At 65.7% G+C, this 55,304-nt stretch carries 55 protein-coding genes, 1 tRNA gene and 1 pseudogene (2 of these 57 only partly in view); 26 read left to right on the forward strand and 31 right to left on the reverse strand.

Annotated features, from left to right (window positions below; all coding sequences use genetic code 11):
• On the reverse strand, positions 1–1,253 hold the 5' portion of the coding sequence (gene aptA, locus QHC78_RS02680) for an omega-aminotransferase AptA (RefSeq protein WP_319742333.1). The gene continues 70 nt to the left of window position 1, outside the view; only the first 1,253 of its 1,323 coding nucleotides appear in the window; its start codon is at positions 1,251–1,253; its stop codon lies beyond the left edge, outside the window.
• Positions 1,254–1,427: 174 nt separating this feature from the next.
• Between aptA and QHC78_RS02685 the strand changes: the two genes are divergently transcribed.
• Positions 1,428–2,108: a Fe2+-dependent dioxygenase gene (locus QHC78_RS02685; protein WP_319742334.1), complete on the forward strand. Its 681-nt coding sequence runs from the start codon at positions 1,428–1,430 to the stop codon at positions 2,106–2,108.
• An 11-nt stretch (positions 2,109–2,119) separates the two neighbouring features.
• The gene (locus QHC78_RS02690) at positions 2,120–3,241 is read left to right on the forward strand and encodes an alpha-hydroxy acid oxidase (protein ID WP_319742335.1); all 1,122 of its coding nucleotides are present in this window, start codon (positions 2,120–2,122) and stop codon (positions 3,239–3,241) included.
• A gap of 18 nt (positions 3,242–3,259) precedes the next feature.
• Here the strand turns inward: QHC78_RS02690 and QHC78_RS02695 are convergent, their stop codons facing one another.
• The 4 genes from QHC78_RS02695 to QHC78_RS02710 form a co-directional block, all read right to left on the reverse strand.
• Positions 3,260–4,240, reverse strand: a complete 981-nt coding sequence (locus QHC78_RS02695; protein ID WP_319742336.1) for a tripartite tricarboxylate transporter substrate binding protein — start codon at positions 4,238–4,240, stop codon at positions 3,260–3,262.
• Between the two features lie 240 nt (positions 4,241–4,480).
• Positions 4,481–5,212 carry an alpha/beta fold hydrolase gene (locus QHC78_RS02700; protein ID WP_319742337.1) on the reverse strand — a complete coding sequence of 244 codons (732 nt, stop codon included), beginning with the start codon at positions 5,210–5,212 and terminating at the stop codon, positions 4,481–4,483.
• Positions 5,213–5,236: 24 nt separating this feature from the next.
• Positions 5,237–5,596 carry a protocatechuate 3,4-dioxygenase gene (locus QHC78_RS02705; RefSeq protein WP_319742338.1) on the reverse strand — a complete coding sequence of 120 codons (360 nt, stop codon included), beginning with the start codon at positions 5,594–5,596 and terminating at the stop codon, positions 5,237–5,239.
• A 10-nt stretch (positions 5,597–5,606) separates the two neighbouring features.
• On the reverse strand, positions 5,607–6,491 hold the full coding sequence (locus QHC78_RS02710; protein ID WP_319742339.1) for a gallate dioxygenase: 885 nt from the start codon (positions 6,489–6,491) through the stop codon (positions 5,607–5,609).
• 183 nt (positions 6,492–6,674) lie between these two features.
• Here QHC78_RS02710 and QHC78_RS02715 point away from each other — a divergent pair, with 183 nt between their 5' ends.
• The gene (locus QHC78_RS02715; RefSeq protein WP_319742340.1) at positions 6,675–7,397 is read left to right on the forward strand and encodes a GntR family transcriptional regulator; all 723 of its coding nucleotides are present in this window, start codon (positions 6,675–6,677) and stop codon (positions 7,395–7,397) included.
• A 28-nt stretch (positions 7,398–7,425) separates the two neighbouring features.
• Here QHC78_RS02715 and QHC78_RS02720 read toward each other — a convergent pair whose 3' ends face one another.
• The 11 genes and pseudogenes from QHC78_RS02720 to QHC78_RS02770 form a co-directional block, all read right to left on the reverse strand.
• Positions 7,426–8,421 carry a LysR family transcriptional regulator gene (locus tag QHC78_RS02720; protein ID WP_319742341.1) on the reverse strand — a complete coding sequence of 332 codons (996 nt, stop codon included), beginning with the start codon at positions 8,419–8,421 and terminating at the stop codon, positions 7,426–7,428.
• Positions 8,422–8,471: 50 nt separating this feature from the next.
• Positions 8,472–9,647 carry an acyl-CoA dehydrogenase family protein gene (locus QHC78_RS02725; protein WP_319742342.1) on the reverse strand — a complete coding sequence of 392 codons (1,176 nt, stop codon included), beginning with the start codon at positions 9,645–9,647 and terminating at the stop codon, positions 8,472–8,474.
• Between the two features lie 13 nt (positions 9,648–9,660).
• Positions 9,661–10,533, reverse strand: a complete 873-nt coding sequence (locus QHC78_RS02730; RefSeq protein ID WP_319742343.1) for a Bug family tripartite tricarboxylate transporter substrate binding protein — start codon at positions 10,531–10,533, stop codon at positions 9,661–9,663.
• 80 nt (positions 10,534–10,613) lie between these two features.
• Positions 10,614–11,123: a YciE/YciF ferroxidase family protein gene (locus QHC78_RS02735; protein ID WP_319742344.1), complete on the reverse strand. Its 510-nt coding sequence runs from the start codon at positions 11,121–11,123 to the stop codon at positions 10,614–10,616.
• 74 nt (positions 11,124–11,197) lie between these two features.
• Positions 11,198–11,521: pseudogene (locus tag QHC78_RS02740) on the reverse strand (MFS transporter); the annotation flags it as partial.
• 32 nt (positions 11,522–11,553) lie between these two features.
• Positions 11,554–12,294, reverse strand: a complete 741-nt coding sequence (arsH, locus tag QHC78_RS02745; RefSeq protein ID WP_319742345.1) for an arsenical resistance protein ArsH — start codon at positions 12,292–12,294, stop codon at positions 11,554–11,556.
• Positions 12,272–12,694, reverse strand: coding sequence for an arsenate reductase (glutaredoxin) (gene arsC, locus QHC78_RS02750; protein ID WP_319742346.1), 423 nt, complete (start codon positions 12,692–12,694; stop codon positions 12,272–12,274). Before arsC ends, arsH begins: the two co-directional genes overlap by 23 nt.
• 23 nt (positions 12,695–12,717) lie before the next feature.
• Positions 12,718–13,737, reverse strand: coding sequence for an ACR3 family arsenite efflux transporter (gene arsB / locus QHC78_RS02755; RefSeq protein ID WP_319742347.1), 1,020 nt, complete (start codon positions 13,735–13,737; stop codon positions 12,718–12,720).
• A 59-nt stretch (positions 13,738–13,796) separates the two neighbouring features.
• Positions 13,797–14,291, reverse strand: coding sequence for an arsenate reductase ArsC (locus QHC78_RS02760; protein WP_319742734.1), 495 nt, complete (start codon positions 14,289–14,291; stop codon positions 13,797–13,799).
• A 29-nt stretch (positions 14,292–14,320) separates the two neighbouring features.
• Positions 14,321–14,647, reverse strand: a complete 327-nt coding sequence (locus QHC78_RS02765) for an ArsR/SmtB family transcription factor (RefSeq protein ID WP_319742735.1) — start codon at positions 14,645–14,647, stop codon at positions 14,321–14,323.
• 73 nt (positions 14,648–14,720) lie between these two features.
• On the reverse strand, positions 14,721–14,954 hold the full coding sequence (locus tag QHC78_RS02770; protein WP_319742348.1) for a hypothetical protein: 234 nt from the start codon (positions 14,952–14,954) through the stop codon (positions 14,721–14,723).
• 183 nt (positions 14,955–15,137) lie between these two features.
• Here QHC78_RS02770 and QHC78_RS02775 point away from each other — a divergent pair, with 183 nt between their 5' ends.
• Positions 15,138–15,404, forward strand: coding sequence for a hypothetical protein (locus QHC78_RS02775; protein WP_319742349.1), 267 nt, complete (start codon positions 15,138–15,140; stop codon positions 15,402–15,404).
• Between the two features lie 128 nt (positions 15,405–15,532).
• Here the strand turns inward: QHC78_RS02775 and QHC78_RS02780 are convergent.
• A tRNA-Lys gene (locus tag QHC78_RS02780) sits at positions 15,533–15,608 on the reverse strand.
• A gap of 101 nt (positions 15,609–15,709) precedes the next feature.
• On the reverse strand, positions 15,710–17,332 hold the full coding sequence (locus QHC78_RS02785) for an amidase family protein (protein ID WP_319742350.1): 1,623 nt from the start codon (positions 17,330–17,332) through the stop codon (positions 15,710–15,712).
• A gap of 315 nt (positions 17,333–17,647) precedes the next feature.
• Between QHC78_RS02785 and QHC78_RS02790 the strand changes: the two genes are divergently transcribed.
• The 3 genes from QHC78_RS02790 to QHC78_RS02800 all read left to right on the forward strand — a co-directional run bounded on the left by QHC78_RS02790 (position 17,648) and on the right by QHC78_RS02800 (position 20,787).
• Complete coding sequence (locus QHC78_RS02790) at positions 17,648–19,954, forward strand: mechanosensitive ion channel domain-containing protein (RefSeq protein WP_319742351.1); 2,307 nt, start codon at positions 17,648–17,650, stop codon at positions 19,952–19,954.
• A gap of 58 nt (positions 19,955–20,012) precedes the next feature.
• A complete protein-coding gene (locus tag QHC78_RS02795) occupies positions 20,013–20,252 on the forward strand; it encodes a hypothetical protein (protein WP_319742352.1) in 240 nt (79 codons plus the stop codon).
• A gap of 85 nt (positions 20,253–20,337) precedes the next feature.
• On the forward strand, positions 20,338–20,787 hold the full coding sequence (locus QHC78_RS02800; protein WP_319742353.1) for a PA2169 family four-helix-bundle protein: 450 nt from the start codon (positions 20,338–20,340) through the stop codon (positions 20,785–20,787).
• Positions 20,788–20,806: 19 nt separating this feature from the next.
• Here the strand turns inward: QHC78_RS02800 and QHC78_RS02805 are convergent, their stop codons facing one another.
• On the reverse strand, positions 20,807–22,786 hold the full coding sequence (locus QHC78_RS02805; RefSeq protein WP_319742354.1) for an ATP-binding protein: 1,980 nt from the start codon (positions 22,784–22,786) through the stop codon (positions 20,807–20,809).
• Positions 22,787–22,838: 52 nt separating this feature from the next.
• Positions 22,839–23,033, reverse strand: a complete 195-nt coding sequence (locus QHC78_RS02810; protein ID WP_319742355.1) for a DUF1328 domain-containing protein — start codon at positions 23,031–23,033, stop codon at positions 22,839–22,841.
• A gap of 283 nt (positions 23,034–23,316) precedes the next feature.
• On the opposite strand from QHC78_RS02810, the gene QHC78_RS02815 reads away from it, so the two are divergent.
• Positions 23,317–24,756, forward strand: a complete 1,440-nt coding sequence (locus QHC78_RS02815) for a M20 family metallopeptidase (RefSeq protein WP_319742356.1) — start codon at positions 23,317–23,319, stop codon at positions 24,754–24,756.
• A gap of 18 nt (positions 24,757–24,774) precedes the next feature.
• Here QHC78_RS02815 and pap read toward each other — a convergent pair whose 3' ends face one another.
• Positions 24,775–26,244 (reverse strand): polyphosphate:AMP phosphotransferase, encoded by a 1,470-nt coding sequence (gene pap, locus QHC78_RS02820; RefSeq protein ID WP_319742357.1) that lies wholly within the window; start codon positions 26,242–26,244, stop codon positions 24,775–24,777.
• Positions 26,245–26,382: 138 nt separating this feature from the next.
• On the opposite strand from pap, the gene fumC reads away from it, so the two are divergent.
• Positions 26,383–27,774 carry a class II fumarate hydratase gene (fumC, locus tag QHC78_RS02825; RefSeq protein ID WP_319742358.1) on the forward strand — a complete coding sequence of 464 codons (1,392 nt, stop codon included), beginning with the start codon at positions 26,383–26,385 and terminating at the stop codon, positions 27,772–27,774.
• On the opposite strand, the gene QHC78_RS02830 is transcribed toward fumC, so the two are convergent.
• The 3 genes from QHC78_RS02830 to QHC78_RS02840 form a co-directional block, all read right to left on the reverse strand.
• Complete coding sequence (locus QHC78_RS02830; RefSeq protein WP_319742736.1) at positions 27,758–29,125, reverse strand: DHA2 family efflux MFS transporter permease subunit; 1,368 nt, start codon at positions 29,123–29,125, stop codon at positions 27,758–27,760. The genes fumC and QHC78_RS02830 overlap by 17 nt on opposite strands.
• A 71-nt stretch (positions 29,126–29,196) precedes the next feature.
• The gene (locus QHC78_RS02835) at positions 29,197–29,634 is read right to left on the reverse strand and encodes a MarR family winged helix-turn-helix transcriptional regulator (protein WP_319742359.1); all 438 of its coding nucleotides are present in this window, start codon (positions 29,632–29,634) and stop codon (positions 29,197–29,199) included.
• Positions 29,635–29,759: 125 nt separating this feature from the next.
• On the reverse strand, positions 29,760–30,533 hold the full coding sequence (locus tag QHC78_RS02840) for an SDR family NAD(P)-dependent oxidoreductase (RefSeq protein ID WP_319742360.1): 774 nt from the start codon (positions 30,531–30,533) through the stop codon (positions 29,760–29,762).
• A gap of 74 nt (positions 30,534–30,607) precedes the next feature.
• Between QHC78_RS02840 and QHC78_RS02845 the strand changes: the two genes are divergently transcribed.
• Positions 30,608–30,973, forward strand: coding sequence for a DOPA 4,5-dioxygenase family protein (locus QHC78_RS02845; protein ID WP_319742361.1), 366 nt, complete (start codon positions 30,608–30,610; stop codon positions 30,971–30,973).
• 18 nt (positions 30,974–30,991) lie between these two features.
• On the opposite strand, the gene QHC78_RS02850 is transcribed toward QHC78_RS02845, so the two are convergent.
• Complete coding sequence (locus QHC78_RS02850) at positions 30,992–32,005, reverse strand: LLM class flavin-dependent oxidoreductase (RefSeq protein ID WP_319742362.1); 1,014 nt, start codon at positions 32,003–32,005, stop codon at positions 30,992–30,994.
• A gap of 211 nt (positions 32,006–32,216) precedes the next feature.
• Between QHC78_RS02850 and QHC78_RS02855 the strand changes: the two genes are divergently transcribed.
• Both QHC78_RS02855 and QHC78_RS02860 read left to right on the forward strand, forming a co-directional pair.
• A complete protein-coding gene (locus QHC78_RS02855; protein ID WP_319742363.1) occupies positions 32,217–33,194 on the forward strand; it encodes a tripartite tricarboxylate transporter substrate binding protein in 978 nt (325 codons plus the stop codon).
• A gap of 4 nt (positions 33,195–33,198) precedes the next feature.
• Positions 33,199–34,302 carry a mandelate racemase/muconate lactonizing enzyme family protein gene (locus QHC78_RS02860; protein WP_319742364.1) on the forward strand — a complete coding sequence of 368 codons (1,104 nt, stop codon included), beginning with the start codon at positions 33,199–33,201 and terminating at the stop codon, positions 34,300–34,302.
• Here QHC78_RS02860 and QHC78_RS02865 read toward each other — a convergent pair.
• Positions 34,202–35,188 (reverse strand): LysR substrate-binding domain-containing protein, encoded by a 987-nt coding sequence (locus QHC78_RS02865; RefSeq protein ID WP_319742365.1) that lies wholly within the window; start codon positions 35,186–35,188, stop codon positions 34,202–34,204. The genes QHC78_RS02860 and QHC78_RS02865 overlap by 101 nt on opposite strands.
• A 101-nt stretch (positions 35,189–35,289) precedes the next feature.
• On the opposite strand from QHC78_RS02865, the gene QHC78_RS02870 reads away from it, so the two are divergent.
• From QHC78_RS02870 to QHC78_RS02890, 5 genes are all read left to right on the forward strand, one after another.
• On the forward strand, positions 35,290–36,498 hold the full coding sequence (locus QHC78_RS02870; RefSeq protein ID WP_319742366.1) for an FAD-dependent oxidoreductase: 1,209 nt from the start codon (positions 35,290–35,292) through the stop codon (positions 36,496–36,498).
• 52 nt (positions 36,499–36,550) lie between these two features.
• On the forward strand, positions 36,551–37,519 hold the full coding sequence (locus QHC78_RS02875) for a Bug family tripartite tricarboxylate transporter substrate binding protein (protein WP_319742367.1): 969 nt from the start codon (positions 36,551–36,553) through the stop codon (positions 37,517–37,519).
• A gap of 81 nt (positions 37,520–37,600) precedes the next feature.
• Positions 37,601–38,275, forward strand: coding sequence for a DUF2848 domain-containing protein (locus QHC78_RS02880; RefSeq protein WP_319742368.1), 675 nt, complete (start codon positions 37,601–37,603; stop codon positions 38,273–38,275).
• Between the two features lie 27 nt (positions 38,276–38,302).
• The gene (locus QHC78_RS02885; protein ID WP_319742369.1) at positions 38,303–38,689 is read left to right on the forward strand and encodes a cupin domain-containing protein; all 387 of its coding nucleotides are present in this window, start codon (positions 38,303–38,305) and stop codon (positions 38,687–38,689) included.
• A gap of 13 nt (positions 38,690–38,702) precedes the next feature.
• Positions 38,703–40,055, forward strand: coding sequence for an amidase (locus tag QHC78_RS02890; protein WP_319742370.1), 1,353 nt, complete (start codon positions 38,703–38,705; stop codon positions 40,053–40,055).
• A gap of 50 nt (positions 40,056–40,105) precedes the next feature.
• On the opposite strand, the gene QHC78_RS02895 is transcribed toward QHC78_RS02890, so the two are convergent.
• Genes QHC78_RS02895 through QHC78_RS02905 form a run of 3 tightly spaced genes read right to left on the reverse strand, consistent with a single transcriptional unit; the run spans position 40,106 to position 42,920 of the window.
• Positions 40,106–41,269, reverse strand: coding sequence for a mandelate racemase/muconate lactonizing enzyme family protein (locus QHC78_RS02895; protein ID WP_319742371.1), 1,164 nt, complete (start codon positions 41,267–41,269; stop codon positions 40,106–40,108).
• On the reverse strand, positions 41,266–41,898 hold the full coding sequence (locus tag QHC78_RS02900; protein ID WP_319742372.1) for a DUF4286 family protein: 633 nt from the start codon (positions 41,896–41,898) through the stop codon (positions 41,266–41,268). Before QHC78_RS02900 ends, QHC78_RS02895 begins: the two co-directional genes overlap by 4 nt.
• A 47-nt stretch (positions 41,899–41,945) precedes the next feature.
• Positions 41,946–42,920: a Bug family tripartite tricarboxylate transporter substrate binding protein gene (locus QHC78_RS02905; protein ID WP_319742373.1), complete on the reverse strand. Its 975-nt coding sequence runs from the start codon at positions 42,918–42,920 to the stop codon at positions 41,946–41,948.
• A 134-nt stretch (positions 42,921–43,054) separates the two neighbouring features.
• On the opposite strand from QHC78_RS02905, the gene QHC78_RS02910 reads away from it, so the two are divergent.
• Complete coding sequence (locus QHC78_RS02910) at positions 43,055–43,975, forward strand: LysR family transcriptional regulator (RefSeq protein ID WP_319742374.1); 921 nt, start codon at positions 43,055–43,057, stop codon at positions 43,973–43,975.
• Between the two features lie 14 nt (positions 43,976–43,989).
• Here QHC78_RS02910 and QHC78_RS02915 read toward each other — a convergent pair whose 3' ends face one another.
• The gene (locus QHC78_RS02915; protein ID WP_319742375.1) at positions 43,990–44,739 is read right to left on the reverse strand and encodes an enoyl-CoA hydratase/isomerase family protein; all 750 of its coding nucleotides are present in this window, start codon (positions 44,737–44,739) and stop codon (positions 43,990–43,992) included.
• Positions 44,740–44,878: 139 nt separating this feature from the next.
• Here QHC78_RS02915 and QHC78_RS02920 point away from each other — a divergent pair, with 139 nt between their 5' ends.
• Positions 44,879–45,907, forward strand: a complete 1,029-nt coding sequence (locus QHC78_RS02920; RefSeq protein WP_319742376.1) for an alcohol dehydrogenase catalytic domain-containing protein — start codon at positions 44,879–44,881, stop codon at positions 45,905–45,907.
• Positions 45,904–47,400, forward strand: a complete 1,497-nt coding sequence (locus QHC78_RS02925) for a class I adenylate-forming enzyme family protein (protein WP_319742377.1) — start codon at positions 45,904–45,906, stop codon at positions 47,398–47,400. The genes QHC78_RS02920 and QHC78_RS02925 overlap by 4 nt, the downstream gene beginning before the upstream one ends.
• Before the next feature lie 42 nt (positions 47,401–47,442).
• On the opposite strand, the gene QHC78_RS02930 is transcribed toward QHC78_RS02925, so the two are convergent.
• A complete protein-coding gene (locus tag QHC78_RS02930) occupies positions 47,443–48,417 on the reverse strand; it encodes a Bug family tripartite tricarboxylate transporter substrate binding protein (protein WP_319742378.1) in 975 nt (324 codons plus the stop codon).
• Positions 48,418–48,604: 187 nt separating this feature from the next.
• Here QHC78_RS02930 and QHC78_RS02935 point away from each other — a divergent pair, with 187 nt between their 5' ends.
• The 6 genes from QHC78_RS02935 to QHC78_RS02960 all read left to right on the forward strand — a co-directional run.
• Positions 48,605–49,372 (forward strand): IclR family transcriptional regulator, encoded by a 768-nt coding sequence (locus tag QHC78_RS02935; protein WP_319742379.1) that lies wholly within the window; start codon positions 48,605–48,607, stop codon positions 49,370–49,372.
• Positions 49,369–50,124 (forward strand): TSUP family transporter, encoded by a 756-nt coding sequence (locus QHC78_RS02940; RefSeq protein WP_319742380.1) that lies wholly within the window; start codon positions 49,369–49,371, stop codon positions 50,122–50,124. Before QHC78_RS02935 ends, QHC78_RS02940 begins: the two co-directional genes overlap by 4 nt.
• Positions 50,125–50,235: 111 nt before the next feature.
• Positions 50,236–51,036 (forward strand): hypothetical protein, encoded by an 801-nt coding sequence (locus tag QHC78_RS02945; protein ID WP_319742381.1) that lies wholly within the window; start codon positions 50,236–50,238, stop codon positions 51,034–51,036.
• Between the two features lie 69 nt (positions 51,037–51,105).
• A complete protein-coding gene (locus QHC78_RS02950) occupies positions 51,106–54,033 on the forward strand; it encodes an EAL domain-containing protein (RefSeq protein ID WP_319742382.1) in 2,928 nt (975 codons plus the stop codon).
• The gene (locus tag QHC78_RS02955; protein WP_319742383.1) at positions 54,030–54,176 is read left to right on the forward strand and encodes a hypothetical protein; all 147 of its coding nucleotides are present in this window, start codon (positions 54,030–54,032) and stop codon (positions 54,174–54,176) included. The genes QHC78_RS02950 and QHC78_RS02955 overlap by 4 nt, the downstream gene beginning before the upstream one ends.
• Positions 54,177–54,417: 241 nt before the next feature.
• Positions 54,418–55,304 carry the 5' portion of a UbiD family decarboxylase gene (locus QHC78_RS02960; RefSeq protein ID WP_319742384.1) on the forward strand. The gene runs 532 nt beyond the window's last position, so 887 of the gene's 1,419 nt are visible here — the first part of the coding sequence; its start codon is at positions 54,418–54,420; the stop codon falls past the right edge of the window.

Consider the following 55,304-nt stretch of genomic DNA (forward strand, 5'->3'; position numbering starts at 1 on the left):
AGCGGCGGCGAGAAGGCCAGGATGTCGCCGGTGAAACGCACCAGCACGCCGGCTTTCAAGCAGGCCAGGAAGGCCTCGTAAGCGCGGGCGCCCGGCTGTCCGGGACGCGGTTCGAGCTCTACCGCCGCCGCCAGTCCGATATTGCGGATGTCCTTGACGTGCGGAGCGCCGCGCAGCGCATGGACCGCGGACTCGAACGCCGGCTCGAGCCGGGCGGCGCGCTCGAACAGGCCTTCGCGGGCATAGAGATCCAGCGTAGCAATGGCCGCGGCCGCGGCGGCGGGATGGCCGGAATAGGTGTAGCCATGGAACAGTTCGATGGCATTGGCCGGGCCCGCCTCCATGATGGCGTCGTGAATGGATCGGGCGGCCGCCACCGCGCCCATCGGGACAGTGGCGTTGTTGATTCCCTTGGCCAGCGTAATGAGATCCGGCGTCACGCCGAAGCGCTGCGCCGCGGTGGCCGCGCCCAGGCGGCCGAAGGCCGTGATGACTTCGTCGAAAATCAGCAGTATGCCGTGGCGCGAGCAGAGTTCGCGCAAGCGTTCGAGGTAGCCCAGCGGCGGCACGATCACCCCGGCCGACCCCGCCATGGGCTCGACGATCACCGCGGCCACCGTCGAAGGATCGTGCAGTGCCAGCAGGCGCTCCAGCTCGTCGGCCAGGTGCGCGCCCCACGCCGGCTGGCCGCGCGAGAACGCCGCCTCGGCGATATTCAGCGTGGCGGGCATGTGGTCGGCCCCGGGCATCAGGTTGGCCGCATAGGCCTTGCGGTTGGCGCCGATGCCGCCGACCGACATGCCGCCGAATCCGACGCCGTGATAGCCGCGCTCCCGGCCGATGAAGCGCGTGCGCTGGCCTTCGCCGCGTGCCCGGTGGTAGGCCAGTACGATCTTGAGCGCCGTATCGACCGACTCGGAACCCGAGTTGGTAAAGAAAATGCGATCGAGTCCGGGCGGGAGGATGGCCGCCAGGCGATGGGCTGCCTCGAAGGCCAGCGGATGCCCCATCTGGAACGGCGGGGCATAGTCCAGCGTCTGCATCTGGCGATGCACGGCGTCGATGATTTCATCGCGGCAGTGGCCGGCATTCGAGCACCATAGACCCGCGGTGCCGTCGAGCACCTGCCGGCCATCCGCATCGGTGTAGTACATCCCCTTGGCCGCGACCAGCAGCCGCGGCGCAGCCTTGAACTGCCGGTTCGCGGTAAAGGGCATCCAGAGGGACTGAAGGTCGGGCAATTCGGCATGCATGTCGGACTCCTTGATGGCGGAAAGCCGCGCGGTCCGCTGGCCGCGGCGCCGGGGCCTCGCGCTTTCCTCGATACGGCCGCTGCCGATAGTGTATTGAGTTATCCGGCCGCGGGGGCAAGCATCCGCTTCCCACGCAAGGGTAAACTTGCCGGGATTCCCATCGAGGACGTTGCCATGATGCTGATCCTTCCCGACGTGCTGGCGGCCGAGCAGCTGGCGCAATGCCGGCACGCGCTGTCGCGCGCGCAATGGATCGACGGCCGCTCGACAGCCGGGCACATGGCCGCCCACGCCAAGCACAACCAGCAGCTGGCCGCCGACGATCCGCTGGCCGTCCAGCTAGGCAACCTGATCCTCGATGTGCTGGGTGTCAATCCGCGCTTCATTTCCGCCACCTTGCCGCTCAAGGTCCTGCCCCCGGCCTTCAACCGCTATGAAGGCGGCGGCAACTACGGCAACCACATCGACAATGCCATCCGCAGCCTGCCCGGCACGGCCCACCGGGTGCGCACCGACATCTCCGCGACGCTCTTCCTGACGCCGCCCGAAGAGTATGAAGGCGGCGAGCTGGTCGTCGAAGATACCTATGGCAGCCACCCGGTCAAGCTGCCGGCCGGGCACATGGTGATCTATCCGGGCACCAGCCTGCACCGGGTGAACCCCGTCACGCGCGGTGCCCGCATCGCGGCGTTTTTCTGGGTGCAGAGCCTCGTACGCGACGAAATCCAGCGCGAGACCCTCTACCGCATGGACACCGCCATCCAGCAGCTCACCCGCGAAGTGCGGGACAGCGCAGCCTTGGTACAGCTGACCGGCGTCTATCACAACCTGTTGCGGCAATGGTCGCAGACCTGAACCGGCCTCCCATGCCCCTGCCTCCGCTCGCACAGATTCCGCCGCAGATCGCGGCCGTGGCCGACTACGAAGACTATGCGCGCGAACGCATGAGCGAAGCGGCGTGGGCCTACCTGGCGGGAGGCGCGGCGGACGAACTGACGCTGCGCGCCAATCGCGAGGCCTTCGACCGGATACGGCTACAACCTCGCGTGCTGGGCAAGCTGGCCGGTGGAAGCACCGCGCTGGAGTTGCTCGGTGTCCACCTGCCCTACCCCATCTTGCTGGCACCCGTGGCCTACCAGAAGCTGGCGCACCCGCAGGGGGAACTCGCCACCGTACTGGCGGCTTCCGCCATGAAGGCCGCGATGGTGGTCAGCACGCAGTCCAGCGTTGCCCTGGAGGACCTCGCCCAGGCGGCCGATACGCCGCTGTGGTTCCAGCTCTACTTCCAGGCCCGCCGCGACGACACCTTGAAGCTCGTCCGCCGTGCGGAAGCGGCAGGCTACCGGGCGCTGGTGCTGACCGTCGATGCGCCGGTCAATGGCGTACGAAACCGCGAACAGCGCGCCGGCTTCTCGTTGCCACCCGGCATCGAAGCGGTCAACCTGCGCGGGCTGCGCCCCATGGGCCAGACGGTGGCCCGGGCGGGCGAAAGCGCCATTTTCGGCAGCGGCATGCTGGACCACGCCCCGTCGTGGGACGATGTGGCCTGGCTGCGCAGCCAGACGCGCCTGCCGATCGTGCTCAAAGGCATCCTCTCGCCCGTCGATGCGCGTCTGGCGGTGGAGGCCGGCGCCGCAGCCATCGTGGTTTCCAATCACGGCGGCCGCACGCTGGACGGATTGCCGCCCACGCTGGAAGCCTTGCCGTGGGTCGCGGACGAAGTCCAGGGCCGCATCCCTGTCCTGATGGATGGCGGCGTGCGCCGGGGCACCGATGTTTTCAAGGCCGTCGCGCTCGGCGCCGCCGCCGTCCTGGTCGGCCGGGGCTATGTCCACGGACTCGCCGCGGCGGGCGCGGTCGGCGTCATCCACGTCCTGCACTTGCTGCGCACCGAACTCGAAATCGCGATGGCGCTTGCCGGCTGCGCGACACTGGCCGACATCGGCCGCCAGGCGCTGTGGCCGCAGGCCTGGCAGGCGCCAGCCTAGCAGCCGCCGTTTCCGCCCTTACATGGGTTCGATGCCCGCGGCTTTCACCAACTGCGCATTGGATTCGATTTCATCCTTGATGTAGGCATCGAATTTTTCCGGCGTCAGCAGGAAAGCATCGGCACCCACCGCCGCAAAGCGGGTCTTGACCTCCTGCGAAGCCAGCGCCTTGGCAACTTCGGCCTGCAGCTTCTGGACGATGGGCCGCGGCGTCTTGGCGGGCACCATCATTCCTATCCAGAAATTGAACTCGGAACCGGGCACGCCCGCTTCCGCGGTGGTGGGCACGTCCGGCAGGATGCTGGAACGCCGCGGCGAGCCTACGGCGAGCGGCACCAGTTGCCCTTCCTTGATCTGGCCGATGACCGGCGCCACGGGCGAAAAGTAGTAATCGACCCGCCCGCTGATGACCTCCGCCACGGCCTCGGGCGAGCCTTTGAACGGGATGTGCGTGGCATCGATCCGGGCCTGGAGCCGGAAGCGCTCGGCATTCAAATGCGTGGCGCTGCCGGTCCCGGACGACGCGTAGTTCAGGCTGCCCGGCCGGCTGCGGGCCGTGCTTAGCAGGTCCTGCAGCGACTTGATGTTCTTGGACGGCGCGATCACCAGCACGTTGGGGAGCGTCGAAATGGGGGTGACCCCGGCAAAATCCTTGACCGTGTCGAAAGGCAGCTTGGCGAAGGTGGACGGATTGACGGTATGCGAAGAAGAGTGGATCAGCACCGTATAGCCGTCGGGCGCCGCCTGGGCAACCTGGGCCGCACCTATCGTGCCGCCCGCGCCGGCGCGGTTCTCGACCACGACCGGCTGGCCCATGCTCGCCGCCAGCTTGTCGGTAATGGCGCGGGCGATGATGTCGGTGGTACTGCCCGCGGTGAACGGGACGATGACTCGAATGGGCTTGGCGGGATAGCCGGCTTCCTGTGCGCGGGACGGCGCGTGAGCCAGCGCGATCAGGCAGAACACCGGCGCAAGTGCTGCGGCACGGACGAGCTTCATGGTTGTCTCCTGGCGAATTCTTTTATAGGTGTGAACCGGCGGGGCACGCGGAACGCGCCCTCTGCGACCTCTTCGGGTCGATGGTCTTTAATTCACCTTTTGGTGAATTGTGGGGAATAATGGAATACGGCAGCGCCAACGTCAATCGCTGTGAGGACCTCAAGACCTCAGTACATTCCCGTAGAGCGAGGGGACGAACGCGGGCCGCCACTGCCGTGGCGGCCTGGGTGAACTACGCCTTCAGCGGCGGGGCTCGGTATGCAGCCATTGCTCGAACGCCTCGTTGACGGCGTCCGGCTGCTCCATGGTGGTCATGTGGCCGGATTCCTCGATCGCGGCCAACCGCGCGCCGGGGATTTCGGCGGCCAGTGCTTCATGGCGCGACAACGGGCTCCAGGTGTCCTGGCGTCCGCACAAGACCAGCGTGGGGCACGCGATGCGCGCCAAGTGGGGTGTGGCGTCGGGGCGAGCCAGCAGCGCGCGGATCTGCGCGGCGAAGATATCCGGCGTACGGCGTTCGAGCATGTCGAGAATGGACTCGAACAGCGGGCCCTCGACCCGGTCGGGGTGGACCATGCCGCGTGCCCAGATACGTCCCATTTCCCGCATGCCCTGCTCGCGCGCGGTCTGCAGGAGCGCCAGGCGGCCGGCGCGCTCGGATTCGCCCGCCGGGCCCGGCGCCAGGGCCTGGTAGCCCGTGTCGAGCAGCGCCAGGCGCAGGACACGCTGCGGCGCGAGACGAACCACCTCGAGGGCGACCCGCCCGCCCATCGAGTGGCCGGCCAGGCTGAAGGTGTCGGCCGGCGCGTGGCGCAGCACGTGTTCGGCCATCCCGGTAATCGAATCGATCAGGCCATAGTCCGGCACCTGGCATTCGTATTGCGAGCCGAACCGCGCGCACTGGTCTTCCCATACGGCACGATCGCACAAAAGGCCCGGCAGCAGGACCAGCGGCGGATTCGATCGAGTCATGGCTTTCCCTCCGTGCCGGCCCGGTTAGCGAGCGTCCGGCACGCGCCGGGTCTTCATGAATGCCTCGAAACTTTCGCCGCGCATGATGGCGTAGATCTCGAGGTTGGTCTTCTTCACTACCCTGCCGAATTTCTCGAGCACGAAGAAATTCACGCCGTACTGGACCAGGCCCAGCCAGTCCCGGGCACGCACCAGGGCCTTTTCCCGCTCGGTCAGGCCGGCCGCTTCCATGGTGCCTTCTTCATCCGCGATGAAGCGGTCGCGCCAGTCCGCGCGGATCATGTTCCAGAAGAAGCGGTTGATCTTCAGCGTCCGGTTGCTGGTACGCAGGTCGAACGCGTAGGTGCCGGGGATATCCTCGATGCCCTCGAGTTGCGGATTCATGGCTTGCTCCTCATGCTGTGGCCGATTCGGCCCGGCGGGCCGGCGTGCCGAGCGGCTCGCCTTCTTCGTAGAGGACCACGGTCATGGCGGTGGTCGTGGCCAGGTAGTAGTTCTGGTGCAGCTTGCGCAACGGCCCCGTCCCCAGCGCGCCCCGCATGGACAGCCACATGATCTGCTCGACGCTTTCCGCGCCGCCGAGGCGCACGTAGTCGGCATGCTTCATGCGCATGAGCGCTTCGGGATCGTTTTCGAGGAGCTCCAGGAACTTCATGTCCCAGTCGGTGTTGTTGAAGCCGGTGCGCTCGCCATGGATCTGGTGCGACAACCCGCCTGTGCCCACCACCACTACCTTCAGGTCCTCGGGATAGGATTCGATCGCGCGCCGTACGGCCTGGCCCAGGCGGTAGCAGCGCCGGGCCGTGGGCAGCGGATACTGCAAGACATTGATGGCGATAGGTACCACGGCGCCGGGCCAGTCGGGCTGGTGCGGCCACAGCAGCGGCAGGGGCGAGGCGCAACCGTGGTCGATGGGCTTGTCCTGGAAGACCGTGATGTCGAATTCGTCGTTGACCAGGCTCTCCGCAATGTGGGCCTGGAGATCCACATTGCCGCGTATGGCCGGCAGCTTGCGCAGGCCCGCGCCTTCGTCGGCGATGGGAAAGCGTTCTCCCACCCCTAGCGCGAAGGTGGGATACATGTCGAAGAAGAATGTCGTGCAATGGTCGTTGTAGAAGAACACCAGCACGTCGGCCTGCTTCTCGGCCAGCCATGCGGCGACCGGCTTGTAGCCGTCGAACAGCGGTGCCCATGCCGGGTCGTTCTGCTTGCCCTTGTCGTAGGCCACCGCGATGGTCGGTACGTGCGAGCTGCCTATCCCGCCGATGATTCTTGCCATGATCGAGACTCCGTATAAAGGAGAGGAGAAGCCGTCGGAAGATTATACGGGATCCCAAACCAAAATAATTCCGGATTTTTTGCTCGCTTCTGACGGATTTTGGATCCCGCTTGGGATCCCGGGCCTTATACTTGCCGAACCGCCGCCCCGCTCTGGCGGCCATCGACATCTACAGGAGGGTTCATGCAGCAGACCACCACCATGCTGCATATCCGCGAAATGATCCTGCGCGGCGAACTCGCGCCCGGGGAACGCGTGCGCGAAGCGGACCTCGCCGCCCGCCTGGGTACTTCCCGTACGCCGGTGCGGCAGGCGCTGCCGGCGCTGGCCCAGGAAGGCCTGTTGGTGCAGTCGGGCGCGCGTGGCTTCGCGGTGCGGGCTTTTTCCGCCCGGGAATGCATGGAAGCCCTACACCTGCGTGCCGCGCTCGAGGGCCTGGCGGCCCGGGCACTGGCCACCCATGGCGCAGACGGCGACCTGCTGGCGGCCTTGAAAGACTGCCTCGCCCAGGGCGATCGCATCTTCGAGCACCGCACCTTGTCGGACGACGACGAGATCCGCTATGCGGAAATGAACGCCCGCTTCCATAGCTTGATCCTCGAAGGCGCGCAGATGCCCTTGCTGAGCAACCTGGTCAGCCGCTGCAACATCGTGCCCTTCACCGATCCGCTGACCCTGGCTTTCGATACGCAGCGTCGGGACGCGATGTTCGACTTCCTGTTCTACGCCCACCGCCAGCACCACGCGATCGTCTCGGCCATAGAAAGCGGCCAGGCCGACAGGGCCGAGAACCTGTTCCGCGAACACGCCTATACACAGGTACAGAGCCAGGGCGGGGACTTCGAGAAAGAAGCGGGGCTCGCTCCGCCGCAGCACAGGCGGCGCGCGGCCGGGGGCCTGGTCTAGAACGCCGCAGACGCCGCGGCGCCCGCAATCAGGACACGGCAACCACCGATACCTGGCCCTGCAGGCTCTGCGGCGCCGGCACAGGCATGCGCCGCTCCATGAACAGGTCGGCGAATACGCCGCGCAGCCAGCGCGTCCCGTCGTCCTGGTGGCTGCGCTCGTGCCAGAACTGCTTGACCTCGAACTCGGGCGCCTCGAACGGAAGCGGAAGCGTCTTGACATGACGCAGCGGCATCATGAGCCTGGCCACCGTGCTGGGAATCACCACCAGCAGCTCGGTGGCGGCGAGAATGTCGGGCACGATCGTGAAATGCGGCACACGCAACGCAATATGGCGGCGCAGCCCCAGCTTCTCGAGGTATTGCTCGATGAGCGTGGTAGTCGAGCAATGCAGCGCGGCGCGGCTATAGCGCGAACCTGCCGGCTCGATCATGATGTGCGACTCTTCGGTGAACTGCTGCAGGTTGAGCGTCGCCCCGATACGCGGATGGTCCGCCCGCACCAGGCAGACGTGGTAGTCGCTGAACAGCCGCTGCTGGTAGAAGCCCGCGGCAAGCCCGGGCAGGAACCCTACCGCCAGGTCGGCGTCGCCCGATTCCAGGGCCTCGCGATACCGTTCCCGCGGCAACTGCAGGATACGCAGGCCGATGCCCGGCGCGACCTGCTTGAGGTGCCGCATCAGGCGCGGCAGATAGACGACTTCCCCCAGGTCGCTCAGCAGGATCTGGAAGGTCCGCTCGGAGCGGGCGGGATCGAACGCCACCGCCTCTTCAAGACCGGCCTGCAGGACGGCAAGGCCAGCCCGCACGCTGGGGCCGATACGCAACGCGAACGGCGTCGGTTCCATCCCGCTCTTGACCCGGACGAACAAGGGGTCGCCGCACAACTGGCGCAGCCGCGTCAAGGCATGGCTCATGGAGGGCTGCGACAGCCCTACCCGCTGCCCTGCCCGGGTCACATTGCGTTCCTGCATCATTGCGTCGAATGCCACCAGCAAATTGAGATCGATACTCTCGATATTCATCGTCGCCCTCCGTAGAACGCGATCGTCGCTGGTGGCCGCCTCTTGCCTGTTCAGGCCTCGAAGCGATTGGCGCCATACCGGCCGGACAGTGCGCCGGCCGAGATGATCATCCGCTGCATTTCGGAAGACCCTTCGGTAATGGTGCGGCTGCGCGCATCGCGGTACATCAGCTCCAGCGGCAATTCGCGCGACAAACCCAGGCCGCCGTGGATCTGGATCGCCCGGTCGACCACCCGTATCAGCATCTCGTCGGCATACAGCTTCACCGCGGACGCCTCGAGATGATAGTCCTGCCCCTGGTCCACCTTCCAGGCCGCATGGAAGACCATGGACCGCGCCGCGTGCAGTTCCACCAGCGAATCGGCAATCATCCATTGAATGGCCTGGCGCTTGGCCAGCGGCTGCCCGAAAGTATGGCGCGTGTTGGCGTAGGCAATGGCCAGGTCGAGAGCACGCTGGGCGCGTCCTATGGATTTTGGCCCATGGATCAGGCGCCCCATATCGAGGAATTCCCGCGCCAGGTCCCAGCCCTTGCCCACTTCCCCGACGAGCTGGGATGCCGCTACCCGGACATTGTCGAACAGCAGTTCCCAAGGACGGTCCGGCGACATCAGTTCGAAGCTCTGGCCCAGCTGCAAGCCCGGCGTACCCTTGTCGACCAGAAAGCAGCTGATGCCCAGGTCCCGGTCGCCGTCCATCGTCCTCGCGAACACCTGGACGAAATCGGCCTTGTCGGCACCCGTAATGAAGACCTTGGCGCCGTTGATGATGAAATGATCGCCGTCGGCGCGTGCCGTCGTACGCATGGCGGCGGGATCAGAGCCGGCACCCGGCTCGGTGAGCGCGAAACAGGTGCGCTTCTCCCCTCGCGCCACGGGCAGCAGGTACTTTTCCTTCTGCTCCCGATTACAGTGGAACAGCACCGGTCCCAGGTAAGGCGTCAACACCGTGGGAGCGCGAAACGACGGCACATTGCACTTGGCAAGCTCCTCGAACACGACGCACATGCCGACCGCGCCGATACCGCCGCCGCCCACTTCCGGCGGCAGGTCGAAGGCCCAGAAGCCCAGTTCCTTCGCTTTCTCCTGCAACCGGCTCCGTATCTCGGCGGGAATATCGGCCTCATTGGCATAGCGGGGCTCCAACGGCAACAGCTCCCGCTCGACGAAACGGCGGACCGCATCGCGCAGCATACGCAGTTCCGGCGCCAGTTCGAAATCCATCATCGTCCCCTCTTTGCTAATCCAGTTTCACGTTGGCATTGCGTATGCTTGCCTCGTATTCGGCGCGATCTTGCGCAAGAAAGCGCTCGAATTCCTTGGGTCCCTGGTTCAGGGGCTCCAAGCCGACGCCGGTCACGTACTTTTCCTGGAATGCCTGCTGCGAGACCACGGCGGCCACATCCGCGGCGATCTTGTCGACGACCGCTTGCGGCGTGCCGCTGGGCGCGACCAGCCCGAACCAGGCCTGCGAAACCATTTTCGGAAAACCGAGCTCGGCCAACGTCGGCGCGTCGGGGAAAGCGGCAATGCGCTGCGGCGCGGCCACGCCGAGCAGCTTTACCTTGCCGCTCTTGACCATGGGTATGGAAGGCGGAACGCCGACCCACGCCATGTCGATCTGGCCACCGACGAGAGCCGCCATGACATCGGCCACGCCTTTGTAGGGCACATGATTCAGCCGTATGCCCGCCATGGAGGCAAACGCCTCGGCATCGAGCTGCGCCTTGCTGCCGACGCCGTACGAACCATAGCTGACCTCTCCCGGCTTGGCCTTCGCGCGGGCAACGAGCTCCTGCACGCTGTCGATCCCGGAACCGTTGCTCGCCAGCAGGATCTCGCGGGTCTGCACCAGATTGATCACCGGCACGAAATCCTTGACCGGGTCGTAGGAAAGCTTGCGATAGAGATACTGGTTCAGCGACAGCGTCGGGTCGTTGGCCATCAGCAGGGTATAGCCGTCAGGCGCCGCCCGGGCCACGTATTCGGCCGCGATGATGGTATTGGCGCCGGGCCGGTTCTCGACGATGACCGGCCGGGCCCACCGGGTGGTCAATTCCTGGGCGATACCCCGGGCCAGCACGTCCGATAGCCCGCCGGCGGTGAAAGGCACGACGATCCCCGAGTCCCGTCAACGAAAAACGCCCGGGCCATGCGGCGCCGGGCGTTGCCCGCCGGGTTACCACGGGTCGGCTACGCCGTAGCCGCTTCCTTCTTGGCGGCCTCGACGTTGCTCTCGCTCTCGGCAAGGGCCGTGAGCTTCTTGTCCGTCGCCTTTTCTTCTTCCAGTGTCTGTTTGAGCAGCGGCAATGCTTCCTTGAATCCCAGATGTTTGGCGAAGGTCAGAAGCGTGCCGTAGCCTGCGATCTCGTAGTGCTCCACTTTCTGGGCGGCTTCGATCAACGCGGCATCGAGCAGCGGGCCTTTCTCGATCTCATCCATCAATTCCCTGCCTTCCTCGATCAGGCCCTCCATGGCGACGCATTTCATGCGCTTGAGCTTGAGATGGCACACCTCGACCACTTGGTCGATACGCTCGATCTGGCCCTGGGTTTCCTCCAGGTGGCTTTCGAAGGCGGCGGCAAGCTTGGGGTTGCTGGCCGCGCGCGCCAGCTTGGGCAGCGCCTTGGTCAGCTGCTTCTCGGCGCTGTAGATGTCCGATAGCGAGTGAACGAACAAGTCTTGCATGGTCTTTGCGGTCATGGGCGTCTCCTGGCAAGAGGCTGTTGAAGAGCCTGCCATGGAGCAGGAAGCGTTCCCGTAGAGGAGGTCGCGCCTTACGGCGGGCGCTCGTCTACGCCGCGAGGAGCCGCCAAGCCGAGAAGCGCACCGAAGGCTGCCAGCGCCAGCAAGCCGGATAGCCACAACGCGCCCACGCCCCAGCGGTCGAGGCTGATGCCGAAAAGCCAAGGCGCGGCCGCCTGGGCGATCCGCGCCGGTACCATCAGCACGCCTTGCCGGCGGCCATAGCCCTGCGGTCCGAAGAGCGCCAGCGGCAGGGTTCCCTTGGCAGTGGTAAGGATGCCATTGCCTGCCCCATGGCAGACCGCGAACACCGCGGCGGCCGCTTCATAAAGCCCGCTGCCCATCCCGACACCGGCGATCACCGCTGGCCGGCTGGACGCCCGCATGCTCAAAGCGCCCGTTGATTGACGCGCCGCGCAAGCTCTTCCGCGCTTTCCTTGCGCTCGCTGTACCGGTCCACGAGGTAGCCGCTGATGTCGCGCGTCAGCAGCGTGAACTTCATCAGCTCCTCCATGACGTCCACGACACGGTCGTAATAGCTCGAGGGCTTCATCCGGCCGGCGTCGTCGAACTCCAGGAAGGCCTTGGGCACCGACGACTGATTGGGAATCGTCAGCATGCGCATCCACCGGCCCAAAACCCGCATCTGGTTCACGGCATTGAAGGACTGCGACCCGCCCGAGACTTCCATCACGGCCAAGGTCTTGCCCTGCGTAGGACGCACCGCGCCGATGGACAGCGGAATCCAATCGATCTGCGCCTTCATGATTCCCGTCATCGCGCCGTGGCGCTCCGGCGACACCCACACCATGCCTTCGGACCACTGCACCAGGTCGCGCAGCTCCTGCACCTTCGGATGGGTGTCCGGCACACTGTCTGGCAGCGGCAGTCCGGTTGGGTCGAAGAATCTGGCCTCACCGCCCAGGGCTTGAAGGAGACGCCCCGCCTCCTCGGCCAAGAGACGACTATACGAGCGTTGGCGCAAGGAACCATAAAGCAGCAGGAATCGCGGCGGGTGCTCCGCCCGTGGCCCTGCCGGCCACAGTTGGGCCGCGTCGGGAACGGAAAAATGGGCGTCGTCGATATTCGGCAGGTGACGCTGCGGACTAGACACGGCGTCCCTCGGCATCGACCACGACCTCGCCGTCCTCCTTCACGAACGGACCTTGTTGCGGGCGCGGCAGGATGTCCAGCACCAACTCGGATGGCCGGCACAGCCGCGTGCCGAGCGGCGTCACCACGATGGGCCGATTCATCAGAATCGGGTACTGGCCGATGAAATCCAGCAATTCGTCGTCGGTCCACTTCGGATCGCCCAGGCCCAGCTCTTCATACGGAGTGCCCTTGATGCGCAGGACGTCGCGGACGCTCAAGCCGGCGTCGGCGACGAGCTTGACGAGGGTCGCACGCGAAGGCGGCGTCTTGAGGTACTCGACCACGGTGGGCACTTCTCCGCTATTGCGGATCATGGCAAGCGTGTTGCGCGACGTGCCGCACGACGGGTTGTGATAGATGACGATATTGCTCATGAGTAAGCTCGCTGAGAGAAGCGTCAGGCACGTTCGTACCAGCCGCGGGAACGGTTGACGATACGGACCACGAGCAACATGACGGGCACCTCGATCAATACGCCCACTACCGTCGCCAGCGCGGCCCCCGACTGGAACCCGAACAGGCCGATGGCGGCCGCCACGGCGAGCTCGAAGAAATTGGAGGCGCCGATCAGCGCCGACGGGCACGCGATATTGTGCTTTTCTCCCACACGCCGATTCAGCCAATACGCCAGCCCCGAATTGAAGAAAACCTGGATCAGGATAGGCACCGCCAGCATCGCGATCACCAGCGGCTGCTGCATAATGGCCTGGCCCTGGAAAGCAAACAGCAGCACCAGCGTCACCAGCAGCGCCGCTACGGACAGCGGACCGATGCGCGCCATCGCGTGGTCGAAGGCTGCCCGCCCCTGCCGCAGAAGCGAGCGCCGCCACAGCTGGGCCAGGATGACGGGAATGACGATGTAGAGGACGACCGAGATCAACAAGGTGTCCCACGGTACCGTAACGGACGAAATGCCCAGCAGCAGCCCGACGATGGGCGCAAAGGCAAACACCATGATCGTGTCGTTGAGCGCCACCTGCGACAGCGTGAACATCGGATCCCCGCCCGTAAGCCGGCTCCACACGAAGACCATGGCGGTGCAAGGAGCGGCGGCGAGCAGAATCAGCCCGGCGATGTAGCTGTCGAGCTGGTCTTCCGGCAGCCAGGGGGCGAAGACGCGCCGCACGAACAGCCACCCCAGGAAGGCCATCGAGAACGGCTTGACCGCCCAATTCACAAAGAGCGTCACGCCGATGCCGCGCCAATGCTCCCGGACCCGGCCCAGGGCGCCGAAGTCTACCTTTACCAGCATAGGGATCACCATGACCCAGATCAGCAGGCCCACGGGCAGATTCACCTGCGCCACCTCCATCCGCCCGATGCCCTGGAAGAGGGACGGCGCGAGCTGCCCTGCCGTAATGCCAGCCACAATGCAGAGCAGGACCCATACCGTTAGATAACGCTCGAAAACGCTCATCGAGGGGATGGGCCCGGGTCGGCCGGCGGCGGCGTTGTGTGCCGAAACGCTCCCCTCTCTCATTTTTGGCCGATACCATGCAACTCGCGCTGGAGGGAAATCGCATCCAGTTTCTGGATAGGCAACGCCAGGAACAGTTCGATACGGCGCTTGAGCGCGATGGCGGCGTCATGGAACGCCTTGCGCTGCAGTTCCTCGTCTCCGTCCACCGCGGCGGGGTCGGGCACGCCCCAATGGGCCGAGACCGGCTGGCCGGGCCAGATGGGGCAGGCCTCGCCGGCGGCGTTGTCGCAGACCGTGAAGATGAAGTCCAGCTGCGGCGCATCGGGACGCGCGAACTCATCCCAGCTCTTGCTGCGGTATCCGCTCGCCGGCAGGCCCAGGCGCTCCAGCGTGGCGATGGCCAACGGATGCACAAGGCCCTTGGGCATGCTGCCCGCCGAATAGGCGCGGAAACGCTCCTTGCCCAACCCGTTGAGCAGCCCTTCAGCCAGGATGGACCGTGCCGAATTGCCGGTGCAGATGAACAGTACGTGGTAGACCTTGTTTTCCATGGTTGCCTCGTTGGCGGAGTTCATAGGCGTCAGCATGCCGCACACGCATCGGCGCTGCCGACCTGGCAGGCGGCCCCCTGACAGCAGTGTTCCGTCAAGTAGCCGAGCAACCCATTCATCTGTTCGTAGTTGGCTCGATAAATGAGATTGCGCCCCTGTTGCTCGACCGTGACCAAGCCGGCATGGGCCAGCTCCTTCAAGTGGAAGGACAGCGTATTGCGTGCGACGGCGAGCTGATCCGCAAGACTGCTGGGCGTCAAGCCCCCGGGGCCGGCGACCACAAGCGCACGAAAGACCCGCAGGCGTTGCATGTGGGCCAGCGCCGAAAGCGCGCCGATGGCTTGATCTTCGTTCATCATTCAATAATACAACATTTATCGAACTATTTTATGACAAGTACGTGTCAGCCAGAGTGAACAGCAGCCGCGGTCAGGCGGCCCGGGTACGGACCGGCCGCGCGCGCTTTTTCTTTTCGTGGGCGACCGCGATGCTCTGCTGAGCCTGCGACACGATATGGATCAGGCACGAGGCCAGAACGGCCTGGAAGTCATCCAGCGGTTCGCCGGAGGCACCGGCTATGGCATTGCCGTCCTGCATGGCAAGGGTAAACATGCTGAGCTTCTTGGGCAGCTCCGGCATGTGTTCCAGCAGCGCTTCCGGCAAGGTCGAACTCCACCAGCGCGCCAGTTCTTCCCGTTGGGTCTCGCGTATTTTCAGGAACTGCTGCGCGACGCGCGAAGACAGATGGGCGCGTGGAACCAGCGGTGATGCAGGGACCGGGCGGTCGTTGCGGGCCGCGTAGAATTGTCGATATCCGCCAAACCATTCACAGGAAAGGAGATGGCCATGAACCAGGAAGAAGCCATCGTCGAGCTTGCCAAGCTGCTACGAGAACAGTTGAACCGCCTCGATGGGCTCACGATCGCCGCGCGCGTGCTCGCACGACAACGCATGGCATCGGACGAATTCCGGGAGGCGGTGGAGCACGAAATGCACAGATTCACGTCGCTGCTCCAAGACACCCGGCGCGCCGCAGAAATCGAGATCGAAGTCGCCCGCATCTTCGACCGGACGTCCATTCATCCCGGTGGGCCTGCCCGGCCGGAAGTGTAGAAAAACGTGGCTTGGCCGCGATGGAACTCGCTTCCACCGCAAAGACCGTGTCGATGTCGGGTTCGGCCAGGCCGGAAAAAGAAAAACGCCCTGGGCGGTTGAGGCCTAGGGCGTTTTTTTGTGAATTCTGGTGGGCTGTGAGTGGCTCGAACACTCGACCTACGGATTAAGAGTCCGCTGCTCTACCAACTGAGCTAACAGCCCGATGACGGCTTCCCTCAGTTGCCTGCCGACACGCATCGCAAAAAAACCGAAGGAACGCGATTATACACGGCGCGCACGCCGTATCAAACGCAACCTGACCGTCAGGCCGCAAGCCGCGGCGGAGGCAGTGGCCCCAGGGCGTTTTCGATGGCTATGCCGATTCCCAGCAGGGCGGAGTCAGTATCCGGCAGGCCGTCCAGCTCCAGGCCTACGGGCAGGCCTTGGGACGAAAGCCCCGCGGGCAGGCTCAGCCCGGGGAAACCGATACCTCCGGTGGCCGGGGTATTGCGTATCAGCAACAGCCCGCGATTCACCCGCCGGCCGTTCAGCTCCACGGTTGCATCACTGCGGTCGCCCCCTTTCAAGATGAGAGGGGCCACGACGGGCTCGGTGGGAAAAGCCAGCGCCTCTATGCGACGGCTACGGAAAATCTCTCGGTATTCAGCCACCAGGGCGGGCAGGGTCTGCCGGCGCAGCACGGCCATGGCTTCGTCGCTCGGGTGCGCGGGCCAGGGCACGAAGCGGCTCTTTACGTCCGCGCTGGCAAGCTGCTCGATGACCTGATCGAGGGTCAGTCCCGGCATGCGTACGGCCAGATAGGAGGCCAGGTCGCGCCCGAAGCCCGCGGCGTTCATCTGGTTGTAGACGTCCCGCGCCCGGCGTTGCAAGCCCTTCATGTCGATGTCGATGAACGCGACGCCGTGTTCGCGCAGGCGCGCCATCGCGGACTCCAGCGTGTCGAGCACACCGGGCCCCAGGTCTTCCCAATAGTCGGCACGCGGCACGCCTATGCGCAGGCCCTTCAGGGACGCCGGCGACGGCACCCGGCGGCCGGAAATGGCTGCGTCCAGCAATGCCACATCGGCGACCGTCCGAGCCATCGGGCCGATCGTATCGAGCTCGAACTCCAGCGGCACGACGCCATCCAGCGAGTAGGCGCCGCGCCGGCCCGCCGTCGTAGGACGTAGCGCGGCAATGCCGCAGAAGGCGGCGGGAATACGGACCGACCCGGCGGTATCGGTGCCCAGGCCCGCTGGCGCGATACGCGCCGCGATCGCAGCCGCCGTACCGCCGCTGGATCCGCCCGGGATGCGGTCGGTATCGTAAGGGTTGCGCACGAAGCCGAACGCGGGATTGGAGGACGTGCCGCCGATGGCCAGTTCGTGCATGTTGGTCTTGCCCAGCAGCACGGCGCCCTGGCCGAACAGCTTGTCAACGACCAGCGCATTCATGCGCGGAAAGTTCTTCTTGAGGCTCGGGGTACCGGCAGACGTGGGAAAACCGACGGTATCGATGTTGTCTTTTACAGCCAGCGGAAGTCCGGCCAGCATGCCCGGGGACTGGCCTTGGGCACGCGCGAGGTCCACCGCGCGGGCGCTTTGAAGCGCGCTGGATTCGTCGAGCCAGGTAAAGGCGTTGAGCGACCGATAGCGGCGGGCACGATCCAATAGGACCGACATGTATGCCTCGGCCTTCATATCGCCATCGCGGATGTGACGCACCGCCTCGGTCGCGGTCAGGTCAGCCACCCCGCTGGATCGGTCAGGGCCGGCGGCTGCGCCTGGCGCGGCGCAGCCGCCGGCCATCGACAGCATGGCCGCTGATGGCACGCCCACGGCAACGGCACGCAACACAACGCGGCGGGCGTGGTCAGGCAACGCATCTTCGAGCCGCCCGATATCGGCGGTGTCGGGAATGGCGCGGGGCGACTGGTTCTTCGTCATGGTCTTCTCCAGGTAAGGATCCGTCTTGCGCAGAATTCCCGGTGCCTGGCATCGGCATGAGCCGCGTGCCGCCTGTGCTTTTGTGGTTACCGCCGTGCCCGGCCCCGCGTTCCCAGGCAATGGCGGCCGGCACGGCCCCGGGCCATGGCGTGGCATGGCGTCCCGATCATAGCGAGCGAAGGAAAACAACTGAAATAAGGATGGTTGATGGATCGACAACAAAAACATATCAATACCTCGGCGCCGCCACCGGTCGGCGACAACATGGGTAGGTAGAATCAAGCGTTCCAACTCGCCTTCTTCGCCCTGATGCCAATGAAGACCTCGTTCTCGTGTCGCTGCATCGCCCTGTTCTTTTTCCTGTTCTGCACGGCCTGGCTGCCGTCCGCCCATGCCGCCGACGCGCCCGCCGAGCCCGTTATCACCCCTGTCCAAGCCAATCAGGTGCTGGAGATCCTGCGGGACGACGCGCGGCGCGCGGAGCTGGAACGAACGCTCAGCGTGATCGCGGAGGCGGCTGGCCGGCAGGCACCGGCTACTGAAGCCGCCCCGCCGGCGCCGGTGGCACTCGAGAAGGACGGCGTCATCGCGCAAACCTTCGCGCAGGCAGGCAATTGGATGGATACAGCCGTGGCCGAGTTGCGGCTGACAGCGAGCACCTTGCTGCAGCTGCGCTCTGCCCGATCATGGTGGCGGGACTATGTCGGCACCCCGGAGGCCAGGGAGGCAACGCTGCTCGGTATCGGCACCATTTTGCTGATCCTGGCCGTTGCGCTAGGCGTGGAGGCGCTGGTCGCGCGCCTGCTCAAGCGGGCGCGCAGCCGCCTGGTGGCGTTTGCCGAGCAGCGCCGCCTGCAAGAAGGAACAGGGCCCTCGGCCGATGCCGGGGGCGCAACGAGCGGCAGCGAGGCGGTTACCCGGGTCCGCCATTTGTCCGTGCTGCGTCGGGTGCCCTACGCCATGGCATACATGCTGTTGACGCTGGTGCCGCTGGCCGGATTCCTGGCCGCCACCACACTGCTGGCCCCGATTTTCGGCGGCCCTGCCGCGGGGTTCTATCCTTTCATCCTCCCGCTGGCCGGCGCCTACCTGGCAACGCGGCTGGCCATGGCGGCGCTGCGGCTGCTGGTGTCGCCGGTCAGCCCTGCCCTCCGGCTGTCCCGGCTGGGGGGCGACTCTGCACGCTATCTCGATAAGTGGCTGCGGCGCCTCGTGATCGTGGCGGCATTCGGCGCCGCGGCAGCTGAGATTGTGCAGCTGCTGGGTGCGGCCCCCGATGTTCGCCATGTGCTGACCAAGTTGGTAGGCCTGATCCTGCACGGCATGCTCATCGTGATGGTGGTGCAACGCCGCGCGCAGGTAGCGCGCTGGCTTCGCGGAGAAAAAACCGGCGGCATTCGCGCCGCGCTGGCTGACGCGTGGGCGCCCACCGCGATCGCGATCATCGCGGGGCTTTGGGTAGTCTGGGCCTTGGGCGCCGCCGCGAGTTTCTCGCAGTTGCTGCAGTACGTCTGGCGGACGGCGCTGGTCATGCTCTTGGCTTCGCTTATTTCCATGCTGCTGCTGGGTGCGATCGACCGCCTGTTCTACGGCGGCGCACCGGGCGCCGGCGAGGAGGCGCCCGGCGAGCGCCCCTATCAGGCGCTGGCGCAGCATACCGTGCTGGCCGTGCTGTTCGCGGTCACGATCATCGCGCTGCTGGAAGTCTGGGGTATCCATGCCCTGGGGTGGTTCGAAGCCGGCACGGTGGGCCGCCGGCTGGCTTCGGCGGCAGCAACCATTGCCGTGGCCTGCGGCCTGGCATTGCTGGCCTGGGAAGCCGTGACCGTATCGATCAACCGGCGCATCGAACGCTGGGCCGCCGCCGGCGACCTGATGCGCGCTGCGCGCTTGCGGACCCTGGTGCCGATCCTGCGGGCGACGCTGTTCATCGTCATCGCGATGATCGTCCTGCTGACCGCCCTCAACGAGCTGGGCATCAATATCGCCCCGCTGCTGGCCGGCGCCAGCATCATCGGCGTGGCGATAGGCTTCGGTTCGCAAAAGCTGGTCCAGGACTTCATTACGGGCATTTTCCTGTTGATGGAGGACGCGATGCAGGTAGGGGATTTCGTCAGCCTGGCCGGCGTGTCCGGCACGGTGGAGAACCTGTCGATCCGGACCGTGCGGCTTCGGGCGGGGGACGGTTCGCTGCACGTCGTTCCCTTCAGTTCGGTCAGCACCGTCTCGAATACCAATCGAGGCATCGGCAACGCCTCGATACGCGTCAGCGTCACGGCCGACTCGGATCTCGACACGGTTATCGCGGCGATACGCGCGGTGGGTGAGGAAATGCGCAACGATCCAAACCTGGGCCCCCTGATGCTGGCCGACCTGGACCTGTGGGGGGTGGACCAAGTGGACGGCGCGTCGATCACCCTGGCCGGGCAGATTCGCGCGCTGGACCGTGGGCGGTGGACAGTGCAGCGCGCGTTCAACCAGCGCATTTATCGCCGTTTCCGGGAACTCGGGATACAGTTGACGAATCCCCAGGCCAGTTTCGTCCAGCGCCTGGAGGAGCCGGAAGCACCCGCCAAGGCGGACGGCACCTCCTCCTCCCCGCCGCTAGGCGATGCGGGATAGGCAGTAGGCCGGGCACGGCACTTGCCGCTCGGCCGTGTCTGAACTTGCGGAGCATGGCATGAAAACTGAACCGAAAGACCGCCGGGACAAATCGTCCAAGGACAAGGACCATGACAAGGCCAAACAGGCCGACGAGGGCCTGCCCACGTACCAGGAGCTGCTTGACGATTCGCTCGAGGGCACGTTTCCGGCCAGCGATCCCATCGCGCCGGGAGCTGCCGCCGATGCCGATAGCGAAGTCAAGACATGCAAGGATGACAAAGACTGGAAGCTCAAGCCCAGTCATCCCAAGAAATAGGGCCGGGTCCGTTTCCTGCTGAATGGATGACCGCCGGGGCCGGCGTCTTCCGCCCCGGCGCACTCGCACTATCCAGGAGACGACGATGGCCCGAGATGTGACGACCGTATTGAACGACCTGATCGAAACCTGCAAGGACGGCGAGTACGGCTTTCGCCAGGCCGCCCAGGATGCCCACGACCCCGAACTGAAGACCTTGTTTTCCCGCCGTGCCGCCGATTGCGCGGCCGCCGCGGCGCAGCTACAGGAACAAGTCGCCAGCCTGGGAGACGAACCGGAGGAAAGCGGCACCGCCGCCGGCGTGCTGCATCGCGGGTGGATAGGACTGAAGACCGCCGTTGCGGGACGGACCGACCTGGCGATATTGGAGGAGTGCGAGCGCGGCGAGGACGTCGCCAAGAGCCGCTACCAGGCCGCGTTGGGAGAAGAGCTGCCGCCCCAGATTCTCGCCCTCGTGCAGTTGCAGTACGAGGGCGTCGTGCGCAACCACGACCAGGTGCGCGAACTGCGGGACCGCATGCGGGCCCACGCCTGACCCGACGGCCCTGCGGCCGCTACCGGCGTTCCACGGTGGCGGTCCGCGCCAGGCTCTGTATAAGTCCCACCAATTGCGAAAATTCCACTGGCTTGACCATGTAGACCTGGAAGCCGCTGGCCAGCGCACGTATCCGGTCTTCCCGCTGGCCGGCCGCGGTCAGCGCGATGGTCGGCGTAGGCGCTGGAAAACGGTGGGGCGCGCTGCGCTCCAGCTCCCGTATACGGGCCAGCAGGTCGCATCCGCCCAGACCGGGCATGGTGACATTGCTGATCACGACTTGCGGCAGAGCGCACTGGTCCGCTTGCTGCAGATGCTCCAAGGCGGCGGCGCCGGTCTCGCAGGCGGTGACCGCCGCGCCGGCCTGGCGGAGCGAGTCCGCCAAGGCGCCCCGCGCCTGCGCATGGTTCTCGACCAGCAAGATGCGAATGTCGGCCAGGGCATCGGCCGGTACCTGTCCGGTTCTTTCGGGCTCGGCGGCCGGCTTGCCGGCAGCCAAGGGTAGATAGATCGAGAACACTGCGCCCTGCCCTTCACCGCCGCTATGCGCCGCCACGCGGCCGCCATGCAGCTCGGCCAGGTGCCGGACCAGCGTCAGCCCCACCCCCAGCCCTTCCGAACGCCGGGAGCGGAAAGTATCGAGTTGGCGGAACGGGTCGAACAGATAGGGCATGACGTCCGGGGCGATGCCTTTGCCGGTGTCGCCGACGGCGATGCAAGCCTCGCTCCCTACCGCCTCGATCCGCACGGAGACTTCGCCGCCCGCCGCCCCGAATTTGATGGCGTTGCTCAGCAGGTGGTCGACCATTTGCTCTAACCGCTCCGCGCAGGCGCGAACCTGGATATCGTCGCCCGGCCATTGGGCCCGCAATGTCAAGCCGCGTTCGGAGGCAGACTGCTCAGCCTTGGCGAGCGAGCGCCGCACAACCGGCTCCAGCGACAGAAGCTCCATCTCGAGCTGCAGGCGCCCGGTCATCGCATGGGTCACGTCCAGCAACTCGTCGATCAGCCGGACCTGCTGCTGGACGCCTGTTTTGATGCCTGCCAGGGCCCGCGTGACCCCCGGTATGCTGGCATCGACCCGGCTCTCCAACACGTGCGCCCAGCTCTGGATGCCATTGAGCGGAGAGCGTAATTCATGCGACACGACGGACAGGAACTGGTCGCGCACGCCCGCCGCACTTTCCGCTTGGGCCCGCGCAGCCTGCTCCCGCAGCAGCAAGGTGTCGAGTTCGACCTGTGCGAGGACCCACGCGGTGACGTCGGTCGTCACGGCCAGCACCCGGGAGGCGTCGGGATCGGGCGTTGCCCGGACACGGAAATGGCGGGTGTCGGCGCCCGTGTCGATCCGGTAATTCACGGTCTGCATCTTCCCGGTGGCGAACGCGTCCGCCACCGACTGCTCGTAGACCGACGCGATGTAGGGCGTCAAGCCGAGTTCCCGCGCCGTCTTGCCGGCAAAGGTCTCGGGCTCGATTCCGAAAAGCCGGCCGGCGGCCGCGTTGGCATATACGTATCGGATCGAGGGGTCGAAGGCCATGAACGCGTCGGGTACAAGATCCAGCATGCGTCGCACCGCGCCCTCGTCGCCGCCCTCGGCAGCTACGCCCGTGGCCGGCTCCTGATACTGCAGGCAGGTGCCGCTGAAGCCGACGAACTGCTGATTGGACTGGAAACTGGGGTGGGCCTGGGTATGGACGTTCAACAAGGCGTCTTCCTGGCCCAGTAGTCCATGGACGATGTCGAATGCCGCTGCGGCCGCGGCGCCCTTGGTAAAGGCTGCGCGCACACGCTCGCGCTGGTTGTCCGGGACACGGTCCAGCCAACCCCATCCCGCGGCCTTCCCGGCGGGCTGGCCGGTAAGGCGGGTCCAGGCGGGATTCACATAGGTCCAGGAGCCGTCAGCGGCGGCCGACCACAGCACGCACGGCGCGTGTTCCGCCATGCGACGAAAAACAGGATCGGCGGCAGGGGGCTGCGGAAGAGGTCGCGCGCCCATGCTCAACGAGGAAAAGGGGTAGACATGATCAAGGGTTCCTTGCTTTCAGCAATCAACGGGACCACTCCCGCTCATACCGCTCTTCCGCTTCATCGGGAAGGTGGATGAAGAACGTCGCGATGAAGGCTCCCAGCGAAACCACGAACAGGACAATGGCGATGGTAGCCGCGCTCGCGACCAGATCGCTCAGGCCGACGACCGCAACCAGCAAGGGAATCACGAAAAAGATAGTAGCCCAACGCAGCATGGTCTTCTCCTCGACCTTCCCGTAAAACCTCGGCATCCCGGCGCAAGGACCACGCCCTGCGGATGCCCTGCCCTTCCTCCCGAGCAGATTCCGTACCATGTTGCGGGCGCGCACCCGACGTTGGCCTTTCCCAGGGAAACAGGGACGTCTTGAGGCGCGCGTTATAAGATTTTCAGCCACCCCCTCACCGATCCGGGTAAAAACTACATGCAGCTTTTGCAAAATAGCGCACCCGACAGGCGCTGCCTAGAAGATCTACACTGAAGGCTCACCGGAGATCTCCATGGATATGTCCGAACTGTCGGCCGTGGTGGCGCGACGCTACGATGATGAGCTCATTCCCTTGCTGATGGACTATGTCCGGATCCCGGCCAAGTCCCCGATGTTCGACCCCAGCTGGGAATCGCACGGCCACCTCGCCGCGGTCGTGGAAGCGGCCGCGCAGTGGGCGCGCGCGCAGCCGATTGCCGGCCTGAAAGTCGACATCGTCTGCATCCCCGGCCGCACGCCGTGCCTGTATTTCGAGGCCCCCGCCACGCAGGGCCTGGGAAATGATCGCAGCATATTGTTCTACGGCCACCTGGACAAGCAGCCGGAGATGACCGGATGGCGCGACGGTCTGGGTCCATGGACGCCCAAGGTAGAAGATGGACGGCTCTACGGCAGGGGCAGTGCGGATGACGGCTATGCGGTCTACGCGGCGCTGACCGCGCTGGGAGCGCTCGATGCCCAGGGCGCACCCCGGCCCCGCTGCGTGGGCTTGATCGAAACCTGCGAGGAAAGCGGCAGCTACGATCTGCCCGCCTACCTCGACTTGCTCGCCGGCCGCATCGGTACGCCTACGCTCGTTGTCGGACTGGACTCGGGCTGCGGCAATTACGAACAGCTCTGGGTGACGACGTCCCTGCGGGGGCTCACCGGCGGCGTCCTGACAGTCGAGGTCTTGAGCGAAGGCGTCCATTCCGGCATGGCCAGTGGCCTGGTGCCCTCCTCCTTCCGTATCGCTCGCCAGTTGCTCAATCGCCTGGATGACCCAGCGACCGGACGAGTGCTGCTGCCTGAGCTGCACGCCGACATCCCGCCCTACCGAGTGGCGCAGGCCCAAACGGCCGGGCGCATCCTCGGAGACCAGGTCTGGAAGCAGTTCCCCTGGGTCGGCTGCTCGCATGGGCCGGACGGCCATGCCCACGCCCAGCCCACCACCACCGACCCAGTGGAAGGTATCTTGAACCGGACCTGGCGGCCGGCCTTGTCCGTGACCGGTGCTGCCGGCTTGCCGTCCATCGACCAGGCCGGCAACGTGCTCCGTCCCAAGACGTCGCTCAAGCTCAGCATGCGCCTGCCCCCGACGGTAGACGCAGAGCGGGCCGCCCATGCCATGAAGCAGGCGCTGGAGAGCGCGCCGCCCTATCAGGCCAAGGTCAGCTTCAAGACGGAAGGCAGTGCCTGCGGCTGGAACGCGCCGCCCACGGCACCGTGGCTGGAAGACGCCCTGGATGCGGCCTCGCACGCCGCTTTTGGGCGGGAAACCGCGTGGATAGGCGAAGGCGGCACGATTCCCTTCATGGGCATGCTGGGCGAGAAATTCCCCCAGGCGCAATTCTTGATCACGGGCGTGCTGGGCCCCCAGTCGAATGCCCACGGGCCCAATGAGTTCCTGCACATTCCCTACGCCAAGAAACTGACGGCCGCGGTGGCCTACGTAGTGGCCCAGGTACGCTGACGGCCAGGCCCCGGCCAACTACTTGAGGTCGTCCAGCGCCTGCACGATGTGCTCGAGCACCTGCAGGCGCGCGGTCCGCTTGTCGTCATGGGCAACAATGAACCACGGGGCATGCAGGGTGTCGGTGCGCGCCACCATGTCGCGGGCCGCGTCCATGTACTCACCCCATTTGCGGCGGTTGCGCCAATCGTCCGGGGTGAGCTTGAAGCTCTTGAAAGGGGACTCGCGCCGTTCGCGAAAACGGCGCAGTTGTTCATCGCGCGAAACCGAGAGCCAGAACTTGAGGACCAGCGCTCCGCTGCGGACCAATTGATCTTCGAAATCGTTGATCTCGGCATAGGCCCGTCGCCATGCCGCGGGCGTTATGAGCGCATCGACACGCTCCACCAGTACCCGCCCATACCAGGAACGGTCGAACATGCATACCCGGCCGTGCAGCGGCAACTGGCGCCAGAACCGCCACAAGTAGGGGTAGGCGCGCTCCTCCCCGGTAGGCGCCGACACGGGCACGATACGGAAGTGGCGCACATCCAGCGCGTGGGCCACGCGGCGGATCGCACCGCCCTTGCCGGCGGCATCCACGCCCTCGAACACCAGCACCAGCGAGCGCTGCTGAAAACGCTTGCTGCGCGCATGCTCAGCCAATTGCGCCTGGTAGGACGCCAGCCGCTTTTCATAGGCGTCGCCGTCCAGCTTGCCACCCCCTGGACGCGGCGCCATCGCCAGTCGCCGATGACGGCGAAGCGCGACCGCGGGCGGTGGCGCACGCCGCGCCACGGCGGGAAGCGGACCGGCCAGCGCATCGAGCACTGCGCTGGCGGTCTCCACGGTACGCAGCCTGGCGTCGGCGCCGGGCACCACTCGCCAGGAAGCGTGGGGCGCCTGCGTGGCCTCCAGCACGATGCGGCCGGCGGCACGCAGGCGCTTGAATCGCTTGCGCACGCGAAGGTCGGCCTCGGACACCCGCCACGCGGTGGCGGGGTCGGCAAGCTGCTCGTCGATGCGCGCAATCTGGGCCCTGCGCGACAAGTGATACCAGAGCTTGACGATGCGCACCCGCTCGGCTGCGAGCATGGCCTCGAAACGGCGGATCCTGGCCGCCATGGCAAGGATGCGTTCCATGTCGGGACTCTTGCGGGCCGCCTCTTTCAGTAGCGGCGTATACCACGCGTCAAAGACGATGCCGCTTTGTCCACGGGCAGGCAAGGCGTTCCAATAGCGCCACATGGCCGGCCGCTGCGCTTCCTCGGGAGTCGGTTCGCCGAAGGCCTGCGTGCGTATGTGCCGCGGGTCCATCCATTCGTTGAGCAGGTTGATGGTGCTCCCCTTGCCTGCGCCGTCTATGCCCGCCACGACCACCAGCACGGCGCGGTCTCGTTTCTCCAGCAGCTCGTACTGCCGCTGCAGAAGCTCCGTCCTGAGGGCAAGCTCGCGCCGTTCGTACTCCTCTTCGTCGATCGCTGGATCGAGTTCAGCCCGCTCGAACACGGTACGCTCTCCCAAAGTGGCACCGCCCCTGGTCTACCACAGTCGCCATCGGGGGCACAAGCCAAACCCAAGGGCTCTTCTGCTAACCTGAATGGAACAGGCCCGCACGCCGGGCTCCCGGCAGGCAAGGAGATAGACATGAGCATGCGTGTTGAGAAAGACACCTTCGGCCCCATCGACGTTCCCGCCGAACATCTCTGGGGCGCTCAGACCCAGCGTTCGCTGCAGTTCTTTTCGATCTCGACGGAAAAAATGCCCGAGCCGCTGATCGTGGCGCTGGCCCAGGTCAAGCGTGCCGCCGCCCGGGTCAATGCCGAACTGGGGCTGCTCGACCCCAAGCTAGCCAAGGCCATAGAGTCGGCTGCCGACGAAATCGTGGCCGGCCGCTGGTCCGGAGAATTTCCTCTCAGCGTGTGGCAGACGGGCTCGGGCACGCAGACCAACATGAACGTCAACGAGGTATTGGCCAACCGCGCTTCCGAGCTGCTGGGCGGCCAACGGGGCCAGGCGCGGCTGGTCCACCCGAACGACCACGTCAATCGCGGCCAGTCGTCCAACGACGTGTTTCCCACCGCGATGCACGTGGCGGCCGCGCTGCAAGTCCATACCCGGCTGCTGCCGGCGCTGGCCCGCCTGCGCAAGACCCTGGGCGACAAGGCGCGCGCGTATGCCGACATCGTGAAGATAGGACGTACCCACCTGCAGGACGCCACCCCGCTGACGCTGGGACAAGAACTCTCAGGGCACGAGGCGCAGCTGGTGCTGGCCGAGGAACAGATCCGCTACACCCAGCGCGGTCTGCTGCAGCTGGCCATAGGCGGCACCGCCGTCGGCACGGGTCTGAACACCCATCCGGAGTTCGGGGCGCGCGTAGCGGCCGAACTCGCCAGGGAAACCGGCCTGCCGTTCGAGTCGGCGCCCAACAAGTTCCAGGCCTTGGCTTCACACGAAGGACTGCTGTTCGCCCACGGCGCGCTCAAGACCCTGGCTGCGGGCTTGATCAAACTGGCCAACGACATACGCTGGCTGGCCAGCGGTCCGCGCTCGGGCCTGGGTGAGATCCGCATTCCGGAAAACGAACCGGGCAGCTCCATCATGCCGGGCAAGGTCAACCCTACCCAATCCGAAGCGCTGACCATGCTGGGCGCGCAGGTCCTGGGGAACGATGTCGCGATCAACATCGGCGGCGCGAGCGGCAATTTCGAGCTCAACGTATTCAAGCCGCTGCTGGTCCATAACTTCCTGCAGTCCGTGCGCTTACTCGCCGACGGCATGGAGAGCTTCGAGAAGAATTGCGTGGCGGGGCTCGAGCCCAATGCGGAACGTATTGCCGAGCTGGTGGAGCGGTCGCTGATGCTGGTTACCGCGCTCAATCCGCACATCGGCTATGACAAGGCGGCGCAGATCGCCAAGAAGGCGCACAAGGAAAACCTATCGCTCAAGGAAGCCGCCCTCGCGCTGGGCTACCTGACCGAAGAGCAATTCACCCAGTGGGTGGTACCCAAAGACATGGTCAACGACGGCCGCTGACCTCGGCGCCGGCGCCGGGCGCCAAGCGGCGGAAGAACAGCACGGACAGCACCATCGCGCCGCCGATCACCAGGTATCCCGGCATGACGTCGTACGCATCCAGGACCGTGGTCCCGCGGGCCGCCATGCTGGTCTTGAGCGCAAAGGCGGCCACCGCCACGCCTAGGCTGATCGCCAATTGCTGGACCGCACTGGCCATTCCCGTGGCCCGGCCCATCTGATCCGGGCCGATGTCGGCGTAGGCCAGCGAGTTGACCCCCGTCAACTGCAGCGACCGGAAGAACCCGCCCAGCAACAGCACGATGATGATGACCGCATGAGGGGTCGCAGGCGTGAACAGCACGCAGCCCACAATGGAAATGCCGGTGAGGAAGGCGTTCACGACCAAGGTGCGGCGAAAGCCGAAACGCTTGATGATGGGACTCGCGGTCATCTTCATCATGAGCGCCCCCACGGCGCCGGCGAAGGTCAGCAGCCCGGCGGCGAAGGGCCCCATGCCGAACGCCACCTGCAACTGCATCGCCAGCAGGAAGGGGACCGCGCCGACCGCCAGGCGGCACAGGTTGCCGCCCAGCAGCGAGATGGAGAAGGTCGGGATTTTCAGCAGGCGGAAGTCGAGGATGGGATGCGGCGAGCGTTCGGCGTGCTTCACGTAGGCCACGCCGCACAGGGCGCCCAGCACCAGCAGCGCGATTACCATGGTGGACGACAGCACACCGTGGCCGACCGCCTCGAAGCAGAATACCAGCGTCCCGAGGCAGACCGCCGTGAGCAGGAAACCGATGAAATCCAGCGGCTGAGGCTTGCCGCCGTCGATGTCCTTGATATAGCGCAGCACCAGCACGACCCCGAGGATGCCGATGGGCACGTTCATGAAGAAGATCCAGCGCCAGGATCCGTATTCGACCAGGAAACCGCCCACCGCCGGCCCGAATATGGGGCCGAGCAAGGCCGGCATACTGAGAAAGGACATGGCGCGCACCAGGTCGGACTTGGGTACGGTACGCAGCAGCACGATGCGGCCCACCGGCACCATCATCGCACCGGCGAAGCCTTGCAGCATGCGGCCGGCGACGAGTTGCCCCAACGACTGCGACAGCCCGCACAACGTTGAGCTGACGGCGAACAGGACGATGGCCGAGGCAAACACCTGCCGGGCGCCGAACCGGTCGGCGGCCCAGCCGCAGATCGGTACGAACACGGCAGCGCTGAGCAAATAGGCCGTGATGGCCACATTGAGCTTGACCGGGTCCTCGCCCAGGGAGTGGGCCATGGCGGGCAAGGCCGTGGCGATGACCGTCGAATCGAGCATCTGCATGAACAGCGCGCAGCCGACGATCAAAGGCACCATCATGGGCGACAGGCGCCGCGCGATGCGTGCCGCGAAGGAAGCCCGGTTGTCCGCCGACGAAGACATGTCCTTCACTCCCCCAGACGCGCCAAGGCGGCCACCGCCCGCCCAAGCGCGGCACGGGACTCAGGATCCAGCATGGCAATGCGCCCTGCCAGCCAATCGGTGCGCCGCTTGCGCACGTCGGCCACCAGCTTGCGGCCCTTAGGCGTGACGGCGAGCCCTACGCGGCGCTTGTCGGCATGCAGGGTCTGGTCGCGATGGACGTAGCCGGCCGCCTCCAACTGCTTGACGTGGGCGCTCATGGTGGCAGCCCGCGTATTCTCGCGATTGGCCAGGTCGTTGACGCCAATGCCGGGCTCTTTATCGATGGCCGACAGCAGCATGACGGCCAAGGGGGAAACGTCGAACGCCTGGGTTTCACGCCGAAGCAGCCGGTTCAGCCGCAAGATGGCCGGCCGCAAGTGGGCGGCGATTTCGATGGCGTCGTTGCTCGACAAGTCCTGCATGATTCCGTGCGGCCCGCATAGACCCGCGCACCGTAAAAAGTTAGTTAGTTGAACTAACTATATCGCTGCGGCGCGGCAAATGCAACCGGCAGCGGGCGGCATGCCCGCCCGCTGCCGGCCAGACGCTACATCACGGCCGAAGCACCGCCGTCCAGGTTGATGCTGGACCCCGTTACGTAGCTGGCAGCGTCGGAAGCCAGGAACACGATGACGTTGGCCGCCTCTTCCGCTTCCCCTACGCGTCGTAGCGGGATGTCTTGCGCGAACTGCCGATAGAGATCGTCGGGATCCCGGCCGGCCGCGGCCGCCGCGCGTTCATGCTGGCCGGCCTTGATCTTCCCTATGCACACCGCGTTCACGAGGATGTTGTCGGCGGCGAATTCCCGGGACAAGGCCTTGGTCAGCGCCAGGCCGGCGGCGCGCGACACCGAGGTGGGCATGGATGCGGCACCCGGCTGCTTGCCGCCTATGGTCGAGATATTGACGATCCGCCCTCCTCCCTGCCGCTTCATGTGCCCGACCGCCAGGCGGGAACAGCGTATGGCGCCATACAGCTTGAGTTCGAGATCGGCATCCCACTCGGCATCCTGCAGTTCCAGGAACGGGCCGCGCATGGAGGTCCCGGCGTTGTTCACGAGGACGTCGATACGGCCGAAATGGGCCGCCACGGCCGCGAAGAACCGTTCGATTTCCTCGGGCTTGGCAACATCGGTCGGCAGGCCGAAGACATCCCCGCCTTTGCCGCGCAGCATCTCTATCGTCGCCTCCAGTTTCCCGGCATTGCGGGCGCACAGGGCCACCTTGGCGCCTTCCTCGACAAACTTGAGCGCCGTGGCCAGCCCGATGCCGGCCGTCGCACCCGTCACCACCGCGACCTTTCCCTCGAGTCCCAGTTTCACTTATCTCTCCGTCATAGAATCAGATATACGCGCGGCTGACCGCCGCATCGCTCAACCGTCCGCCGGCCCCTGCCATGCAGCCAGATACAGACCACACACCCATCATTCGTGCCTTCCACGCACACGTCTACTACGATCCGCAGGCCACGCGCCAGGCGGCGGCCATCGTACGCGAACAGGTGGTCGAACGCTTCCCGGTACGCGCCGGCCGGTGGCACGACGTACCGGTCGGCCCCCACAGCCGGGCCATGTACCAACTGCTGTTCGAGCCGGAAACCTTCGGCACGCTGGTTCCCTGGCTGATGCTGAACCGGCAAGGACTGGACATCCTGGTGCATCCGGACACCGGCTTTCCGCGGCGCGACCACCTGGAGCACGGATTCTGGCTGGGCCACGTCCTTCCGCTACGGGCCGAGCGGTTGCCGGAACGGGACGACTGACCGGCCCGCCGGCACGGATCAGGCTGGCGGCTGGTCCAACCAGCCCAGCTGCCGCGCCGCCTCGGCCGTCAGCCGGAACGATTCCAGGCGGGCGTGATGATCGTACACCTGGGCCGTGACCATCAACTCATCGGCACCGGTGCGCTCGGCGAACTCTCTCATTCCCTCCTGGACCATGGCAAGGTCCCCGACCACCGTGCAGGCCAATGAACGCTCGACATGCGAACGCTCGGCGGCGCTCCAGACCCCGTCGATGTCGTCCACGGGCGGGTTCAGCTTGCCGGGCGTCCCCCGTATGAGATTGACGAACTGCAACTGCAGTGACGTGAAAAGGCGGCGCGCCTCGGCCTCGGTGGCGGCCGCGAATACGTTGAGTCCCAGCATCACATAGGGCTTGTGCAGCGACGCGGAGGGCTGGAACCGGCTCCGATAGAGATCCAGGGCGGCCGTCATGAAGCCGGGGGCGAAATGCGAGGCGAACGCGAATGGCAGGCCGAGCTGGGCGGCGAGCTGGGCGCTGAACAGACTGGAACCGAGCAGCCAGATCGGCACGTCCAGGCCGCCTCCCGGCACCGCCTGCACCGCCTGCCCTGGCCGGGGGGGCCGGAAATAGGCCTGTAGTTCGGCAACGTCCTGGGGAAAACGCTCGGCCGTATCGACACCGTGGCGGCGCAATGCCCGCGCCGTGGCCTGGTCGGATCCCGGCGCCCGGCCCAGCCCCAAGTCGATGCGCCCCGGGTAGAGCGACGCCAGCGTACCGAATTGCTCGGCGATCAGCAGCGGTGAATGATTGGGCAGCATGATGCCGCCCGCGCCTACCCGGATGCTGCGGGTAGCTGCGGCAACGTGGGAAATCACGAGCGATGTCGCCGCGCTGGCGATGCCGGGCATGTTGTGGTGCTCGGCCAGCCAATAGCGCCGGTACCCCCAGCCTTCGGCATGCTGCGCCAGGTCGCGGGTATTGCGGAATGCGTCGGCGGCCGTACCGCCCTCGCAGATAGGGGAAAGATCAAGAATCGACAGTGCGGTCATTGCAGCTCCGGCACGCGGAAATCAAAAAGCGTCCGGGCATCGTAACCCTCCGGCCGCCTCCGTGACCCAGAAGACCTTACCGATTCAGGGTTTATATAGTTGAAATCGACAACTTGTTCATGTATCGTTGCGGGCGTCCATAGTTGATATACACAACAATCACGGCCGCTACCGGAGACGCTGCGGCCGGATGCCGATACGAGGAGGCCACATGTCCGTCACCCCATTCCTGCGCGCGGGCGCAATTGCCGTTGCCATGGCCGCCGCCCTGCCGGCCCAGGCCGAATCTGCCGCCGAGTATCCTTCGCGGCCGATACGCATCATCGTTCCCTATACCCCCGGGGCCATCAACGACGTCCTGGCCCGCCGGATCGCCCAGCGGCTTTCCGAGTCGCTCAAGCAGAGCGTCGTGGTCGAGAACAAGCCCGGAGGCGGCACCGTGATCGGTACCGAGTACGTGGCCCGGGCCGATCCGGACGGCTACACCCTGCTGCAGACCGCAGCGGCCCACTCCATCAACCCGAACCTGATGTCGAAGCTGCCTTACGACACGATCAAGAGCTTCAGCTTCATCACGCTGGTGGGCACCTCGCCATATGTCATGATCGCGACGCCTAACCTGCCCGCCAATACGGTGCCCGAGCTGGTGGCGCTGGCGAAGTCCAAGCCAGGCACGATTTCCTATGCCTCGACCGGCAACGGCGGCAGCGCCCACCTGATGGGTGAATTGCTCAAGGACATGGCCAAGATCGATCTCATGCACGTTCCCTACAAGGGGCTGGCGCAGGGCTTGAACGACCTGAGCAGCGGACAGGTGCAGCTGTCCTTCAGCACCTACACCGGGGCGATGAACTATCTCAAGCCCGGCCGCGTGAAGGCGATCGCCGTCACGGGCAAGGAGCGCATGTCGGTCCTGCCGGACGTGCCCACCATCGCCGAAACCTTCCCCGGCTACGATGCCTCGGGCTGGTGGGGCTATGTCGCGCCGGCCGGCACGCCGCAGCCCATCGTGGACAAGCTCAATCGCGAATTGGTCAAGATCGTGCAGTCGCCCGACTTCAAGGAACAATTCAAGTCGGAAGGCGTGCAGATGCTCGGTACCACGCCCGGGGAATTCAAGGCCCACGTCGAACGCGAGATGGAAATCTGGGGCAAGCTGGTCAAAAAGGCCAATATCCGCATGGATTGAGGTCATGAAAATCGCCCGCTGGTCGCTGGACTTCTATCGCCTGGCCTACCGTGACCGTATCGTTTGGGCCAACGCGATCGAGGACGCGGGCGTCTACGCCTTGCTGCGCCTGGAATCCGATGACGGCTTTGCCGGCCTGGCCGAGGGCACCGTCAAGGCGACCTGGTCCGGCGTCTCGCCGGCTTCGCTGTCGGCGGCATTCCGCGATCTCATCATGCCGGCGGTCCACGGCACGGACCTCGCCGATGCCCAGGCCGTCCACCAGGCGCTGGCGGCGCTGCCCGAAAACCGGCTCGCCAAGGGCATGCTGGAAACCGCCTGCTGGATGTTGGCTGCTGCACGCGCGGAGCAGCCTTTATGGCAATACTGGGGCGGCACGCAGGAAGTGGAAGTGTCGTGGACACTGACCCGCCGGCCGCCCGGGATCATGGCGCGCGAAGCCGCCGAGGTCGCCTCGCGCCATGGCATACGCGCCTTCAAGGTCAAAGGCGGCCAGGGCATGGACATCGACCGGCAGGCGCTGCGGGCCATCCGCCGCGCCGCGGGCGACGATGCGGTGTTCAGCGTGGACGCCAACTCCGCCTACGGCCGGGACGAGGCCGCCGCCTACCTGCGGTTGCTGTCCGACGAGGGCGTGCAGGCGGCGGAAGATCCGTGCCCGCTGTGTCCGGACGCGCATTTCGAAGCGCTGCAGCAAAGTACGCCGCTCCCCATCATCGTGGACCGGTCCTGCACCACGGCGGCGGACGCCGCCTTGTTCCTCGAACGCGGCGCTCGGGCGCTGAGCGCCAAACCCGGCCGCGTCGGCATGACCGAGGCGATGGCCATAGGGAGCCTGGCACGGCAATACGGCGCCGGCGTGGCGACCGGCATCTACGCCGAAAGCGCGCTCGGCACGCTCATCAACCTGCAGCAAGCAGCGGCCGTTCCGGCCAAGCACTGCGCCTTCCCCGCGGAACAGACATTCTTCCTGGGCCTGACCGAGCAAATCGCCGCGCAGCAGCCGGTCATCCGGCAAGGCCGGATCGAACTCCCCGCCGCGCCCGGCGTGGAAGGCTGGATAGACCCGGAACACCTGGCTCGCTACCGGCTCCGGCTCGACGCCTGAAAGCCTCGCACTGATCCTGCAGCCAGGCGCGGAAGTTCGTGAGGGTGGGGTCCGTCGCCTTTTCCTCCGGGTACGCGAAGTAATAGGCGCCCTCGCTGCGAACCGGAAGGTTGGACAACACCTTCAGCTTGCCCGACCGCAGCTGGTCGCCAATCAGGAAACGCGGCAGCAATGCGACCCCCATTCCGGCACAGGCGGCGCTGATCAGCATGGATTGCACCTCGAACCGCGGGCCGCGCATCACATTGACGTTACCCAGTCCGGCCGTATCGCACCAACGGCGCCAGGCTTCCGGACGGGTCATCAAATGCAGCAGCCGGCGGCGGACGACGGTCTCCGGACGCAGCGAAACCTCGCCTTCCAGCAGCGAGGGGCTGCCCACCGGCAACAATACTTCGTCGAACAGGTAATCGGTGCGGGCGCCGGCCCAGTCGGGCGCGCCAAAATACAAGGCGCCGTCGAGCGCGCTCTCGCTGAAGAAGAAACGGGTGCTGCGCGCGCTGACGTGCACCGTCACTTCGGGCTGCAGCGCGTAGAAAGAAACCAGCCGCGGCACCAGCCACTGCGATCCCACCGTTGGCAGCGCGGCCACCTCCAGCACCGCGCCGTCGCCTTCGTGCCCCATGACTTCCAAGGTATCGCGCTCGATGCGCTCGATGGTCTGCACCACCCGGGCGCTGTACATGGCGCCCGCGCGAGTGAGCGAGATGCGCTTCTTGATGCGATGGAAAAGCCTGACGCCGAGTTGCTCTTCCAGCAGCGAGATTTGCCGCGAGACGGCGCTTTCGGTCAGCGCCAGCTCGGCGGCGGCGCGCGTAATGCTGAGGTGCCGGGCCGCTGCATCGAAGGCCGTCAGCGCACCAATACTGGGCAACCTGCGTCGCATTGGTTCATTCCAAAAACTCAAGATGTCTCCAGAATAAATCGTTTGCTGCGGCCGGAACAAGCCTCCTAGTATGTGCCGATCCCTCCACACAGCAGCAAGCCATGACCGCAAAGAACGAACGAGTCCTGATCGCCGGCGCCGGCCCTGTCGGCCTGGTGGCCGCTAACGTATTGGCCGATGCGGGTATTCCCGTAACGGTCTTCGAAGCCGAGCCGAACCTGCCGCAAACCCTGCGGGCCTCGACCTTCCAGCCCGCCACGCTCGATCTGCTGGCGCGTCTCGATGTTTCGAAATTACTCATCAACATGGGATTAGTCGCGCCGCGGATGCAATACCGCGACCGCAAGGGTTGGGTCGCCGAATTCAATTTCGGCAGCATCAGCGATGAAACCCAGCACCCCTACCGGCTGCAATGCGAACAGTTCAAGCTGAACGCCCTGCTGGTCGACCGCCTCTCGCGCATTCCGCATGCCAGCGTACGGTTCGACGCCCGCGTGACGAACGTCGAGCAGGATGGCCAGGGAGTCACGCTCACCGTCCAGAACGCTGCCGGCGAGTCTTCCACCGAGCGCGGCACCTGGCTGATCGGCGCTGACGGCGGCCGCAGCGCCGTGCGCGACCTGCTCGGCGTGGTGCTGGAAGGCTTTACCTGGAGCGAGCGCTTCCTGGTAGCCAGCACGCCGTTCGATTTCGCCGACGTCATTCCCGGCCTGGCCGAGGTGAGCTATTTCGCCGATCCCGAGGAGTGGTTCTTCCTGTTGCGTGTGCCGGGGCTGTGGCGCGTCATGCTGCCGGTGGGCGCCGACGAGCAGGACGCCGACATCCTGTCGGATGCCAGCATCCAGCGCCGGCTGCAGCGCGTGTACGCGCGCCCCGAGGAATACAAGATCGAGCACCGCACCATCTACTCGGTCCACCAGCGCGTCGCGCCGCGCTACCGGGTCGGCCGGGCCTTCCTGGCCGGCGATGCCGCCCACCTGAACAATCCGCTGGGCGGCATGGGGATGAACGGTGGCATACATGATGCTTTCAATATCGCCGACAAGCTCGCCCGCGTCTGCCTCGGCCAGGCCGAGGACGCGCTGCTCGATCGGTACGAAGCGGAGCGGCGGCCGGTGGCCCTCGACTACGTGAACAAGATCACCATCGCGAACAAGAAAAATCTTGAAACGCGGGACGAACTGGAACAAAGGACCTGGCGCGAGGAGATGACGCGCACCGCCGGCGACGGGCAGCTGGCCAAGGAATATCTGTTGAAGGTTTCCATGATCAGCAGCCTGCGACGGCCCGAGATGCACCAGGGCGCGTGAGCCTCGCCGCCGCGCTCCATCCTTCTACTCGTTTCTCCATCGGGAGTTCTGCATGTTCAGCAAGCTAGCACTAAGCAGTATGCTCGCGCTGGCGTCGTTCGCGATGCCGGCGTGGGGCGACTCGTACCCCAACCGCACCATCACCATCGTTACGCCGTTCCCTCCCGGCAGCACGAGTGACATCATCCCGCGCCTGCTGGCTCCCCATCTGTCCCAGGCGCTGGGTACCACGGTAGTCGTCGAGAACCGGCCGGGCGCCAATGGTTCGCTGGGCGCGGCCAAGGTCGCGTCCTCGGCGGCCGACGGCTATACGCTGCTGATGGCCACCACCGGCGTGCTGGCCATCAATCCGTGGGTCTATACCAAGCTGTCCTACTCGCCCACCAAGGACTTCGAGCCCATCATCAACGCCGCCTCCACGCCCAACGTAGTGGTGGCCCATCCCAGCGTCGCCGCCTCGGACCTCAAGGAACTGGTCAACCTCGCCAGGCAGAAACCGGGCGACCTGACCTTTGCCTCCGCGGGCAACGGCAGCACCAGCCACTTGTGCGGCGAATCGCTCAAGTCCACCGCGGGCGTGGACCTGGTGCACGTGCCCTACCAGGGCCCGGCGCCAGCCATGCAGGACGTGCTGGCCGGCCGCGTGGCGTTGATGTGCGACAACTTCTCCAACGTCGTCCAGTACGTCAAGAGCGGCCGGCTGAAAGCCATTGCGCTCACTGCCAAGGAGCGTTCGCCGCTCGCGCCGGAGATTCCCACCTCTACCGATGCGGGCTACGCGGACGTACAGGCCGGCAACTGGTACAGCTTTCTTGCCCCCGCCGGCACGCCGCGCCCCATCGTCGACCGTCTGAACACGGAATTCGCCAAGGCCTTGCGCAATCCGGAAGTCACGGCGCGCCTGCAATCCATGGGGCTGACCATCATCGCCGACAAGCCGGACGAATTCCGCGCCTTCATCGCCGAGGAATCCGCGCACTGGCAGAAAGTGGTCAAGGCCGCCAACGCCCGCCTGGATTGACATCGCCACCTTGTCTTTCTGCCGGCCCTGGCCGCCCTTTCCCGTGGGCGGCCAGGGCCGGCATTCCTCAATGAGCCCACCATGCTACTGAATCTCATCACCCGCGACGGCACCCGCCAGTACGACGCGTCCATCGCTCATGCCGTGATTGCCGGCTGGACCGGCCGCGACCGAGCCGCCATGGAAAAACACATTGCCGAACTGGAAGAGCTGGGCGTTCCCCGCCCCGCCACCACCCCGGTCTACTACCGCGTCGCTGCCGCGCGCCTGACCACGCAGCCGCGCATCGAAGTAAGCGGGTTGGACTCCAGCGGCGAAGTCGAGTTCGTCATGCTGCGAGCCGAGGGACGGTTGTGGGTAGGCATAGGGTCGGACCATACGGACCGCAAGGTCGAAACCATAGGCGTCACCATCTCCAAACAACTATGCGAAAAGCCCATCGGAACCGACTGGTGGCTGTTCGATGACGTCGCCGGCCATTGGGACGCCCTGCAGCTGCGCTCCACCATCGAAGAGCATGGGCAGCGCGTCGCCTACCAGGAAGGCCCCGTCACCACCATGCAGGATCCGCGGGACCTCATCGCGGGCTATGCCGACGGCAGCTTGCCGGAAGGCGGCATCATGTTCTGCGGCACGCTGGCCGCGAAGGGCGGCATCCGCTTCTCGCCCAGCTTCGAGTTCGAACTGCACGATCCCGTCCTGAACCGGACGCTGCGCCACGGATACCGCGTGGAAGCACTGCCGGTAGCGGGTTGATATCACTCAGACCACCAGGAGCACTTCATGGCTGTCACCAAGAAACACGATGAATTCCACACGCTCGACATGGAGAGCGGCTGGCAACTGCCCGCGGGCTACGACCCGGCCACCGGGGCGATGGAGAAAATCCTGTCCGGTTCGCTCGACGAACTCAACAAACGCGGCAGCCGCACCCGCCTGCTGCGCTTCCCTCCGGGTTTCCACACCAAGCAGGCCATCGTCCACGACTACTGGGAAGAAGTGTTCCTGGTCAGCGGCGACCTGACCGTGGGCAATGACGAGAACGGCGAAGGCGGCACGCCCTTCTCCGGCTACACCTACGCCGTGCGTCCCCCCGGTGCCTGGCACGGTCCGTTCAAGTCCAATGACGGATGCCTGCTACTCGAAATACACTATTACGATCCTGCATGATCGAGAAACCGCGATGTCGCCATTGATTCCTCTTGAAGAACTGAGTGCCGCGCTGGATGCCGGCAGGCTGACCAGCCGCGCGCTGGTCGAAGACTGCCTCGCCCGCATCGAGGACCCGTCCGGCGAGGGCCCCCGCGTCTACATCCGGGTGGACGCCGACGGCGCCCGCCGCGCTGCGGACGAAATCGACCAGGCACGTGCGCGCGGGGAGCGCACCCGGCGCTATGCCGGCATTCCCGTCTCCATCAAGGATCTATTCGACATCGAGGGGCAAGTCACCACGGCGGGTTCGCGCGTGCTGGCCAAGGATGCGCCGGCCGCCCGCGACGCCGTCGCGGTCGCGCGGCTGCGCGAAGCGGGCTTCGTCATCATCGGCCGCTCCAACATGACCGAGTTCGCCTACTCGGGGCTGGGACTCAACCCGCACTACGGGACGCCGCTCAATCCTTATGACCGGCAGACCGGCCGCATTCCCGGCGGCTCGTCCTCGGGTGCGGCGATCTCGGTCACCGACGGCATGGCAGCCGTCGGACTGGGCACGGACACCGGCGGGTCGTGCCGCATCCCTGCTGCGGTCACCGGCCTGACCGGCTTCAAGCCCACCGCCTCGCGCGTCTCCAAGACCGGCGCCTTCCCGCTGTCCACCACGCTGGACAGCATCGGCGGCATCGGTCCCACCGTCAATTGCTGCGCCATCGTCGACGCCATCCTGTCCGGCGACCCGGTCTACCTTACCGAACGGGCGCCGCTTTCCGGCCTGCGTATCGGCGTCCCGCAGACCATCGTGCTGGACAACCTCGACAGCCATGTCGCGGCCACTTTCCAGGCGGCGCTGCATCGCCTGTCGCAAGCCGGGGCGGTACTCATCGACACACCCTTTGCCGAATTCGGCGAAGTAGCAGAGATCAACGCCAAGGGCGGCTATACCGCGGCCGAGGCCTATCCCGTGCATCGCGACATGATGGCCCGGCATGGCGACCTCTACGATCCCCGGGTCAAGGTCCGGATCGAGAAAGGCGCTCAGCAGACCCCGGCCGACGTAGCCGAACTGCACCAGCGGCGCGCCGACTGGATCCGCCGCACGGCCCGTCATTTCGAGGCGTTCGACATCATCGCCTGTCCGACGGTGCCCATCATCGCTCCCACGCTGGCGGAACTGGCCGATGACGACGCGTATGGCCGGATCAACTTGCTGATGCTGCGCAATCCGACCTTCATCAATTTCATGGACGGATGCGCCATCTCGCTTCCCTGCCACGAACCGGACACCGCGCCCGTGGGCCTGATGCTGGCCGCCAGGACCGGCCAAGACCGCCGTCTCTTTGCCGCGGCGCGGGCGGTAGAAGCCTTGTTCGCGGCCCGCTGAGCGGGCATGCCGCCCCAGCCCCGGGGCGGGGCCGGCGTCCTTGCTTGCCGTCAGTCGCGGCGGCGGGCGAACTCGAGGTAGTCCGGGTCGAACGTCATGCCCCACCCCGGGCCGGTGGGCAACGTATAGACACCGTCCACGAACGGCCGGTCGGGCTGGTTGGCAACCAGCTTGTAGAAGAACGGGTCGCGCCACGGCAGCATGACTTCGGCATAGCGGCCGTTGGATACCCCCGCCGACATCATCAGGCCGATCTGCGGCTCCAGGTGCTGCATGATCGTGACATTGAAAGCCGACGCCAGCATCGCGACCCGGCGCCACTCGGTCGGACCGCCGCCCCAGCTCGCGTCGAAATTGCAGATGTCGATCGCGCCGGCGGTCAGCAGATCGCGGCAGCCGAAGCGTGACAACTCGCTTTGGCCGGCGGCGACCGGAACGCCCCCCACGGCCCGCACCACCGCCATGTCGGCGCGATCGTTGTCCCACCGGCAAGGCTCTTCGAACCAAGCCAGATTCAGGTCGCGCGTGCGGCGCACGAACTCCAGCGCTTCTTCGCGCGTCCAACCCTGGTTGGCATCGCAGGCGAGCACGAACGCATCGCCGCCGGCCTTGCGCACGGTTTCGGCACGCAGCGCATCTTCCGCCGGGGTCTTGCCGCCCAGCTTGAGCTTCAGGCCATGGATGCCGAAAGCCTTCAGTTCCGCCACCTCGTCCGCCAGAGCCTCCAGGTCGCCGCTCTGGCGGTAATAACCGCCCAGCGCGACGACCGGGACCTGCTCGCGCGCACCGCCCCACAACACATGCAGGGGGGCGCCCGCCAGCTTGCCCACGGCATCGTGCAAGGCACTGTCCACGCACGCCTGCGCCCGCAGCGCCACGCGCCGATCGCGCAGGAAAGGCTCGGTAGCCTTGCGCGTCAAGGCCCAGGCCTCGTCGACCGCGGCCACGCGGCGGCCGCGCAGCAGCGGTTCGAGTTCTTCATGAATCAGCCGGATGATGGCCGGCTGCAGCTCGTCGTCGTTGCCGTTGAAGCACTCCCCGATGACGCCCGCGTCGGTATGGACGCGCGTCACGATGGTGCAGCGGTGCGTCAGTTTCAGGGTCGACCCGGTGGCCGGCCGCTCGAGCGCCACGCGCAAGGGAATGGTTTCGATGCGGGTGATGCGGGCGTCCACCAGTGCATGCCCGCCATCTTGTCGGGTTGCCGGATTCATGATGCTCCTTTGCCGGGTTCGATCGCAAAAAGCCGCTCGCACATGACCCGGCGCGTATTCTGGAAATGGGGGCGCACGCGGCTGCTCCAGTCGGTGGCACGCACCGCCAGCCACGCGGGGTCCTGCTTGATCGCGGACGTAACGAGGTCATAGCACGCGAAGGACCGTTGGCTGCCGTCGGCATTGGCCGCGACCAGGCGGCGCGCGCGGATATTGCCCGGCACTGCCGCCAGTCCGGGCAAATGCTCTTGCTCGTACCACCCGTTCAGGTCGCGGGCCACCTCGGGCCGCACGTCGGTTTCCACCACATAATGGAAGTGCGCGGTCTGGCCGTGCGACACGCCCGGCAGGTCCAGCACTGGCGTCAGCAAGAAGATTTCCGGCGTGACCTCGGGGACCAGGCGCCGGCTCAGGCTGGCGAGACCCGCCGTCGGTTCATCGCCGGCGATGAAGGGATCGCCGGACCAGAAATACAGGTACAGGTGCGCTCCGTCCAGCGCGCGATTGGCATCCACGCGTTCGAATTTGCCGGGATACCGGGCCACGGCCTCGGCGGCCACCCTTTCCAGGGCGGCCACGTCGCCGGGGGCCGGAGAATACCGCAACAACAGCGCGGCAGGTTTACTCATAAGCTCGCTTCCAAAAAAGTGAAATGCGCCTTCCCTGCATGCAAGACTCAATCGGCCTGGATGCCCAGCCGCTTGATCAGCTCGGCCCACTTCGCGGTCTCGCTTGTCAGGAACTCGCCGAACGGCGCCGGGGCGAGATAGGCCACCGTAGCGCTTTCCGCCTCCAGTCGCCGGCGCATGTCGGGATCGGCAAGAATATCGGCAATGGCCTTGCTCAGCTTGTCGACGATAGGCCGTGGCGTTCCCGCGGGCGCCAGCACACCCCACCAATTGTCGCCGTCATAGCCGGCCAGTCCTGCCTCCTCTACGGTGGGGACATCCGGCACCACCGGCTGCCGCTGGCCGCCGCTCACCGCCAGCGGGCGCAACCGGTTGGCCTTGACGTGGGGCAGTGCCTGCAACACGGTGCCCACCGATACCTGCGCATGGCCCGCCGCGACGTCGGCCAGCGCCGCCCCCGCGCCCTTGTACGGGACATGGGTCATCGATATGCCGGCCCGGATCTCGAACAACTCGCTGACCAGATGCTGGGAACTGCCGACGCCCGATGATACGTAGTTGAGCTTGCCCGGATTGGCCTTGGCATAGGCAATCAGCTCCGACAGCGTCTTGACGGGCAAGCCGGGATAGACGGAAATCAGCAACGGCGCCGTGCCGATGCGGGCGATCGGCTCGAAGTCCTTCACCGGGTCGTAGGGTAGTTTCTTGTACAGCGTCGAATTGGCCGTATGCGGCGTAGAGATGAGCAGTAGCGTGTAGCCGTCGGGCCGCGACTTGGCCACCAGCTCGGTGCCGATGGTGCCGCCGGCGCCGCCACGGTTGTCGACGATGAAGGGCTGCGCCAGCCGCTTGCTCAGCTCTTCTCCGATCAGGCGGCCAACGATGTCGTTGCTGCCGCCCGGCGCGAACGGGATCACGATGCGTACGGGCCGGCTGGGATAGTCCTCGGCATGGGCTGCCGTGCCCATCATGGCGCCCAGCAGCATGGCGGCCGGTGCAAGGAATTTGCGGGAAATATGCATGGGGTCTCCTCTCCGGTGCCGCGTTGGAAAACAACTTCCACGCGGTCTCGTGTTTAAAAGGCGGCATTGTGCGGACAGGCCGCCACTGCATCAATAAAATAGCGTCTACATCTGATATCCGAAAATTAAATACCATGGACCTGCAACAGCTCGAGTCCTTCGTCCGCGTCGCGGAACTGGGCAGCCTGACCCGCGCGGCGCTGGTGCTCGATGTGTCCCAGCCTACACTCAGCCGCCACATCCGCCTGCTGGAACTCGACCTGAAAACCCACCTGCTGCTACGCACCGGGCGGGGCGTCGAACTGACCGAGTCCGGCAAATGCCTGCTTTCCTATGGCAATGCCATCCTGAAACTGACCCGCCAGGCGCGTGCCGATATCCAGGCGCTGAGGGACCAACCGACCGGCAGGTTGACCGTGGGGCTGCCGCCGCGCATCGCCCATGTGCTGACGCCCGAGCTCGTCAAGCAGTTCCGCCGCCGCTATCCCGACGCCTCGATTTCCGTGTCGGAAGGCCTGAGCGTCGCACTGCGGGAAGACCTGATCCTGGGCAAGATAGAAATCGCGCTGCTGTTCGACCCGCCACCCAGCCCGAAGCTGGAATACCGCAGCCTGTATCGCGAAGAAATGGTGTTGTGCGGCCGGCCCAAGCCCGCGTTTCCTCTGCCAGAGCGCCTGGCCGCCAAAGAGCTGGAACGGTATCCGGTGCTGGTTCCCAGTATCCCGAACGCCATCCGCAATGTGATCGAGGCCAGCTGCCGGCCTCACGACATCAAGCTGAACGTGGTCGCGGAGGTAGACGCGGTCCATACCTTGCTCAAGCTGGCCATGAGCGGCCAGGGCTACGCCATCGTCCCGCGCAGCGCCGCTCCGGTGTCCCGCAAGCTGGGGGGCCGGCCGTTCAAGGTATCTACTATCGGCGCGCCACGCATGCTCAACAACCTCGTGCTGGCCACCTCGCGCCAGCGGCCGCTGTCGCAGCTGGCGCAAGGAATGGTCACCCTGCTCGCCGAACAGGACATCGGCCGACTGTTCGGCGGGCCGAAATCCGCATGACCCGCACCCGGCGATCAGCGGATACGGCCGGCCCCTGGTTTATGCGCGACGACGTCGCCGAACTCCTTGGATTGGAGAATGGCGAGCCGTGCATCATCGATAACCGCTGCGTGCTCGCGCGCGCGGCGCCGGCGTTCGAGCAGGATGAGCCGCTTGGTTTGCGCGACGGCGGCGGCTGAATTCGATGCAATGCGGCGCGCCAGCGCCAATGCCGCAGCCGCGCTGTCGGGCGCCAGCTGATCGACCAGGCCGATGCGCAAGGCCTCTTGGGGATCGATCAGCCGGGCCGTCAGCATCAGATCGAGCGCGCGCGGCTCGCCCACCAATCCGGGCAGGGTAACGGCGCTCACGCCCGAAAGCATGCCATGCTGCACCTCCGGAAAACCGAGCTTGCCGGTCTCGGCCGCAATCCGGAAATCCGCATGAATGGCCAGCGTCAGGCCCATGCCGATGGTGAACCCGTGCAGCGCCGCGATCACCGGTTTATTCAGTTCCACCCCAATACCGGGAATGGCGTCCATCAAGGTCTGCGTATCGACCATGGTGCCGGTCGCCTGCATTTCCTTGATATCGGAACCGGCACAGAACGCTTTCTCGCCCGCCCCGCGCAAGACAAGCACGCTCACGGCCGGATCCTGCGCGGCCTCGCGCCAGATGCGGCCGAGCTCCCGTTTGGCCGGGACGTCCAGCGCGTTCATGCGCTCGGGCCGATTGATGACGATCTCGTAGATGCCGCCATCGAGCGGCCGGTAGTCGATACTCATTGAAGCCTCGCATTGGAGTGACAACGGGCGCGCGTTGACAGCCGGGCCCGGGCTATGCAAACTATATCGCAAATGTGTAAATAGTAAACATTATGTGCATATAGTGCACAATCAATTTGGCAAGGGGTACCCCGACATCATGAAAGCCGTAATTCTTTCCTCCTTCGGATCGCCCGACGCGCTGGAGATCCGGGAAGTCCCCACACCTTCTCCGGCCGCGGGCGAAGTGCTCGTCCAGGTCAAGGCGGCGGGCATCTGCCATCACGATATCCTGCATCGCGCCGGCAAGCTGCCGGGCGCCAAGGCCGGCGTCGTGCTGGGCCACGAAACCGCAGGCGAAGTCGTGGCCGTGGGCACCGGCGTCATCACACACCGTGTGGGCGACCCGGTCGTCATCTACCAGCGCCAGTTCTGCGGAATGTGCCGCAACTGCCTGCGCGGCAGGCAGGACATGTGCCGGGCCCTGGGCCTTCCGGCCGTGGACACGGTCGGAGGCTACGCGGAGTACGTCTGCGTACCGGCGCCCATGGCCATCCAGGTTCCGCGCGGCCTGCCATGGCAGGCCGCGGCGCTGTCGTGCTGCCCCATCGGCACCAGCCTGCGGGCCTTGCGCACGCTGGCCGGCACCAATCCGGGCGACACCGTCCTGATTACGGGCGCCAGCGGCGGCCTGGGCATACACCAGATACAGATCGTACGAGCCCTGGGCGCCCGCTCCATCGCCGTCACCTCCAGCCCGGCCAAGGCGGAACACCTCAAGTCCCTCGGCGCGGATGAAGTCATCGTGTCCCCGGACTTGAAGTTCAGCGCGCAGGCTTGGCAGCTTACGAACAAACAGGGCGTGGACGTCGCCATCGACAACCTTGGCATGACATTGCCGGAAACCTTGCGCGCGATGGCGCAGGGCGGGTCGGTAGTCGTGCTCGGCAACATCGACGGCAAGCCTGTAGACGTGCTTCCGGGCCTGCTGATCGGCCGCCGGATACGGGTCATGGGCTCGGGCAGCGCCACGCTGGAAGATATCCGCCACGCGCTGTCCATGCTGGCGTCCGGGCAGATCCGTCCCATTATTTCCGCCGAACTGCCGTTCACCGAGATCCGCACGGCCCACGCGATGCTCGATGACAAGTCCGTGGAAGGCCGCGTCGTCATGCAGGGCTGGACATGAACATCGGTGCCCTGCTCCAGCGATGCGCGCAGCACTGGCCCGACCGGCCCGCAGTCGTGGATGCGCGGGACGGCAAGGTCTTGACCTTTGCCCGATTCACGTCGCACGTGTTCGCGCTGGGCCGCATGCTGCGCAGTACGGGCCTGCAGGAACAGGACCGGGTCGCGATACTGGGGGACAACACCCCTTCCTACCTGTTGTGGGACTACGGCTCGATGTCGGCCGGGCTGGTCAGGGTACCGCTCGATCCTGGCCTGAGCGCCGATGAACAGGCTGCGCAACTCAACGACGCGCAGGCCAGGATGCTGGCCTATGGCAGCGAATACGCCGAACGTGCCCACGACCTGGCTGCACGCGTGCTGGGCCTGGCGCTGCGGCCGCTCGATGCCGCCGTGACGCCGGCCGAAACGGGGCCGGCCGCCGCACCAGCCCCGGCCGCGCTCGCCTCGCTCAACTATACCGGCGGCAGCACGGGCGCTCCCAAGGCCGTCATGATCACCCATGGCAGCATCACGTCAGCGCTGCAGAACATCGTGCTGGCACGGCAGCACGGCCCCGGCGACATCATGCTCAATATGCGGCCCCTGTGGCCGATCGCCGCCATCATCGTGCTGGCGCAGCTGGCCGCGGGCGGGACCGTCGTCCTCGCCGGCCGCTTCCATCCACAACGCTTCCTCGAGTTGCTGTCGGCGCACCGCGCCACCTCGACCTCGCTGGTCCCGACGCACTTGGTGCGCCTGCTCAAGGAAACCCGGCCCGCGGATCACGATCTCTCGTCGCTGCGCACCATCGACGTGGGCGCCGCGGCCATACCGCCGGATACCTTTCTTGCTGCCATCGACGGCTTCGGGCCGCGCCTGGGCATTCTGTACGGACTGACCGAAGCATCGTGGAGCTGCTACCAGCCGCCCTGCGCGCTGGCCGACCCCGCCGTGCGGGCCCAGGCCATCCGTACGGTAGGACGGCCGGTCTTCGGCTGCGAGATCCGTATCGAACGGGAAGGCCAGGCCGTTCCAGCAGGCGAAGAAGGCGAGGTCCTGATACGCGGCAATCATGTCGCGGCCGGCTACTGGCGCCAGCCGGAACTCAGCGCGCAGGTATTCCGCGAGGGCTGGTTCCATACCGGTGACCTGGGCGCCCTCGATGACAGCGGCGTGCTGCGCATTACCGGCCGCCTGAAGGAAGTCATACGCAGCGGCGGCAAATCGATCCTGCCGGACGAAGTGGAACGTGCCTTGTGCAGCCATCCGGCGGTGGCCGATGCCGCCGCGGCCGGGCTTCCCGATCCCGAATGGGGAGAAATCGTCGCTGCCGCCGTGGTCCTGCACGAGGGTGCGGCCGCGACGGCAGAGGAGCTCATGGAGCACTGCCGGCTGACGCTGTCCGGATTCAAGAAACCGAGAATCGTCCGGTTCGTGCCCGCCATACCGAAATCGCATTACGGCAAGGTACAACGCGCCAAAGTGCGGGCTCTGCTGGCCGACGGCGCCTGACGGAGGCTTCGCGCGGCCCGCATGGCGCGGGGCGCGCGAGGGTCACTGTTCCGCGATATTGGCCAGCTTGACGATCTCGTGCGACTTGGCCGTTTCCTGGTCGATGAAGGCACGGAAGCTCGCGCCCGTCACGCCGGCGGGTTCGAGCCCTTGGCGTTCAAACCACTCGCGCACCTGCGGCTCGGTCACCATGCGCTTGACGGCCGTCTCGAGCCTGGCGGCCACCGGCGCCGGCAGGTTGGCCGGTGCCCACAAGCCGTACCAGGTGGAGAAATTGACCTCGGGATAACCGGCCTCCGTGAAGGTCGGGACGTCGGGTGCAAGCGGGCTGCGCCGTTGGCCGGTGATGGCAAGCGCCGTCAGTTTGTTGGCCTTCACCGGCGGCAGCGACGAAAGCAGCGGGTCCATCATGCCGCTCACCTGACCGCCCATCAAGTCGACCAACGCCGGCGCGGTGCCTTTGTAGAGAATGGTCGGGACCGCCAAGCCGGCGCGGTATTTGAAGGACTCCACCGCGAGATGGCCCGCCGCGCCGAAGCCGCCCACCGCGAAATTGAACTTCTCGGGCGCGGCCTTTGCCTTGGCAACGAACTCGCGCACGGAGGTGACTCCTGTCGACGGCGGAGTCACGAATAGCAGCGGCCCGGACGCGACCAGCGCGAGATGGGTGAGATCGCGGGCCGGATCGAAGGGCGGCTTGTCCTTCATGATCAGCGGATTGACGACCAAGGTCGAGGCGGTCAGGAGCAAGGTGTAGCCGTCGGCCGGCGACCGGACCACGGCCTCGGCGCCGATGTTGCCGGACGCGCCCGCCCGGTTCTCGACGATCACCTTCTGGCCGAGGTCTTCCGACAGGCGCGCGGCCACGGTCCGCGCCACCGCATCCACCGCCCCACCGGCGGCGAACGGAACCACCAGGCGCAGGGGCCGCGACGGATAGGAATCGGCGGCGGCGACCGGACCGGCTGCAAGCGCCAGCAAGACGGAAAACCGCGAGACAACGTGCAGAAACGACATGACAACACTCCCGCTGCGGGCCCATGCCCGGATATGGCGCGGCGCATGATACGACGCGCAGGACGTGTTCCCCCGCCCTCCGTCATACATTATTGTTATGTGCATATTACGCACAAAAAGCTTGCAATACGCACCGACAGATTAGCGATACCATGTCGCGTCGTCAACGCTCGACCACCCTCGTTCCATGTCCCGCCCGCCCTTCGACTCCACCGCCGCCGGCAACCGCGTCCAGGTCATAGACCGTGCCATGGTATTGCTCGATGCCTTGATGCGGCTGCCGCGTGGGGCATCGGCGCTCGAGCTGGCGCAGGCCACCGAACTCGACCGCACCACCGTCCACCGGGTGCTGCGCACGCTGGCCTACTGGGGCATGGTCCAGGCGCGCGAAGGCGTCTATACCCTGGGTCCGCAATGTCTCGTGCTGGGAACGGCCCAGCATGACCGCCTTGCCATCAGGCGGGCCGCCCTGCCGCACGCCATCGAGCTGCAGGAAAAAGGCGTGGCCAAGCGCCGCGCCATCGTGTCGATCTCTATCCCGGCCCTGGACGAGGTCGTCATCATCGAGCGAATCTGGACCCCGTCAGTCCCGCTGAACATCATCACCGACATCGGGACGCACTTTCCTATCGACGGCAGCGTGAGCGGCAGGGCCATCCTGGCGGCGTGGCCACGCGACAAAGGCGTCGCCCACCTGGGCGAGGAACGGTATGCGGCGGTAAGCGACCGGCTCGATGCCGTGCGGGCGCAACGAGGCATATCGTTCGGACTGAGCGAAATGCGTCCGGGGGTCGGTACCCTGGCATGCCCGATCCTGGGCCGCGGCGATGAGGCTGTCGCCGCGCTGATCGTCGCGGGGCTCGCGCTGGAAGACGAATTGCATCCGGAATCGCCGCTCGCCCAGCATGCGCAGCGCAGCGCGGCCGCCATCTCGGCGGTGCTTCAGGCCTCATGACCGCCCCGACCTTCCTGCTGTACCTGGTCTGCGTAGGCCTGGCCGCGTACTGCCAGAACCTGACGGGCTTTGCCTTCGCCCTCTTGCTGCTGGGCATGGTGGGGGCATTCGGGCTGATGCCCATTACCGATGCGGCCAACGTCGCCAGCGTCCTGAGTCTCGTCAACATATTGGCCTACTGGCGCTATAACCGCGTGACGTTCGACTGGACCGTGCTGCGCCCTATCCTGGCCAGCAGCCTGCTGGGAGTGGTGGCCGGCGTGCTGCTGCTCGACTGGCTGAGCACCAATGCCGTCGCCATCCTGAGCCTGCTGCTGGGGGTGGCCATCATCGGCTGCTCGCTGCTGCTCCTCGTGCATTCCACCCCGCGTCCGACACCGTCCGGCAAGCCTGCCTTGTGGTTCTACGGTGCCTTGTCCGGCCTGCTGGGCGGCCTGTTCTCCACCTCGGGGCCACCCATGGTCTATCACCTGTATCGCCAGCCTATGGATCGCGCCCAGGTGCGGGAATGTCTATTCATGATGTTCGCCGCCAGCTCGGCGCTGCGTCTGCTGCTGGTGGCAGGGAGTGGTCACTTCTCCTGGCGCTCGCTCCTTCTGGCCGTTTCTGCCATACCGGTGGTCGCCGCCGTGTCCTGGTGGCAGGCTCGCCATCCGACCCGCCTGTCCCGCAGGGGAGTCGAATGGCTGGTGTGCGGTTTGCTCATGCTGGCCGGCGCCAGTCTCATCTGGGCCAGCCTTTCGGCTGGGTGATCGGCCAATAGTGCGATGCACAACACAACCGTCTGAAGGAGAGGTTAAACCCGCAATTACCAGGCATTTGTAAGCAACACCTCGCCGAGACATGCGAATCTGGTGTTACCGATGCGATATCCGCACGGCAACACCCTTCAACTCTCGCGAGGAAGTCAAATGTCTTACGAAACCGCCTACGCCGCCCGTTCGGACCTGCTCCTGCCCCTGGCCGAACAGACTCAGGAAAACCTGCCTTTCACGGTCCGCGTCGCCCGGGACGGAGACGCACTGGAGAAGGCCATCGCCTTGCGGCAATCGGCCTATGGACGACACGTCCCGGAGATTGCCGAGAAGCTGGGAACGCCCGAGCTGTACGACAACGATCCCGGCTCGGTCGTCCTGCTGGCCGAGTCGAAACTGGATGGCGCTCCCCTGGGCACCATGCGCGTCCAGACCAACATGTGCGGCCCCCTTTGGCTGGAACAATCGGTCACGCTGCCCGACTGGCTTACCGGGCACGCGCTGGCCGAGGCCACCCGCCTCGGGGTTGCGAGCGAGCGTATCGGCCGCGTCGCGAAAACGGCGCTCTTCAAGGCCTATTTCCTGTTCTGCGTGCAGGCCGGTATCGACTGGATGGTCATTGCCGGGCGGTCGCCGCTCGATCGCCAGTACGAGGCGCTGATGTTCCGGGAGGTTTTTCCGGGCCAAGGGTTCATCCCTATGCGGCACGCAGGTAACATTCCGCACCGCGTACTGGCTTTCGAAGTGGCCACCGCAGAGAAGCGCTGGCGCGAAGGAAACCACCCGTTGTACGGCTTTGTGTTCAAGACCCATCATCCGGACATTCGGATTGATGGGAATTTGATTAACATTGATGCGCTGCGTAATGCCGCGGCGGAGCAGGAGGCCCTCCTTCAACCGCAGGCTTGAACAGCACGGTTGGCGGTCCGCCCATCCGGCGGGCCGCGCATGAGAAAGCCCACTCTTGAAAAGGCGAACATGTTGCCTCGTTCGGCGGAACCTTCAACCGGCATGGCCGGGGTAACAACCACGATCGACTGGTTCTTAAGCAACTTCTCGTATTACATCGTCCCGGCCGCCATCTTCATTTTCTCGCTGGTTGCCCTTACGCTCGAACCGAGTATCTACGGCACGGCCGGCGACCGGGCGCTGCCCTTTTCGGTAGCCGCCGCGGACGGCGCCAACCAGACCCCCGGCGAGGCCCTGGAATCCCTATCCGCCGCGCCGCCGGTGCGGTTCCACGACACACGGCTGGCCGAAACACCGTTCTGGTTCCGTTTCCGTGCGCCGCCCTCGCGCACGCCCCAAAGCATAGACCTTCCCTCGCGCCACGCGCAGGAGGTCGCATGCTGGAATACCACGGACTTGTCCCCCCTCGGTTCGGCCAACCGGAACGGCACGACAGGGCGCATCAAGCCATCCAAAGCCGGCTTCTCGCTGGAGCTGGGCAGCCACGACAATCCACGCGACATCCTGTGCAAGGCCCACTTTTCGGGCCCGGCCCGCATTACCGTCGAAGCATGGCCGCAATCCGAGCTGGTGTTGTCGCGCCTGGCCTACCACCATGCCACGGGCGTCCTCGAAGGCGGTCTGCTGACCTTGGCCGTGCTCACGCTCATGACCGCACTGATCAACCGCGACGCCCGCTACGTACTGTTCGCGATCTGGCTGGTGGGCAACCTGCGGTTGGGCGGCATCACCATGGGCTTCGATACGCAATGGCTGGGACGCGCCATCCCGGCAGAATGGATGGCGATGACCCGCAAGCTGACTATCGCCGCCTACTACATCATCACCTACACCCTGTTCAGCCAGTTCCTGAAAACCGAGCTCAGCCGGGTAGGCCATGCCTGGCTGCTCAGGCTGGGTTCGCGCGCCGGGATCGTGCTGCTGGCGCTGGCGCTGGTACTGGATTTCCCGGACTTCCTGCCCTCCATGTGGGTCGTGGCCTCGCTGGGCATTTTCATCGTGATCTTCTTCCTGGCGCGGATGGTGCTGATCACGCGCTCCCGCATCGCGCTGTGGTACGCCGCGGCGCTGGGCATCGTCCTGTTCTCGACCTTCTCCGAGGTAATCGCGGCCGCCTTCGACTTCAAGGCCCTGGTCGGGGCGCTCAACAGCGTCACGGCCGCCCTGGCTTCCAGCCTGGTGGCGGCGTTCGCGTTCGCCGAGCAGATCCGCGTGGAGCGGGTCGAGCGCGAGCACGCCGAGGCCGAATTGCAGCGCGCCTACGAAGTCACCCCGGTGGGCTTGTTCACACTGGAGCCCGACGGCACCTTCGTGCGGGCCAACACCGCCATGCAGGAACGACTGGGCCTGGCGGGCCGGCCGCTGCACGAACAACGCTGGCAGCGCTATTTCGAGGCCGGGGCCTGGGAACGCCTGAAGGAAATCGCCGAGCGCGGCGGCGAAGCGGAAATCGAGGCCCTGCCGCTGGGCGGCGCCGAGCCCCGCTGGTACCTGGTCAAGGCGACCTTCGCCCAGACCCGCATAGAAGGATCGCTGCAAGACATCACCGAGCGCCGCAAGGCCACCGAACGCCTGCGCTTCCTTGCCAACAACGACTCGCTGACGGGCGCGCTGAACCGGCGCGGCATCGAACACATACTCGAGACCGCGCTCAAGCACTTCGACGTCTCCCGCCCGGTGGCGCTGGCCTACCTGGACCTGGACCGGTTCAAGCTCATCAATGACCTGTATGGCCACCAGACCGGGGACGAGGTACTCAAGCAGGTCTGCCAACGGGTCAAGTGGTCGCTGGGAGAAAACCACTACGTCGGCCGCATCGGGGGCGACGAGTTCATCCTGGTGCTGCGCGACACCCCCATGCTGGCCGCGACCGAAGTGTGCCGCCGCATCGTCGCCGATATCTGCGACATGCCGTTCCAGCTCCGCCGGCGCTCGTTCCAGATCAAGGTGTCGATCGGCTTGATCGAGGTCACGCCTGAAATGCGGGTCCAGGAAGCGGTTTCCGCAGCCGACCGTGCTTGCCGGGAAGCGAAAAAAGGCAAGCATGGGCACATCGTGATCTACAAGCAGAACGCGCCGGCCTTCCAGGAACGGGCCGAGGAGCTGCGCCTCATCGAGGAACTGGGCAGCACTTTTTCGCCCACGGGGCTGTCCCTGGTGATGCAGCCCATCATGTCGCTGCGTGCGCCCGAGGCCTCGCTCGACTTCGAGGTCCTGGTCCGCATGCAGGACTCCTCGGGCGCCATGATCCCGGCGGGCAGGGTCATCGCGGCGGCCGAAGCGAACGGGACCATAGGCGAACTGGACAAATGGGTGCTGACGTCTACGCTGGTGTGGCTGACCGAGAACCTGTCCCGCCTGCCCAATACCCGCTTTGCGTGCGTCAACCTGAGCGGGGCATCGCTGAACGACGAAGCCTTCATCGAAGACACCTTCCGCATTCTTTCCCGCTTCGGCCCAGTCGTGAAGTACCTGTGCATGGAGATCACCGAAAGCGTGGCGCTGCACGACATCGGAAACTCGCGGCGGTTCATCGAACGGCTGAAGTCATGCGGCGCCCGGATCGCGCTGGACGATTTCGGCGCGGGCTACACCTCGTTTTCCTATCTCAAGGAATTCGCGGCCGATGCCCTGAAGATCGACGGCTCCTTCGTCAAGGAAATGCACGAGCATCCGGCCAACTACGCCATCGTCGAAGCCATCGTCGAACTCGCGCGCAATCTCGGCATGCGCAGCATTGCCGAATGGGTGGAAGACTATGACACGCTGGAAGCGCTGGCCGAGCTCGGCGTAGACTATGTGCAAGGCTGGGTAATCGCCAAGCCCATGACGCCCGATGAAATGCTGGGCGCGACATCGTCGGCCAGCTTCGTCACGGACGAGCGGGTCCGCGCTTTCGTGGCAGCCGCATCGGGCCCGAAAATGGACCGCACATGACTCGCCTCTTCATCAGCTCCCTTATTCTGGCGGCCTGCCTGGCCTGCACGCCGCTTCCCCGCTCGGGCGGGGACTCCTCCGGCAGCAGCGACGGCATCAGCGTATACGGTACGATCGACACGGGCATCGTCATCAAGCCCTGACACGCTCGCGTCCGCCCCGCCCGCCCACGAAACCGTGCGCGGTGCGCTGTCGCCCTCACAAGCAACGCCATCCCGCACCAGCCCGGGGAATCCGGGCCTCCGTGGTGCATCGGCGCGCCATCGCTGTGCGGGCCTAAGCGTATTCCCGACCTTCTCTCCAGCGCGAAAAAATGGTTTTATTAATAGCTAAATAAGTTAGCTATTTCATTACGCGACGCACGGGAATCAGCAGGGAGCAAAGATGGCCGAGCACATACCTGAAATCATCGATACCGACTTCCGGAGCGCGCTGCGCCGGCTGGTGGAAGCGGGCCGCCTGCAGACCTATGCGCCAGAAGCCGATACCGAGCTGGAAATCGCCGGCATCCTCAAGCGCCGGGACGGCGACCGCGCGCTGCTGTTTCCCAAGGTCAAGGGCTTCGATATTCCCGTCATGGGGAACTTCCTCTGCTCGCAGGCCAACTGCGAAGCGGCGTTCGGCATCGACTTCCGCGGCATACGCAAGCTCATCGGAAGGGCATTGGCGAATCCGCTCGAGCCCAAGGTTGTCGACGATGCCCCGTGGAAGCAGAACGTACATCTGCGCGACATCGACATCGGCGCGCTGCTGCCGGTACTCAAGCATACCGAGAAAGACCCCGGCCGCTTCATCACTGCCGGCATCGTCATCGTCAAGGACCCGGAAACAGGCGTCTACAACGCGTCGTACCACCGCTTGCAGCTCGTGGGTCCCGACCGCACAGCGGTCAAGCTCGATTTCGGCCGCCATCTGCGGCTGGCCTTCGAGCGCGCGCAGCGCCGCGGCATGGACCTGCCCATCGCGGTCTGCATAGGGACGGACCTGGGCGTGCTCTATACCGCCGCCACCATGGGATCGCAAATGCCCGAGACGTCGGACGAAATCAAGGCCGCCGGCGGGCTGGCCGGCCGGCCCGTGGAAGTCTGCCGCGGCGTCACGCAGGACCTGCTCATTCCCGCGGGTACCGAGATCGTGCTGGAAGGCGTGCTCAAGCACGATCAGTTCGTGCATGAGGGCCCCTTCGGCGAATTCATCGGCTACATGTCGGCCGACGGCGACGCGCCGGTATTCCAGGTCACTTCCCTCTCCCACCGGAACGCGCCCATCTA

Origin of the sequence: Pigmentiphaga sp. (genome assembly GCF_033795525.1) — a bacterium.
Taxonomy (GTDB): Bacteria; Pseudomonadota; Gammaproteobacteria; order Burkholderiales; family Burkholderiaceae_B; genus Pigmentiphaga.

Excerpts from the sequence above, each read along its gene's own strand:
- arsH (WP_319742345.1), bottom strand. The coding sequence starts at position 12,294 with ATGCCGAGGGACGCCGTGTCTAGTCCGCAGCGTCACCTGCCGAATATC.
- QHC78_RS02945 (WP_319742381.1), top strand. The coding sequence starts at position 50,236 with ATGCGATATCCGCACGGCAACACCCTTCAACTCTCGCGAGGAAGTCAA.
- QHC78_RS02895 (WP_319742371.1), bottom strand. The coding sequence starts at position 41,269 with ATGAATCCGGCAACCCGACAAGATGGCGGGCATGCACTGGTGGACGCC.
- QHC78_RS02860 (WP_319742364.1), top strand. The coding sequence starts at position 33,199 with ATGAAAATCGCCCGCTGGTCGCTGGACTTCTATCGCCTGGCCTACCGT.
- QHC78_RS02850 (WP_319742362.1), bottom strand. The coding sequence starts at position 32,005 with ATGACCGCACTGTCGATTCTTGATCTTTCCCCTATCTGCGAGGGCGGT.
- QHC78_RS02855 (WP_319742363.1), top strand. The coding sequence starts at position 32,217 with ATGTCCGTCACCCCATTCCTGCGCGCGGGCGCAATTGCCGTTGCCATG.
- QHC78_RS02890 (WP_319742370.1), top strand. The coding sequence starts at position 38,703 with ATGTCGCCATTGATTCCTCTTGAAGAACTGAGTGCCGCGCTGGATGCC.
- QHC78_RS02920 (WP_319742376.1), top strand. The coding sequence starts at position 44,879 with ATGAAAGCCGTAATTCTTTCCTCCTTCGGATCGCCCGACGCGCTGGAG.
- QHC78_RS02935 (WP_319742379.1), top strand. The coding sequence starts at position 48,605 with ATGTCCCGCCCGCCCTTCGACTCCACCGCCGCCGGCAACCGCGTCCAG.
- QHC78_RS02845 (WP_319742361.1), top strand. The coding sequence starts at position 30,608 with ATGCAGCCAGATACAGACCACACACCCATCATTCGTGCCTTCCACGCA.
- QHC78_RS02940 (WP_319742380.1), top strand. The coding sequence starts at position 49,369 with ATGACCGCCCCGACCTTCCTGCTGTACCTGGTCTGCGTAGGCCTGGCC.
- QHC78_RS02875 (WP_319742367.1), top strand. The coding sequence starts at position 36,551 with ATGTTCAGCAAGCTAGCACTAAGCAGTATGCTCGCGCTGGCGTCGTTC.
- QHC78_RS02765 (WP_319742735.1), bottom strand. The coding sequence starts at position 14,647 with ATGAACGAAGATCAAGCCATCGGCGCGCTTTCGGCGCTGGCCCACATG.
- QHC78_RS02720 (WP_319742341.1), bottom strand. The coding sequence starts at position 8,421 with ATGAATATCGAGAGTATCGATCTCAATTTGCTGGTGGCATTCGACGCA.
- QHC78_RS02705 (WP_319742338.1), bottom strand. The coding sequence starts at position 5,596 with ATGAATCCGCAACTCGAGGGCATCGAGGATATCCCCGGCACCTACGCG.
- QHC78_RS02880 (WP_319742368.1), top strand. The coding sequence starts at position 37,601 with ATGCTACTGAATCTCATCACCCGCGACGGCACCCGCCAGTACGACGCG.
- arsB (WP_319742347.1), bottom strand. The coding sequence starts at position 13,737 with ATGAGCGTTTTCGAGCGTTATCTAACGGTATGGGTCCTGCTCTGCATT.
- QHC78_RS02700 (WP_319742337.1), bottom strand. The coding sequence starts at position 5,212 with ATGACTCGATCGAATCCGCCGCTGGTCCTGCTGCCGGGCCTTTTGTGC.
- QHC78_RS02915 (WP_319742375.1), bottom strand. The coding sequence starts at position 44,739 with ATGAGTATCGACTACCGGCCGCTCGATGGCGGCATCTACGAGATCGTC.
- QHC78_RS02930 (WP_319742378.1), bottom strand. The coding sequence starts at position 48,417 with ATGTCGTTTCTGCACGTTGTCTCGCGGTTTTCCGTCTTGCTGGCGCTT.
- QHC78_RS02715 (WP_319742340.1), top strand. The coding sequence starts at position 6,675 with ATGCAGCAGACCACCACCATGCTGCATATCCGCGAAATGATCCTGCGC.
- QHC78_RS02760 (WP_319742734.1), bottom strand. The coding sequence starts at position 14,291 with ATGGAAAACAAGGTCTACCACGTACTGTTCATCTGCACCGGCAATTCG.
- QHC78_RS02795 (WP_319742352.1), top strand. The coding sequence starts at position 20,013 with ATGAAAACTGAACCGAAAGACCGCCGGGACAAATCGTCCAAGGACAAG.
- QHC78_RS02910 (WP_319742374.1), top strand. The coding sequence starts at position 43,055 with ATGGACCTGCAACAGCTCGAGTCCTTCGTCCGCGTCGCGGAACTGGGC.
- QHC78_RS02785 (WP_319742350.1), bottom strand. The coding sequence starts at position 17,332 with ATGACGAAGAACCAGTCGCCCCGCGCCATTCCCGACACCGCCGATATC.
- QHC78_RS02900 (WP_319742372.1), bottom strand. The coding sequence starts at position 41,898 with ATGAGTAAACCTGCCGCGCTGTTGTTGCGGTATTCTCCGGCCCCCGGC.
- QHC78_RS02905 (WP_319742373.1), bottom strand. The coding sequence starts at position 42,920 with ATGCATATTTCCCGCAAATTCCTTGCACCGGCCGCCATGCTGCTGGGC.
- QHC78_RS02955 (WP_319742383.1), top strand. The coding sequence starts at position 54,030 with ATGACTCGCCTCTTCATCAGCTCCCTTATTCTGGCGGCCTGCCTGGCC.
- QHC78_RS02805 (WP_319742354.1), bottom strand. The coding sequence starts at position 22,786 with ATGGGCGCGCGACCTCTTCCGCAGCCCCCTGCCGCCGATCCTGTTTTT.
- QHC78_RS02865 (WP_319742365.1), bottom strand. The coding sequence starts at position 35,188 with ATGCGACGCAGGTTGCCCAGTATTGGTGCGCTGACGGCCTTCGATGCA.
- QHC78_RS02735 (WP_319742344.1), bottom strand. The coding sequence starts at position 11,123 with ATGACCGCAAAGACCATGCAAGACTTGTTCGTTCACTCGCTATCGGAC.
- QHC78_RS02830 (WP_319742736.1), bottom strand. The coding sequence starts at position 29,125 with ATGGTGCCTTTGATCGTCGGCTGCGCGCTGTTCATGCAGATGCTCGAT.
- QHC78_RS02775 (WP_319742349.1), top strand. The coding sequence starts at position 15,138 with ATGAACCAGGAAGAAGCCATCGTCGAGCTTGCCAAGCTGCTACGAGAA.
- QHC78_RS02835 (WP_319742359.1), bottom strand. The coding sequence starts at position 29,634 with ATGCAGGACTTGTCGAGCAACGACGCCATCGAAATCGCCGCCCACTTG.
- QHC78_RS02925 (WP_319742377.1), top strand. The coding sequence starts at position 45,904 with ATGAACATCGGTGCCCTGCTCCAGCGATGCGCGCAGCACTGGCCCGAC.
- QHC78_RS02870 (WP_319742366.1), top strand. The coding sequence starts at position 35,290 with ATGACCGCAAAGAACGAACGAGTCCTGATCGCCGGCGCCGGCCCTGTC.
- QHC78_RS02810 (WP_319742355.1), bottom strand. The coding sequence starts at position 23,033 with ATGCTGCGTTGGGCTACTATCTTTTTCGTGATTCCCTTGCTGGTTGCG.
- QHC78_RS02800 (WP_319742353.1), top strand. The coding sequence starts at position 20,338 with ATGGCCCGAGATGTGACGACCGTATTGAACGACCTGATCGAAACCTGC.
- QHC78_RS02710 (WP_319742339.1), bottom strand. The coding sequence starts at position 6,491 with ATGGCAAGAATCATCGGCGGGATAGGCAGCTCGCACGTACCGACCATC.
- QHC78_RS02885 (WP_319742369.1), top strand. The coding sequence starts at position 38,303 with ATGGCTGTCACCAAGAAACACGATGAATTCCACACGCTCGACATGGAG.
- QHC78_RS02685 (WP_319742334.1), top strand. The coding sequence starts at position 1,428 with ATGATGCTGATCCTTCCCGACGTGCTGGCGGCCGAGCAGCTGGCGCAA.
- QHC78_RS02725 (WP_319742342.1), bottom strand. The coding sequence starts at position 9,647 with ATGATGGATTTCGAACTGGCGCCGGAACTGCGTATGCTGCGCGATGCG.
- QHC78_RS02815 (WP_319742356.1), top strand. The coding sequence starts at position 23,317 with ATGGATATGTCCGAACTGTCGGCCGTGGTGGCGCGACGCTACGATGAT.
- QHC78_RS02695 (WP_319742336.1), bottom strand. The coding sequence starts at position 4,240 with ATGAAGCTCGTCCGTGCCGCAGCACTTGCGCCGGTGTTCTGCCTGATC.
- QHC78_RS02790 (WP_319742351.1), top strand. The coding sequence starts at position 17,648 with ATGAAGACCTCGTTCTCGTGTCGCTGCATCGCCCTGTTCTTTTTCCTG.
- QHC78_RS02690 (WP_319742335.1), top strand. The coding sequence starts at position 2,120 with ATGCCCCTGCCTCCGCTCGCACAGATTCCGCCGCAGATCGCGGCCGTG.
- arsC (WP_319742346.1), bottom strand. The coding sequence starts at position 12,694 with ATGAGCAATATCGTCATCTATCACAACCCGTCGTGCGGCACGTCGCGC.
- fumC (WP_319742358.1), top strand. The coding sequence starts at position 26,383 with ATGAGCATGCGTGTTGAGAAAGACACCTTCGGCCCCATCGACGTTCCC.
- QHC78_RS02950 (WP_319742382.1), top strand. The coding sequence starts at position 51,106 with ATGTTGCCTCGTTCGGCGGAACCTTCAACCGGCATGGCCGGGGTAACA.